General features: G+C 45.9%; 51 protein-coding genes and 2 pseudogenes (2 of these 53 only partly in view). 36 read left to right on the top strand and 17 right to left on the bottom strand.

Annotated elements, in window-relative coordinates:
- A protein-coding gene (locus tag ACINLD_RS06175) for a solute:sodium symporter family transporter (protein ID WP_026587423.1) crosses the window boundary here: on the top strand, positions 1–666 show its 3' portion. 924 nt of this gene lie to the left of the window's left edge; only the last 666 of its 1,590 coding nucleotides appear in the window; its start codon lies beyond the left edge, outside the window; it ends in the stop codon at positions 664–666.
- A gap of 31 nt (positions 667–697) precedes the next feature.
- Here the strand turns inward: ACINLD_RS06175 and ACINLD_RS06170 are convergent.
- Positions 698–1,661: pseudogene (locus tag ACINLD_RS06170) on the bottom strand (S66 peptidase family protein).
- A 53-nt stretch (positions 1,662–1,714) separates the two neighbouring features.
- Positions 1,715–2,218, bottom strand: coding sequence for a GNAT family N-acetyltransferase (locus ACINLD_RS06165; protein ID WP_077736648.1), 504 nt, complete (start codon positions 2,216–2,218; stop codon positions 1,715–1,717).
- A 231-nt stretch (positions 2,219–2,449) separates the two neighbouring features.
- On the opposite strand from ACINLD_RS06165, the gene ACINLD_RS06160 reads away from it, so the two are divergent.
- The 6 genes from ACINLD_RS06160 to ACINLD_RS06135 all read left to right on the top strand — a co-directional run bounded on the left by ACINLD_RS06160 (position 2,450) and on the right by ACINLD_RS06135 (position 8,077).
- Positions 2,450–3,430 (top strand): hypothetical protein, encoded by a 981-nt coding sequence (locus tag ACINLD_RS06160; protein WP_026587420.1) that lies wholly within the window; start codon positions 2,450–2,452, stop codon positions 3,428–3,430.
- A 152-nt stretch (positions 3,431–3,582) separates the two neighbouring features.
- A complete protein-coding gene (locus ACINLD_RS06155) occupies positions 3,583–4,116 on the top strand; it encodes a DUF420 domain-containing protein (RefSeq protein WP_026587419.1) in 534 nt (177 codons plus the stop codon).
- Positions 4,117–4,476: 360 nt separating this feature from the next.
- Complete coding sequence (locus ACINLD_RS06150; protein WP_026587418.1) at positions 4,477–5,682, top strand: glycosyltransferase family 4 protein; 1,206 nt, start codon at positions 4,477–4,479, stop codon at positions 5,680–5,682.
- A gap of 13 nt (positions 5,683–5,695) precedes the next feature.
- Positions 5,696–6,199, top strand: a complete 504-nt coding sequence (locus tag ACINLD_RS06145) for a hypothetical protein (RefSeq protein WP_026587417.1) — start codon at positions 5,696–5,698, stop codon at positions 6,197–6,199.
- Positions 6,200–6,412: 213 nt separating this feature from the next.
- Positions 6,413–7,051 (top strand): DUF1796 family putative cysteine peptidase, encoded by a 639-nt coding sequence (locus ACINLD_RS06140; RefSeq protein ID WP_026587416.1) that lies wholly within the window; start codon positions 6,413–6,415, stop codon positions 7,049–7,051.
- Positions 7,052–7,090: 39 nt separating this feature from the next.
- Positions 7,091–8,077, top strand: coding sequence for a polysaccharide biosynthesis protein (locus ACINLD_RS06135; protein WP_026587415.1), 987 nt, complete (start codon positions 7,091–7,093; stop codon positions 8,075–8,077).
- Positions 8,078–8,194: 117 nt separating this feature from the next.
- Here ACINLD_RS06135 and ACINLD_RS06130 read toward each other — a convergent pair whose 3' ends face one another.
- Positions 8,195–8,851 (bottom strand): lysozyme family protein, encoded by a 657-nt coding sequence (locus tag ACINLD_RS06130; protein ID WP_035428123.1) that lies wholly within the window; start codon positions 8,849–8,851, stop codon positions 8,195–8,197.
- An 85-nt stretch (positions 8,852–8,936) separates the two neighbouring features.
- Positions 8,937–10,271 (bottom strand): APC family permease, encoded by a 1,335-nt coding sequence (locus ACINLD_RS06125; protein ID WP_026587413.1) that lies wholly within the window; start codon positions 10,269–10,271, stop codon positions 8,937–8,939.
- A gap of 154 nt (positions 10,272–10,425) precedes the next feature.
- Here ACINLD_RS06125 and ACINLD_RS06120 point away from each other — a divergent pair, with 154 nt between their 5' ends.
- From ACINLD_RS06120 to czrA, 3 genes are all read left to right on the top strand, one after another.
- Positions 10,426–10,677, top strand: coding sequence for a YnfE family protein (locus ACINLD_RS06120; RefSeq protein ID WP_026587412.1), 252 nt, complete (start codon positions 10,426–10,428; stop codon positions 10,675–10,677).
- 247 nt (positions 10,678–10,924) lie between these two features.
- The gene (locus tag ACINLD_RS06115) at positions 10,925–11,749 is read left to right on the top strand and encodes an MBL fold metallo-hydrolase (RefSeq protein ID WP_026587411.1); all 825 of its coding nucleotides are present in this window, start codon (positions 10,925–10,927) and stop codon (positions 11,747–11,749) included.
- Positions 11,750–11,827: 78 nt separating this feature from the next.
- Complete coding sequence (gene czrA, locus ACINLD_RS06110; RefSeq protein WP_077736649.1) at positions 11,828–12,154, top strand: Zn(II)-responsive metalloregulatory transcriptional repressor CzrA; 327 nt, start codon at positions 11,828–11,830, stop codon at positions 12,152–12,154.
- A gap of 38 nt (positions 12,155–12,192) precedes the next feature.
- Here the strand turns inward: czrA and ACINLD_RS06105 are convergent, their stop codons facing one another.
- Positions 12,193–12,744 (bottom strand): sporulation protein, encoded by a 552-nt coding sequence (locus ACINLD_RS06105; RefSeq protein ID WP_236251132.1) that lies wholly within the window; start codon positions 12,742–12,744, stop codon positions 12,193–12,195.
- Between the two features lie 97 nt (positions 12,745–12,841).
- Here ACINLD_RS06105 and ACINLD_RS06100 point away from each other — a divergent pair, with 97 nt between their 5' ends.
- The 8 genes from ACINLD_RS06100 to ACINLD_RS06065 all read left to right on the top strand — a co-directional run bounded on the left by ACINLD_RS06100 (position 12,842) and on the right by ACINLD_RS06065 (position 19,849).
- Positions 12,842–13,777, top strand: a complete 936-nt coding sequence (locus ACINLD_RS06100) for a helix-turn-helix transcriptional regulator (protein WP_077736650.1) — start codon at positions 12,842–12,844, stop codon at positions 13,775–13,777.
- A gap of 53 nt (positions 13,778–13,830) precedes the next feature.
- Positions 13,831–14,571: a zinc ribbon domain-containing protein gene (locus ACINLD_RS06095; protein WP_026587407.1), complete on the top strand. Its 741-nt coding sequence runs from the start codon at positions 13,831–13,833 to the stop codon at positions 14,569–14,571.
- Between the two features lie 81 nt (positions 14,572–14,652).
- On the top strand, positions 14,653–15,372 hold the full coding sequence (locus ACINLD_RS06090; protein ID WP_026587406.1) for an MBL fold metallo-hydrolase: 720 nt from the start codon (positions 14,653–14,655) through the stop codon (positions 15,370–15,372).
- A 2-nt stretch (positions 15,373–15,374) separates the two neighbouring features.
- A complete protein-coding gene (locus ACINLD_RS06085) occupies positions 15,375–15,944 on the top strand; it encodes a TetR/AcrR family transcriptional regulator (RefSeq protein ID WP_077736651.1) in 570 nt (189 codons plus the stop codon).
- 231 nt (positions 15,945–16,175) lie between these two features.
- The gene (locus ACINLD_RS06080; RefSeq protein WP_026587404.1) at positions 16,176–17,093 is read left to right on the top strand and encodes a DoxX-like family protein; all 918 of its coding nucleotides are present in this window, start codon (positions 16,176–16,178) and stop codon (positions 17,091–17,093) included.
- Positions 17,077–17,694: a DUF4166 domain-containing protein gene (locus ACINLD_RS06075; protein WP_026587403.1), complete on the top strand. Its 618-nt coding sequence runs from the start codon at positions 17,077–17,079 to the stop codon at positions 17,692–17,694. The genes ACINLD_RS06080 and ACINLD_RS06075 overlap by 17 nt, the downstream gene beginning before the upstream one ends.
- Positions 17,691–19,319, top strand: a complete 1,629-nt coding sequence (locus ACINLD_RS06070) for a YndJ family protein (RefSeq protein WP_077736652.1) — start codon at positions 17,691–17,693, stop codon at positions 19,317–19,319. The genes ACINLD_RS06075 and ACINLD_RS06070 overlap by 4 nt, the downstream gene beginning before the upstream one ends.
- Before the next feature lie 44 nt (positions 19,320–19,363).
- The gene (locus tag ACINLD_RS06065) at positions 19,364–19,849 is read left to right on the top strand and encodes a DinB family protein (protein WP_026587401.1); all 486 of its coding nucleotides are present in this window, start codon (positions 19,364–19,366) and stop codon (positions 19,847–19,849) included.
- A gap of 32 nt (positions 19,850–19,881) precedes the next feature.
- Here ACINLD_RS06065 and yqeK read toward each other — a convergent pair whose 3' ends face one another.
- Positions 19,882–20,529, bottom strand: coding sequence for a bis(5'-nucleosyl)-tetraphosphatase (symmetrical) YqeK (gene yqeK / locus ACINLD_RS06060; RefSeq protein ID WP_051290383.1), 648 nt, complete (start codon positions 20,527–20,529; stop codon positions 19,882–19,884).
- Between the two features lie 139 nt (positions 20,530–20,668).
- On the opposite strand from yqeK, the gene ACINLD_RS06055 reads away from it, so the two are divergent.
- From ACINLD_RS06055 to ACINLD_RS06045, 3 genes are all read left to right on the top strand, one after another.
- Positions 20,669–21,154, top strand: a complete 486-nt coding sequence (locus ACINLD_RS06055; RefSeq protein WP_026587400.1) for a MarR family transcriptional regulator — start codon at positions 20,669–20,671, stop codon at positions 21,152–21,154.
- 152 nt (positions 21,155–21,306) lie between these two features.
- The gene (locus ACINLD_RS06050; RefSeq protein WP_026587399.1) at positions 21,307–21,900 is read left to right on the top strand and encodes a TetR/AcrR family transcriptional regulator; all 594 of its coding nucleotides are present in this window, start codon (positions 21,307–21,309) and stop codon (positions 21,898–21,900) included.
- Positions 21,901–21,913: 13 nt separating this feature from the next.
- Positions 21,914–22,339 (top strand): DUF5367 family protein, encoded by a 426-nt coding sequence (locus ACINLD_RS06045; RefSeq protein ID WP_026587398.1) that lies wholly within the window; start codon positions 21,914–21,916, stop codon positions 22,337–22,339.
- A 59-nt stretch (positions 22,340–22,398) separates the two neighbouring features.
- Here the strand turns inward: ACINLD_RS06045 and ACINLD_RS06040 are convergent, their stop codons facing one another.
- Positions 22,399–23,727 carry a S8 family peptidase gene (locus ACINLD_RS06040; protein WP_077736654.1) on the bottom strand — a complete coding sequence of 443 codons (1,329 nt, stop codon included), beginning with the start codon at positions 23,725–23,727 and terminating at the stop codon, positions 22,399–22,401.
- Positions 23,728–24,204: 477 nt separating this feature from the next.
- Here ACINLD_RS06040 and ACINLD_RS06035 point away from each other — a divergent pair, with 477 nt between their 5' ends.
- Together ACINLD_RS06035 and csaA are read left to right on the top strand one after the other, a co-directional pair.
- A complete protein-coding gene (locus tag ACINLD_RS06035) occupies positions 24,205–24,756 on the top strand; it encodes a GNAT family N-acetyltransferase (RefSeq protein ID WP_077736655.1) in 552 nt (183 codons plus the stop codon).
- A gap of 307 nt (positions 24,757–25,063) precedes the next feature.
- Positions 25,064–25,396, top strand: coding sequence for a chaperone CsaA (gene csaA / locus ACINLD_RS06030; RefSeq protein WP_026587395.1), 333 nt, complete (start codon positions 25,064–25,066; stop codon positions 25,394–25,396).
- Between the two features lie 38 nt (positions 25,397–25,434).
- Here the strand turns inward: csaA and ACINLD_RS06025 are convergent, their stop codons facing one another.
- Positions 25,435–27,420 carry a methyl-accepting chemotaxis protein gene (locus tag ACINLD_RS06025; RefSeq protein WP_026587394.1) on the bottom strand — a complete coding sequence of 662 codons (1,986 nt, stop codon included), beginning with the start codon at positions 27,418–27,420 and terminating at the stop codon, positions 25,435–25,437.
- A gap of 466 nt (positions 27,421–27,886) precedes the next feature.
- Positions 27,887–28,987 carry a GerAB/ArcD/ProY family transporter gene (locus tag ACINLD_RS06020; protein ID WP_026587393.1) on the bottom strand — a complete coding sequence of 367 codons (1,101 nt, stop codon included), beginning with the start codon at positions 28,985–28,987 and terminating at the stop codon, positions 27,887–27,889.
- A 160-nt stretch (positions 28,988–29,147) separates the two neighbouring features.
- On the opposite strand from ACINLD_RS06020, the gene ACINLD_RS06015 reads away from it, so the two are divergent.
- From ACINLD_RS06015 to ACINLD_RS05975, 9 genes and pseudogenes are all read left to right on the top strand, one after another.
- Positions 29,148–30,719: a spore germination protein gene (locus tag ACINLD_RS06015; RefSeq protein WP_077737220.1), complete on the top strand. Its 1,572-nt coding sequence runs from the start codon at positions 29,148–29,150 to the stop codon at positions 30,717–30,719.
- A gap of 42 nt (positions 30,720–30,761) precedes the next feature.
- A complete protein-coding gene (locus ACINLD_RS06010) occupies positions 30,762–30,995 on the top strand; it encodes a hypothetical protein (RefSeq protein ID WP_026587391.1) in 234 nt (77 codons plus the stop codon).
- 34 nt (positions 30,996–31,029) lie between these two features.
- Positions 31,030–32,229 carry a Ger(x)C family spore germination protein gene (locus ACINLD_RS06005; RefSeq protein ID WP_026587390.1) on the top strand — a complete coding sequence of 400 codons (1,200 nt, stop codon included), beginning with the start codon at positions 31,030–31,032 and terminating at the stop codon, positions 32,227–32,229.
- A gap of 323 nt (positions 32,230–32,552) precedes the next feature.
- Complete coding sequence (gene abc-f / locus ACINLD_RS06000; RefSeq protein ID WP_026587389.1) at positions 32,553–34,286, top strand: ribosomal protection-like ABC-F family protein; 1,734 nt, start codon at positions 32,553–32,555, stop codon at positions 34,284–34,286.
- A gap of 257 nt (positions 34,287–34,543) precedes the next feature.
- Positions 34,544–36,115: a spore germination protein gene (locus ACINLD_RS05995; protein ID WP_410206946.1), complete on the top strand. Its 1,572-nt coding sequence runs from the start codon at positions 34,544–34,546 to the stop codon at positions 36,113–36,115.
- A gap of 25 nt (positions 36,116–36,140) precedes the next feature.
- The gene (locus ACINLD_RS05990) at positions 36,141–37,238 is read left to right on the top strand and encodes a spore germination protein (protein WP_026587387.1); all 1,098 of its coding nucleotides are present in this window, start codon (positions 36,141–36,143) and stop codon (positions 37,236–37,238) included.
- Positions 37,239–37,264: 26 nt separating this feature from the next.
- The gene (locus tag ACINLD_RS05985) at positions 37,265–38,365 is read left to right on the top strand and encodes a spore germination protein (RefSeq protein ID WP_026587386.1); all 1,101 of its coding nucleotides are present in this window, start codon (positions 37,265–37,267) and stop codon (positions 38,363–38,365) included.
- Positions 38,349–39,548: a Ger(x)C family spore germination protein gene (locus ACINLD_RS05980; RefSeq protein ID WP_077736657.1), complete on the top strand. Its 1,200-nt coding sequence runs from the start codon at positions 38,349–38,351 to the stop codon at positions 39,546–39,548. Before ACINLD_RS05985 ends, ACINLD_RS05980 begins: the two co-directional genes overlap by 17 nt.
- Positions 39,549–39,581: 33 nt before the next feature.
- Positions 39,582–40,691: pseudogene (locus ACINLD_RS05975) on the top strand (spore germination protein).
- Positions 40,692–40,698: 7 nt separating this feature from the next.
- On the opposite strand, the gene ACINLD_RS05970 reads toward ACINLD_RS05975, so the two are convergent.
- Entirely contained in the window at positions 40,699–42,237 is a 1,539-nt protein-coding gene (locus ACINLD_RS05970) for an MDR family MFS transporter (RefSeq protein WP_051290382.1), read from the bottom strand.
- A gap of 89 nt (positions 42,238–42,326) precedes the next feature.
- On the opposite strand from ACINLD_RS05970, the gene ACINLD_RS05965 reads away from it, so the two are divergent.
- Complete coding sequence (locus tag ACINLD_RS05965; protein WP_077736658.1) at positions 42,327–42,806, top strand: MarR family winged helix-turn-helix transcriptional regulator; 480 nt, start codon at positions 42,327–42,329, stop codon at positions 42,804–42,806.
- Between the two features lie 68 nt (positions 42,807–42,874).
- Here the strand turns inward: ACINLD_RS05965 and ACINLD_RS05960 are convergent, their stop codons facing one another.
- The gene (locus ACINLD_RS05960; protein WP_077736659.1) at positions 42,875–44,914 is read right to left on the bottom strand and encodes a molybdopterin-dependent oxidoreductase; all 2,040 of its coding nucleotides are present in this window, start codon (positions 44,912–44,914) and stop codon (positions 42,875–42,877) included.
- Between the two features lie 148 nt (positions 44,915–45,062).
- Complete coding sequence (locus ACINLD_RS05955) at positions 45,063–46,499, bottom strand: MDR family MFS transporter (RefSeq protein WP_026587380.1); 1,437 nt, start codon at positions 46,497–46,499, stop codon at positions 45,063–45,065.
- A 312-nt stretch (positions 46,500–46,811) separates the two neighbouring features.
- Between ACINLD_RS05955 and ACINLD_RS05950 the strand changes: the two genes are divergently transcribed.
- Complete coding sequence (locus ACINLD_RS05950; RefSeq protein WP_026587379.1) at positions 46,812–47,528, top strand: 3-ketoacyl-ACP reductase; 717 nt, start codon at positions 46,812–46,814, stop codon at positions 47,526–47,528.
- 45 nt (positions 47,529–47,573) lie between these two features.
- Here the strand turns inward: ACINLD_RS05950 and ACINLD_RS05945 are convergent, their stop codons facing one another.
- Complete coding sequence (locus ACINLD_RS05945; RefSeq protein WP_051290414.1) at positions 47,574–48,728, bottom strand: cytochrome P450; 1,155 nt, start codon at positions 48,726–48,728, stop codon at positions 47,574–47,576.
- Positions 48,729–49,125: 397 nt separating this feature from the next.
- Between ACINLD_RS05945 and ACINLD_RS05940 the strand changes: the two genes are divergently transcribed.
- Positions 49,126–50,691: an alkaline phosphatase D family protein gene (locus tag ACINLD_RS05940; RefSeq protein WP_026587377.1), complete on the top strand. Its 1,566-nt coding sequence runs from the start codon at positions 49,126–49,128 to the stop codon at positions 50,689–50,691.
- Between the two features lie 57 nt (positions 50,692–50,748).
- Here the strand turns inward: ACINLD_RS05940 and ACINLD_RS05935 are convergent, their stop codons facing one another.
- The 4 genes from ACINLD_RS05935 to ACINLD_RS05920 all read right to left on the bottom strand — a co-directional run bounded on the left by ACINLD_RS05935 (position 50,749) and on the right by ACINLD_RS05920 (position 56,483).
- Positions 50,749–52,575, bottom strand: a complete 1,827-nt coding sequence (locus ACINLD_RS05935; RefSeq protein ID WP_026587376.1) for an ABC transporter ATP-binding protein — start codon at positions 52,573–52,575, stop codon at positions 50,749–50,751.
- Complete coding sequence (locus ACINLD_RS05930) at positions 52,572–54,299, bottom strand: ABC transporter ATP-binding protein (RefSeq protein WP_026587375.1); 1,728 nt, start codon at positions 54,297–54,299, stop codon at positions 52,572–52,574. The genes ACINLD_RS05935 and ACINLD_RS05930 overlap by 4 nt, the downstream gene beginning before the upstream one ends.
- The gene (locus ACINLD_RS05925) at positions 54,296–54,772 is read right to left on the bottom strand and encodes a MarR family winged helix-turn-helix transcriptional regulator (RefSeq protein ID WP_026587374.1); all 477 of its coding nucleotides are present in this window, start codon (positions 54,770–54,772) and stop codon (positions 54,296–54,298) included. The genes ACINLD_RS05930 and ACINLD_RS05925 overlap by 4 nt, the downstream gene beginning before the upstream one ends.
- A 139-nt stretch (positions 54,773–54,911) precedes the next feature.
- Positions 54,912–56,483, bottom strand: coding sequence for an alkaline phosphatase family protein (locus ACINLD_RS05920; protein ID WP_026587373.1), 1,572 nt, complete (start codon positions 56,481–56,483; stop codon positions 54,912–54,914).
- A gap of 206 nt (positions 56,484–56,689) precedes the next feature.
- On the opposite strand from ACINLD_RS05920, the gene ACINLD_RS05915 reads away from it, so the two are divergent.
- Positions 56,690–57,671: the 5' portion of a hypothetical protein gene (locus tag ACINLD_RS05915; RefSeq protein WP_051290413.1), read on the top strand. The gene runs 893 nt beyond the window's last position; the window shows 982 of its 1,875 coding nt (coding positions 1–982); the start codon lies at positions 56,690–56,692; its stop codon lies beyond the right edge, outside the window.

The raw sequence follows: 57,671 nt of genomic DNA, 5'->3' as shown, positions 1-57,671 counted from the left end.
GGAAACATCATGAATCCAGATACCGTTTATCCGAAGCTGATTGTTGATTTGCTTCCGGGGGCTTTTGTCGGCGTCTTTGCCGCGATTTTATTCGGCGCGATTCTCAGTTCGTTCAACGGAGCGCTTAACAGTACAATCACATTGTTCACATTGGATTTGTACAAGCCGATGTGCAAGCCTGATGCGACAGAAAAAGAGCTTGTCAAAACAGGCAGGCGATTCGTTTTGGCACTCGGGGCCTTATCGGTTGTCATCGCGCCATTTATCCTGTTTGCGCCGTCAGGGCTTTACAATTACCTGCAAGAGATGTTTGGGTTTTTTAATGTGCCTGTTTTAGCGGCCGTGGTTGTCGGATTTTTTTCGAAGAAGGTGCCGGCATTGGCTGTGAAAGCCGCGATTCCCGCACATATCCTGCTGTATGCGATCTCCAAAATATACTTTGGACACATCCATTTTTTATATATTTTAGCCGTTTTATTTCCGTTTTCCGTTTTACTGATGCTTTTCATCGGAAAAATGCGCCCGCGGAAGCGCGAATTTGAATTTAAGAAAAACACCCGGGTTGACTTGCGGCCGTGGAAGCATGCCAAGCTGGCCTCCGCTCTGGTGATCTGCCTGATGGTTGGCATTTATCTTTTGTTTTCACCGTGGGGGCTTGCAAAATAAAAAAAGCGGGGGATCCCTGAATCCTCCGCTTTTAATGTTCGGTGATGCGAAGATGCACCTTGCCTTGATGAGCTTCGAGACGGCATCGTCCTCCGATTGGAAAAGTAAAAAAGGGGATGGTATGGCCAAAGTCCATATTGGCGATAACCGGTATGGAAGAAAGCTCTTTTTTTGTTCGAATGATCTGTTTGAGCCGTTCGATCGGCACGCCGGATGCCCGCTGAAATCGGCCGATGACGACCGCTTTGACAGAGGAAAAGCAGGGAGGTGGAGCAATGACTGCAAATCCCGGTCGAAAAAGGCTGCCGAGGATTCCCAGTCATCCTCTATAAACAATACAGCGCCTTTTAGATCCGGGAAGTATTCCGTTCCTTGAAGGAGGCCCAGTGTACTCAAATTTCCGCCGATGATCGTCCCTTCTGCCTTGCCTTCGTTCAGCACGAAAGGCCCGGATTGGGCTGAGGCTGTGCTTCTTTGCCGATTGCGTCCCACCACAATAAAGAAGCCTCAATGTCGAACGGATCATGATCGCGGCAGCATTTCAAAAAATAATCCTTCGTATAGTCGAGGCCCTGTTGCATTGAAAAGCTGGAAAAGTGCGGCCCTGAATAGGTGACAAGACCTGTCTTTTGATAGACGCTCAAAGCGAGGGCTGTAATATCCGAAAACCCGCAAAAGACCTTGGGGTTGGCCTTGATCAAACCGTAATCCAAATGGGAAAGAAGCTGGTTGCTGTTATAGCCGCCAAGCACCGTCAAAATTCCTTTCACATCAGGATCGGAAAACGCTTCATGAAGATCGTCGACTCTGGAGGCAATGCTTGCAGAAGAAAACTCATCGATTTCTTCTGCATGGGCGGAAATCGAGATATGGAACCCGAGATGTTCCAGAACCCTTTTGGCTCGTTCGATTTGTTCCGTCTTTAAAAGGGCCATGCTTCGTGACGGGGCGATCACCCTGATGTGATCGCCTTCTTTTAATTTGGCTGGATACATGTCTTCACCTGCTTGCGTTGTTTCCTTTTATTTCATCATATATGACGAATGATTTAAACATCCACCCACTGAATTTCACCTGATTTTGAATCAGGGTCGATCGTGACTTCAAAATGATGCTTTTCATAAAAGTGGATTAAACGGTCGACATGATCCCAATCCCTTTCGGCGATGTCTCCGGTAATGACGGGAATGTTGTGCTCCCGCGCCCGCGCTTTTAAATAGTTCATGCAGATCGAGCCATATCCATAGCCTGACGGTCCTTTAATATCGCCGATATGAATCGCCCGCTTTTCCTCACTGTAGGAAGCCACGAGCGAAAAGTCGCATCTTCCGCGGTAAGGAGACTGGCAGTCGTTAAGCATGATCTTGCATGTCCGGCCATCATCAATCGAATGGACGATCATCCATTCGTCATCTTTCGATTGATCAATGCCGAGCACCCGTGAATCTTTTGATATATCCTTCATATTCTCACGCATCCGAAACAGCTGAAATTGCAGATCATCCAATTCCTTTTGCGATTCGGAGCTGTTTTTTTCCTGTACTTTTTCCATCTAAACATGCTCCTTTCTATTGAAACATACAGTTTTCGATTATATTAAAAAGACTATGATTTTGCAAATCTAGCCCTAAAAATAAATTTTAATGTAATTTTAAGCAAAAATTTCACATTCTACGAATTTTTTTATGGTAGAATGCATATGACTTCTGGTTCAAATGACTAGGATACATACAATATATCCTCTTAAACCCAGAAAAAATCATGACAAAAGGAGCGTGCCACTTTGAGGAAAAGAAGTTGGGGTCTATTTTTACTGCTGACCGTTTTTGTTCTTGCATTAGGTGCATGTCAGCAGGCTGATCCAAAAGGATCATATGCAGCGGCCTACAAAAAATTGCTTGCTGCCAAATCTTATGAATTTTCAAGTGATATCGGCTTGAATGTAGATGCTTCAAACCTTGGAGCTGAAGATAAGCAAATTGTTGAGATGCTGAACAATGCGAAATTAACAATCAGCGGCAAGACGAATACGAAAACAAAAGAGACAGAAGCTGTGATTAAAGGCCAGCTTAAAGTGCAAAACATGTCAATGGATGTCAATGTCCCGATTTATATGGACGAAAAGAAACAAGTCGGATATATCAAAATCGACAGCGTGCTTGACAGCTTCGGCGTTTTCATGGGAACAGCCGGCATGCAGTTTGACAGCCTGAAAGGCAAATACCTGGAATTCCCGCTTGAAGATGATAAATCTTCAGCAAAAGAGACGGAAGAAATTCAAAAGCAAGTGATGGAATCCATCAAAAAAGCGGCGGACGATCTTCCTGCGGATAAGTTTGAAAAAGCGGATCTGACAGACAAAGAAAAAGATCAGGGTGCTGCACAAAAAATCAAGTTCAGCTTTACTGACAAAGAAATCAAATCATCTCTCATGAAGCTGATTGAAATCGTCGGAGATGCGTCAGGAGATACACTCTCGAAAGATGAGCTGAACGACGTCAAAGACGGCTTGAAAGATATCACATTCACAAAATTTAATGTGACAACAACACTCGATGACAAAGAAAATCTTCTGAGTGAAAAAGCGGATGTCCAAATGGATTTCGATATTGATGAATTCCCTAAATCTTTAGGCCTTACATTCTCAACGACATACAAAAACATTGACGGTGACGTGACATTCGATCACAAACCGGCAAAAGGTGATATTGTGACAGAAGATGAATTAGAAAACTTGATGGCACAAGACGCCATGAATTTCTAAGCGACAAAAAATCCCCTCACCGGACAAACCGGCAGAGGGGATTTTTGTCTATTTTATGTCCAAATTTGGGCGAACAGGCCGAAAACGTTGACATTCCCCCGGAATTTGCATACGATTTGGATAGCTTGCACAAATAGGAGAGATTATTCAAAATGAGCCTTACAGAAAAAAATAAAAGCTATACAGGCATTGTCGTCGCTTTGACTATCATCATCAACGGCGTCATTGCGCTATTGTTTCTGATGCCGAAAAGCGACAAGTTCGCCCATTTGGACTTGACTTTTTTGCCCTTGCTCAACGCGGTCTGCAATAGTTTTACATTCATTTTTTTAGTGGCTGCGCTTTTCATGATCAAGCAAAAAAACATCAAAGCGCACAAACGGTTTATTTTTGCCGCTTTTACTACAACGACCATCTTTCTAGTGTCATACCTGATTTATCATTCGCTGATGCCCGATACCCACTTTGGAGGGGAAGGGATCATCAGGCCGATTTACTTTTTTATTCTGATCACACACATTGTTTTATCGGCTGTGATCGTTCCGCTCGCATTATTCACCTTGTTCAGGGGGCTTAGCATGCAGGTGGAACGCCACCGCAAAATCGCCCGCTGGACGATGCCGCTTTGGCTGTATGTCAGTCTGACAGGTGTTCTCGTTTATATTCTGATTTCGCCATACTATTAAGCATCACCCCTAAAGGCAGGGACAGATGAAAATCTGTTTGCCTTTAGGGGTTTTTTATGTGGAAATATGGTTTGCGAACGGATCGCATTCCGGATCGGCGGTTTACAGCTGATGTGACAGAGTGAAACCGCTGCTCATCTCCATGATGTTTCAATACATATATTTTACAAGAAAAACTAGGCCTTGGGCCGTCTCGTGTGTTTGGGTGATTTCCCCTGTCTACTAAACATAGGCTGATGCAGCGGGCTTTCTTCCAAAAAAATATTACTCTTAAACATAGATAATCGTCTACACAAGATATAGAAATAGACAATATAAATAATTAGAGCATTTTATAGAAATAATAAAAGGGAGATGCATATGAAAATACTGCTTGCCACTTATTGGAATATACCCCATGTAGGTGGTGTATGGACTTATATGGAACAACTCAAAGAAAGACTTGAGTCTTTAGGACATGATGTTGATTTACTTGGATTTGGGAAAGACAACAGTATCGTTCATATTGTGAACGAAAATCGCAGCATAGAAAAAGGTCAGCTCCTTCCTTTGGTTGAGAAAATTATGAACAGCATTCCGGAAATTCAAGCAAATCAATTGGTCAATTATACTGAGATTCACCGTTCCGTATATGAACTGGGAGCTGCTTATTTAGGATTGGAAAAATACGATCTGATTCATGCGCAAGATATCATCGCTAGCGCGAGTCTCAAAAGAGTGCTGCCCCGAAATACGGCACTTGTCACGACACTTCACGGAAGTGTCACTTACGAAATCAGGGACCAGCTTAAAACGATCCACAGATCCTCCACATCCCATATGGCAAGAGCATATTTTGATCATCTTGAACAAAAGGGTGCCACATCACCAGATACGACGATCGTTGCCAACAATTGGCTAAAGAACATTTTAACGGGAGAATTTTCGGTTCCCGAGCGGCAAGTTCGCGTTATGCAATACGGATATGACATTGATGGTTTTTTAAACCGGATGAATTCAAAAACAGCTGATGTTCCACAAACAGACAAAAAAGTCATTTTATTTACCGGCAGGCTGATCGAAAACAAAGGTGTTCACCATTTACTATCAGCCCTTGGCCAACTGAAAAACACCCGGAATGATTGGGTTTGCTGGATTGTCGGGGAAGGGGAGAAGCTGGCAGGACTCAGAATTCAAAGCGAACAACTCGGTCTTTCAAACGATGTTGTCTTTCTGAAAAATCGTGATGATGTGCCTTATTTACTGTCCTTTGCCGATATGTATGTTCTCCCGAGTCTGTTGGATAATCAGCCTTTATCTCTAATTGAAGCACAAATTGCCGGGGTTCCCGCTGTTGTGAGTGATGCCGGAGGACTGCCGGAAATGGTCACTCATGAAGTGACTGGTCTTATTGCGCCAAAAGGGGATGCGAATGCTTTAGCAGGTTTGATGGGCCGCTTATTGGGAGACGATGGTTTCAGAACAACATTAGGCAAAAACGCCAAAGAGTTTGCGAAGAAACATTGGGATATGGATCAAGCCGTCAGAAAAGTTCTCGATGTTTATCAAAATACTGTGAAAAATTAAGGAGTGAGATCAAATGAACAAAAATCGAATTGTCAATCATTTGCTCGGGACGCTAAATCAAGAAATGGATGCCAAGTGGTGGACGAAATATTTGGAAATGCTGATGGAACTTGTTGAAGAACGGACGAAGCAACAGGAAGGTTCCCTAGATTCTGAGGATGAACTGAATTTAGATGATATCGACGACAGCATGAAGCCTTTATTGACAGATTTAACTTCCATTCTTGAAAATATGAATAATAGTATTTTGGAAAGTAACCATAAGGTTTTAAAGGATATTCAAAGGGCGGTGGCTTCAGGAAATATGGATCGCGAAGATTTAGAAGAAATTATAGCATCACTGCCTTCTGATACGACAGTATCGAATTCTGAATCAAAGGAAAACATGAAAGGCATGAGGGATGATGTGTTAAACAAACTGAAAGAATCATTGCCTGAAGAACATACACTCGCCAATACGGAGACTGTAAAGATTCTGCAAGCAGCACAGAGCAATGAAGAAAGCGAAAACAATTAATCAATGCGTTATGGTCAGCCTTCGGAAATCGAAGGCTTTTATTTTTTTATCCTATTATTTTCAGTTCCCTTTCAAATCATCAAGGAATAGGTGGTTGTCTTTTACCTTTGCCGCTTGTGCGGCATACAATACTAAAAAGCAGCGCTTTACTTTTACTTCACCTAGTATGAAATAAGCGGGTTTAATAGGAGGGATTCAAGGGGTGTTAGGAATATGAATTTAAAAGACATTAAAGGTCATTATGACGCCATTTTCAGCTTAGGACACCTTTGCTTGGCGGCAATACAGCTAAGAGATAATGATTTAAGACCGTTTGCAGGTCCTCTCGACTGGGTGACTACGAATTCCCTCACAGATCTCAACCAGCTTCTTCGAAATAAGTTCGCGGGATTTATGGATCCGAAAAACCTCAGAATCATCGGCTATAATACCGGCGAGAAAAAAGAGAATTCTACTATTTATGTAGTAGACGACCTCTATAACGTCGGATCTGTTCATGATTTTGACGCGAATAAAAATACACTTGACCATCTGGCAACTTATCCTGCCGTAATGGAGAAATTCAACAGAAGAATCAACCGTTTTTTGGAAAAGTTGTCTAGCAGTAACCGCATTCTGTTTGTCAGGACAGAAGGCAGTTTCGAAGAAGCGCAGGAGCTTGAACGCGTTTTATCTGGTTTGGTTCAGCATGACTTTCATGTCCTTCTGGTGCGGCATTCGAACGTCAAAACCATTATCGAAAAAAATTGGCCATTAGAGAAAATTTGCGCTGTTGAATTACCTGATCAAGAAATATGGAAGTCAAATAATGCTTTGTGGACTTCGTTGTTTGAAGGAGTCACCATCGGATAGCGATATTTCCATCTGAAGTTTACTGAAGGAGGAACAGGAATGTTTGAGAATAAAACGATCTTCATTACGGGGGGAACAGGTTCATGGGGGCATGAACTCATCCTTCAGCTGCTGGCCTTAAACCCTAAAAAAATAACTGTATTTTCCAGAAACGAAGAGAGACAGGTGCAGATGAGACGGCAGATAGAAGATCCGAGACTCGCGTTTTTCATCGGCGATATCCGCGATCGAAAAGCGCTTCATGCAGGACTTAAAGGAGTCGATTACGTCTTTCATTTAGCTGCGCTGAAGCATGTGCCGGTTTGTGAAGAACAGCCGCTTGAAGCATTGAAAACCAATGTGTCAGGAACAGAAAACGTCATTGAAGCAGCGATTGAAAACGGTGTAAAAAAAGTGATCAACGTATCGACCGACAAGGCGGCAGACCCTGTCAACTTTTATGGGATGACGAAAGCGATCGGCGAGAAGCTGATTGTTTATGCGAACCATCTATATGGAAAAACGGCCTTTATTTGTGTGAGGGGAGGAAATGTGCTCGGAAGCAGCGGAAGCGTTTTGCATCTATTTAAAGATCAAATCAGGCAAAAAAACCAGGTGTCCATCACGGATAAGAGAATGACACGTTTCTTTTTAACAAAGGAAAAAACGATTGAGCTCTTGTTAGAGGCAGCCGTCAAAGGACAAGGCGGGGAGATTTTCATTATGAACTCACCGGCTTTCAGGATCTTGGACATGGCGGAAATATTGATCGAAACATATGGAAATGACAAATCCTCCATCATAGAAAGCGGTGCTAGACCGGGGGAAAAAATTCATGAGCTTTTAATTTCAACACACGAACGCCAGCACGCCGTCTCTCTCTCGAAAGATCTGTCAGTTGTGCTGCCGTCGATCAATATTCCTGAATTACGGGCAAATTACACAAACTGCAATCCTTTGCAAACTGAAAAGTTAAGTTCAAAAGACCATTTGATTTCAAAAGATGAAGTGAGAGAGATGTTGAAAAAGGGCGGTTTTTTAGCTTAATGACAGGTCAGATTCTGTCCCGCGGACTTTAACAAGCATGGCATGCGATCAAGCAGGCGATGCTTATGTTCGCTGCAATGAAATAAGACGAGCCGGGCGAAAACCGCCCAGATCGTCTCACTCATCCTCCAAGGTCAACCCTTGAATGTGTTCTTCCACTTTTTTTGTTCGTTCCATTACCTTTTCGGTGTATGAGTAATCACCGTAGCAATATGGATAGCGGAAATTGTTCTTATCCCCGCCGCAATTGTATAGACCGGGATTCTTTTCGACTTGTTTTTCAGAAAATTCTTTCGCCAGCTTTTCCGTGTGTTTTTTGCCGTGTTCAGAGACGTAATCGATATAGCCGGCTCCCATGTTATAGCTTTGTACAATCGTGGCTAAATCGACGCCTTTTTTCTGACCTTTCTCATACATTTCTGCAAAATGGCGCACACCTTGTTTAATGCTGGCTTTCGGGTCATCAATTTCATTTCGTTTCATTCCGAGGGATTCTGACGACTGCATCGGATCATTGCCCCTGCCTTTTGACTCCTGATACATCATGCCGAGCAAAAGAGATGTGTATTGCGAAAGCCCCTTTTCTTCGAGCTCTTGTTCAACAAAAGGCTTGTAATCTGTCAATCTCCCGATGATATTCGTCTCAGTGTCGAGAGGAAGCCATTTCAACTGGTCCAGTCCGGAGAAGGCAAAAAACACGATCAAGGCAACAAACACAAAAAACGACGAGCAGCCAGCTCCGGCCAAACATCCTGATGATTTCTTTCTCTTCAATGGTTTCACCTCTGTAGCGCCCTAGTGCCATATTTATTATGACATAGATCAGACCTAAAGACCAAGCGATATATCAGCGTCTTTTTTAGGTCATTTCATCAAATCCTAAAGCTGTGTTTGGAAGTGAGCGAACCCGGAACCAAAAATACAAAAATCCGCCAATCAGCCAAATGATTCCGATGATGAACGCATTTTTACCGACGCTCAGTAACAGCCATCCGCAAAACGAGGCGCCTAAAAAAGGCAGAACGAGATAGCGGATGATCTTGAACAGTCCTTTTTCCCGCCGGCGAATGAAGTAGTGGCCGATGACAGAAAGATGAACAAAGATAAATCCGATCAATGCACCGAAGCTGATGAATGAGTAAATGACTTCAAGCTCTCCAATCATGGCCGTCAGTGAAATCAGACCGATGAAAAGGATATTAAAAACCGGTGTTCTCAGCCGTGGATGGACATAACCGAAAAAACGTTTCGGCAGTGAGTTGTCGCGCCCCATCGCATACAAAAGCCTGGATGCACTCGCATGCGAGGAAAGCGATGATGAAATGACCGCGACCATCGTTCCCGCTAAGAAGAAAGACCGCAAAAATGCGCCGCCCGTATAAAAGGCAATCTCCAAAGAAGCCGAGTCGGCATGGTGAAAGCTGTCAAAGGCTGGATATACCTGCTGCATCAAATAAGAAATCGCAGTGAACAGCGTTCCGCCGACGGCCACCGTTAAAAAGATCGCCAGAGGAATGTTTTTCTTCGGATCGATCGTTTCTTCCGACATTGTGGAAATGGCGTCAAAGCCCAAAAAAGAAAAACATAATATCGTCGCCCCCGAGACAATCAAAGATGGCTCCATATCAGGCCGATAAAACGGATCGGCTGAGATCAGCTCTCCGGTGCCAAGCCCGCGGGCCAGACCTGTGATCATCAATCCGGCAAACGTCAGCGCGACGATCACTTGAAAAGCGACGAACAGCGCCGTAATGTTTGCCGTTAATTTGATGCCTAACATATTGACGACCGTAATCGAAAGCGCGAGAAAAACGACCCAAAGGCCGTGGGGAATGTCCGGAAAAGCCGCTGACAGATAGGCGCTGCCGATCGCAAAATTCACCATCGGCAAAAATAAATAATCGAGCAGAATCGTCCAGCCGGCCACAAAACCGGCATGCGGATGGATGCTTTCATATGCATATGTATAAACCGATCCGGCTTTCGGATAGGCTTTGACCATGCTGCCGTAGCTTAAAGCCGTCAGCAGCAGGGCAGCGATCGTAAAAAGATAGGCAGCCGGAACGTGCCCTTTTGTCATCTGGGCAACCACTCCGTAGGAATCAAAGACAACGAGCGGGTCCATGTAGGCGAGCCCAATCACGACAAGGGGAGCAAGTGTAAGGCTTCGTTTAAGCGAAAGTTTTTTTTTCAATGACTTTTTAAACTCCTTATGAATCAGTTGATGAAATCAAGCATATTTTAAATGTTTTTTGAGGTGCTAGCAAGCATATCAAAACGGTTTTTAACAGTATAAAAACAACTGGTTTGGCAAATGCTTTTGAAAAAAAGCAAGGAGAATGTTGAAAATGGATGATCTTGAAGGTTATGTTGAAGCGGTAAAGCGAAATATGGAAACGATGAATGCTGCCGATTACGATGGAAAAGAAGAAGATTTAGCAAGGCAGCAGAAAGAGCTTGAGCGGTATGAAAGGCAAATCAAAGAGACGAGCACTTCAGCCGAAAGCTTTGACCAAATTGTCGACGCCGCTGTTGATTATGCGGCGGGAGACATTTCCCTATCTCAATTGGAGCAGATATATCAAAGAGCAAACCGTTAGCATCCGGATTTTCCGGGTGCTGCTTTGTTTATAAATGGGGACAGAGGAGATTTTAAGACTTATATCATGCTAGAATATGAATAAAATGAATAGGCTGGACGGAAGCTGAAGACGTTTCTATGCCGAATGGAAGTGCTCAGCCGCTACGACTTTTACAGCTGGCAGAAGTCAGATCTTAAGAAAAATAACCGAATAATCAAAAAATAATGAATAGATGGTAAAATGTAATAGAAAGGGGATGAATCGTTTGAAAAAATATATTTGTACAACCTGTGGCGTCCAATATGATCTAACATCTGAACCGCCGGCTGTATGCAACATCTGCGATGAAGAAAGGCAGTATGTCAATCCGGCGGGGCAAAAATGGACAACGCTTGAAGAGCTGAAGGGAAGCCGCAGATTCCAAAATGACATCTGTTTTGAAGAAGAAGGCCTGTACAGCCTGACGACAAAGCCGGGATTTGCAATCGGGCAGACAGCCTATTTGCTTCAGGAACCCGGCTTTCATTTGCTATGGGACTGTATTACATATTTAGATGAAAAAACGATAGAGGATATCAAGAAAATCGGGGGGATTCAAGCGATTGCCCTGTCACACCCGCATTATTATTCAGCCCAGACGGAATGGGCGGAAGCCTTTGATGCGCCGATCTATATCCATGAAGATGACAGGAAATGGGTGCAAAGGCCAAGTGAACGGATCGTGTTTTGGTCCGGGGAATCTCTAGAGCTCTCAGCGGGGATCACCTTACATCGGCTTGGGGGTCATTTTAAAGGTGGTGCCGTTTGCCACTGGAAAAACGGTGATGACGGGAAGGGTGTCCTCCTTACAGGAGATATCATCACAGTCGTGCAGGACCAGGAGTGGGTCAGCTTTATGTACAGCTACCCCAACCTGATTCCGCTTCCGGCCGGCAAGGTGAAAGAAATGGCCGATCAAGTAAAGAATATTCCGTACAACAGGCTGTACAATGCTTTTCACCGGATTGTGAAACAGAACGCCGGTGAGCGCGTTCAGAAGTCTGCCGAAAGATATATAAAAGCTCTTCAGGGGGCATTGTTTTCCACTTGACTTTGGCCGAAAACTTTTCAATCCCGCATGTTTTGGTATATGATATGGAGGTAAAAGTCGCGCGGAAAAGGTGAAATCATGAACGAACACAAACAAGACATCGAAAAAGGGCGGATTGAGCTGGATGAAGAGACGCTATTTCTTGTCTCACAGACGTTTAAAGCGCTCTCAGACCCTACGAGAATTAAAATCCTGCATTTGCTGTCACAAGGCGAGCATTCGGTCAATGAAATTGCGGAAAAGCTCAGCCTTCTGCAGTCAACCGTTTCTCATCAGCTGAGATTTTTGAAAAACCTGCGCCTGGTGAAATCAAGGAGAGCGGGGACGTCGATTTTTTATTCCCCCGAGGATCAGCATGTCCTGGATGTGCTAAAGCAAATGATCGATCACACACGGCATGACTGACCGTATAAAAGGCAAACTCGAGGCAATGAGTTTGCCTTTTATACTGAGCGGTTTTCTTCTAATTTTCCTTTTTTCAAAACAAAAAAAGAGAAGCCGACATAATAAACGGCCAGTACAAAAAGAGCGATCATTGTCGCCGGGTCCTGTGCAAATAGAGCACCGTATGCCGCTGATCCGCTTTTTAACGAAGCGTCTTCAACCGCATTGATTTCGATGATCCGAAAGAGAAACCGGTATAAAAACAAGCAAAGAACAAGCAGTTCGACCCATAGATGGGTGCGGAAATAAATTACACCGTCGCGGTTTTCGAGGGATACATGTTTGAGCGCATACGCTGTCAGCAAAAACCCGAATCCGATTCCGATCAGATCATAAAGATATGAGAGCGGATGAAGAGCGCTCATCGTCAGCAAGAATAAAAAAATAACCGAAAAGAGAACGATTCTGAACATCAAGCGCGCACGGTTCAAGGGCTGAAAACCGATGGATCGCTTGAATCTGATATAGATGATCAACACAATCGCGAACAATTGGACAACATAAAGTGTAATTTTTGAAAAACCTCCTTTTTTAATGAAGTATATGTCCAAACTGTTCAAATCGTAACCATAAAGTTAAGTTTTGAATGTTAATGGGACGAAGATCCCGGAAAAAAACAGAAGTACAGAGGAATGAGAGGAGAACATGATGAAAATTGACCGGCTTTTGGCAATCGTGATTTTATTGGTCAGAAAAAGGCGCGTACAGGCTAAAGAGCTTGCAGATCTATTCGAAGTTTCCGTCCGAACGATTTACAGGGATATTGAAGCGATCAATCAGGCCGGCATCCCGATTGTGACATCACAGGGAGCCGGAGGCGGGATCAGCCTCATGGAGCAGTTCCGCCTGGAAAATAAGCTTCTTTCGGCTGATGAGCTGGCGGCCATCACGACGGCGCTGGAAAGCGTCTCATCAACCTATGAAGCCTTTCAGAACGGAAACGCCCTGGAAAAGATCCGCCTTCTCGTCTCAGAAGAAGAAATGCCGCTGTACCGCGAAAAAACAAAAAGATGGTTTATCGATATTTCATCCTGGGGAGAAAGCGAAGGGATAAAGAAAAAGATCAAGATGTTAAATCAAGCGGCCGACAGCTTGAATACCGTATCTTTTACATATGTTAATCGTGACGGACAAACGGGCAGCCGGATCACCGAGCCGCACACCCTTGTTTTAAAGGCACGGCATTGGTATTTATATGCTTATTGTCTGAAAAGACAAGCGTTTCGCTTTTTTAAGCTCGTCCGGATGAAAGACATCCGCATATTATCCGAGCCGTTTCAGCGAAGGGAGGTCGATTTGGCCTCTCTTCCATGGGAGTCGTCATGGTATAAGCCGGAAAACATGACGGACATTACCCTGCGCATTCATCCGTCCGGAGAGCTGTTGGCGAGAGAATGGTTCGGCTTTGACGCTTTGACATATGAAAACGGCAGGTGCACCGCCATCATATCGTACCCTGAAGACCCTTGGCTCTACGGGTTTTTGCTGCAGTTCGGAACCCATATTGAAGTCCTTGATCCGCCTCATATTCGCCAAAACGTCAAAAGCTTGGCCAAACAAATTATTGATTTATATGAAACTTGACACAATGCTGTCAGGTTTCTTTTTGTATGCTGTTGAAAAAGGAGGAATGAAAAATGAAAACACTCATTTGCCAAAGCTGCGGAATGCCAATGGATCATGAAGAGCTCGGTACAGAAAAAGGCGGGGGCAAAAACCGCGATTACTGCAAGTACTGCTACGGGGAGGGACAGTTCAAACAGCCTGATGCCACCTTGCAGGATATGATCGAGATCTGTGTCCCTTATTTAAAGGAGGAGGGCAAAACAGAGGTGGAAGCGAGGAAGCTGCTTGAAAGCACACTGCCTCATTTAAAAAGATGGAGATCGGCCGCTAAAGAGACGGGTACGAGCTTCTCCCATTTCGAGAAATTGAATACAAAACAATTTACCGGTATATCGACCGTGACAAGCAATAAAGAGGAAGCTTCAGGAAAGGGCAAAATTTCTTCCATGTGGGAATGGTTCCACAAAAACAGCCCGCTTTCGTCACATCAAATCCCGCGCGATATCATCGCACTCTATTCCGATTATGAAACAGATGAGCATGGTTCATATACGTTTTCAATCGGAACTTTTGGCGAACCTGAAGACGATGATCGCAATGTCATCACACTTCCGGCTTCAGAGTATGCCGTTTTCATCTCGCGGCGGGGAAGACTTGAAGAAGTTGTGTTTGACACGTGGCGGGACATCTGGGGATGGGAGCAAAAACAGATTCGTACATATACAGGAGATTTTGAGGTGTATAACGAAAACGCAGCTGATCGCGAAAATGCCCAAGTCGCCATCTATGTAGCTGTACAGCGCGGGAAATAAATATCTTGAAAAACTAATACCATTAGTTTTATAATAAAAACTAATAGTGTTAGTTTTTTATTTATTGAGAGGTGAAAACAGTTGAGAATCACACAGTATCAATCGGTTTGCCAATTGACATTTTTTCCGCGCGTCTTTCCTGTAAACTGTTATCTCGTTCAAGAAGAAGACGGGTTGACATTAATCGATGCAGGGATTGCGCTCAGCAAAAGGGGTATTCTCGAAGCTGCAGCTAACTTCGGACAGCCGATTAAACGGATCGTGCTGACCCATGCCCACAGCGACCATGTCGGTTCACTTGATTCCTTAAAACAACACCTGCCAGATGCTCAGGTTTACATATCTGAACGGGATGCGCGTCTGTTAAAGGGGGATCGATCGCTGCTTGAGAAAGAGGCACAAACTCCCATTAAAGGCGGGGTTCCAAAACATATCAAGACAAATCCGGATGTGCTCTTAAAAGAAGGTGACCGCATCTGCTCTCTAACGGCGGTCGCATCTCCGGGACATACACCTGGAAGTGTTTCATTTTTGGATGAAAGGCATGGCATTTTGATTGCGGGCGACTCGTATCATACAAGAAGCGGCATTACGGTATCGGGGCATTTAAAGCTGACATTTCCGTTTCCCGCGTTGGCCACTTGGAATCAAGAAATCGCGCTTGAAAGCGCGGAAAAACTATTGGATTTGAAGCCGAAAGTGCTTGCCGCAGGTCACGGCAGCTTCGTCTATGATCCGGCAGCCGGCATGAGAAAAGCGATCACTGAAGCTTATACATCATTCAAGAGGAAGGGTGACTAAGGATGTCTCCGCGAATAGGGCTGAATAAAGAAATGATACTTGAAGCTGCTGCTGTGCTCGCTGATGAAGAGGGCATTCACAGCGTGACATTGGCTTCTCTTTCTAAAAAGCTGAATGTCCGCCCTCCGTCTTTGTACAATCATATAGAGGGCTTAAACGGAATTCGCAGGGAGCTCGCACTTTTCGGGCTGACAAGCCTTTATGAGGAAATGGCCGCAGCGATTCAAGGTGCCAAAAAAGAGGAAGCTGTCAGGAGGATGGCGAAAGCTTATATGAGATTCGCGAAAAATAGACCCGGCCTTTATGATGCGACTTTTGTTCCGGAAGATGGGGACAAACGGATTGAAGAAGCCGGCGGAAAAATTGTCCGTCTTGTGCTTTCGGTTTTCAAAGCGTACCATTTAGACGCGGATGCGGCCATTCATGCGGTCAGAGGCTTGAGAAGCATTCTGCATGGATTTGCCGGACTCAGGCAAAACAATGCTTTCGGCCTTCCTTACGATATAGAGGAGAGCCTTGATAGGACGATACGCGCTTATTTAATAGGGCTTGATATCTATCAGGACAAATAAATATTTCACAATTGTTTACATTTTTCTGAAATTTTAGTATCATAGGAATATGGCTCCAGCATCTTTTGAGTCATAGGTATTATAGGCTTAACCAGCCACTTCTTGCCTTGGCGCAGTCAGCCAAGGATTTTTTGTCTGTCGGAAAATAAGCTTTATGCCAATAAGTGGTTCACACGGAAAGAAATCCATGATAATCTATAAATGTGAATAAATTCACAAAGGACGGACGTTATGAAAAAAAATCCGATATATGTACAAATCTCAATCCAAACAGATATGGATCGGCTCTGGCGTTACACGCAAGACCCTGAGCTCCATCAACAATGGGATTTGCGTTTTACAGACATTACCTATTTAAAGCGAAGACCCGGTGAGCGGCAAAGGTTTTTATATGAAACGAGAATCGGCTTCGGTTTGAAGATTTCCGGTACGGGGGAGTCGACCGGAAGCATGTATAAAGAAACGGGTGACAGAGTCTCGTCACTCTCATTCGCGAGCAGCCATCCGCTTTCTCTCATCCGGGAAGGAAGGGGATATTGGAAATACAAACAGATTGAAAACGGGATCGCTTTTATGACGCAATACGATTATGAAACCAATTACGGCCGGCTTGGGCGCCTCGCTGATCTTGCATTCAGGCCGCTGATCGGCTGGGCGACCGCCTGGAGTTTTGACGCCCTGAAGATTTGGCTTGAAAAAGGGCTGCATCCAAAGCTGCTTATTCAGAAAACGGCGATCTACTGGTTCGTTTGTCTGCTTCTTTCTTTTATTTGGATATATCAGGGGCTCATTCCAAAGCTCATCATGCAGCACCCTGAGGAAATCAGCATGCTTTCCTCCCTTTCAGGCGGACGATTTCCTCCGGCGTCCCTATTGAAACTGATCGGATTGGCTGAGATGGCGCTCGGTATATTGTGGCTGTTTCCTGTTTGTAAAAGGAAATGGTTTCTGCCGCATATCGCCCTGCTTGTATTGCTTACAGCCTGTGCCGGAATGACGGATATCACATCCTTCGCACACCCTTTTAATCCCGTCGCGCTCAATACCGCACTGATCATTTTGTCCATTATCGGCTATGTGAGCGCAAAGGAGATTCCAAGTGCGCGAAATACGATCAGAAAGAGGCGTTCATTTGAATTCCATGTATGAACGAGTGATAAAAGACTTTCACCTTCTCCATCCAAAGCTCAAGGAGCGGTATCGTATCACTACGGAAAACGCATTTAGAGGAAAAGGGGTGATGACGGAGATATCGGGAGGCTCTTTTTGGATCAGGCAGTTGTTTAGAGCGGGGACGAAATTCCGCTGCTTTTTTCCCGAAAGAGGAAAGAACGTTCCATTTACGATTGAAAACAGCCTGCGGCTGACGAAAAACAATATGATGGAGGCTGAGTGGAGCAGAACGTTCTTTTTCCGTGATAAGCAAAGGCATTTTGATGCTGTCATGGTCTATGATGAAAGGCGCAGGGAAATCATCGATTTTTTCGGGCATCCCCCGATTTTAATTTCAAGTCTGCATTTTAAAGCGGAACCCGATGGATCATTATCGATTGTCTCTGTCAAACAATGGCTTCCTTTATTCGGAAAAAAGCTGCCGCTTCCAAAATGTTTATACGGCGCTTCTGTTGTGAATGAATCGTATGACGAGGACAAAGGCTGTTTTACGATTGATGTCCATGTGAAAAACCAAATAGCCGGAACACTGTTTTCATACAAAGGAACATTTCAGGAAGAGGGGGAGGCGAAATGATTGTTTGGCGTTTAGGTGTAAGCGCTCTTTGCTATGCGGCTTTTTTCCTCGCTAAAGCGCCGGATATTCCGCCGGCAGAGGCGCTTCTTTTATTATCAGCGTTGTTTTTTGTACCGGCTGCGCTCAGTCTCATTCAGCATGACAACGGGATGTATCAGCTGTTGATCCGCAGCTTTCCTTTTGCAGCTTGTTCCGCTGCATTATCCCTGCTGTTCCATTCGCCGCTTTTTTCATGGATCTGGCTATGCTATACAGGCATGATCGCTTTATACGGGGCCCTTCGCCTCTGGGAAAGGGGAGGAAAGGGCCTTGAAGAGGCGTCGATTGACAGCGGTCTGTTTTATCTTCCTTTCGGGGGGTTTTGGCTTTTGGCTTATACGCTAGACCTTGAAATCATGGACTTCAGCCCGCTGATTATCCTCTTAACAGCGGTGCATTTTCATTATTCGGCATTTCTCATCCCGATTTTCAATGGAATGCTCGGCAGAACACTGAAAAAGAAAACCCGCTTTTATGCGGCGGTTTCATGGGTGATCATGCTGTCCCCGCTGTTGATCGCAGTCGGCATATCGTTTTCGAAAACGATTGATGTCGCGGCTGTTGCGCTATATTTGGCTGCCCTATACAGCGGCGGTTTCCTCGTATGGAAGGCAGCCTTCAAAAACCGTGCAACGAGATCCTTGGTCATCTTTTCATCATTGCTCTTGATGTTCACAATCTCATGTTCGCTGATTTATTCATACGGCGGTTTTCGCGGCCGACCGCTGTTGACGATACAGGAGATGATTTGGGTTCACGGGCTTGTCAACGCTGTTTTCGTCATCATTCCGGGGCTGATCGGCTGGCGCCTTGAAGGCCCTGAATCGGTAAGCGAAAGGTCAACCGGCGAAAACATGAGCAGGATTTTGGGGACATGGAGAATCGGCGCCGATTTTTTACAGCGGCACCGTTTAAAAAACGATACATCTTACAAAGGACTTGCCGATGATATGAACCTATTCCGCAGCAGCGGCTTCCGGCCCGAATCGCTTTCTCCTCTCATTTTCGATTTCTATGAAAACACGGCGGGCTACGCTTTAAAAGCGGAGGTTGTCTGGCGGCCATGGTTTAAGCCGCTCGCTTACATCTACGAGCTCATCTCAAAACAGACAGGCCAAATTCATTTGGGCATCAAACAAGGCCGGCAAATAATGGACGGTGCGATTGTCGGTGTTGATTCAGCGAAAGACGGAAGGGAGAATGTACGCGCCTGGATCAGAACAAATGAAGAAGGGGACACCGTTTTTGTGGCGCTATATTCCGTTCATACCCGTGATGACGTGACATACATGAACATTGCCCTTCCATTGCCGTATTCCAATATGACGGGCATTTTAAAGCCGAAGGCAGAAGGGAGATCCCTGATCTTGACAAGCGAAAAACAGTCAGATCGAGGCGATGAAGGTATATTTCTTTCAACAAAAATCGGAACTTTTAAACTGCCCCTTGCCGAACGGTTCATCATCAAAGCAGAGGGGCAGGACAGGCTTTATGCGTTTCACCGCATGTGGCTGTTTGGCATACGGTTTCTCGATATTCAATATGATATTGAAAAAAAGGATTCCGCCGCATGGAAGGCGAAATAGCAAATGAAAGCCGGGCAAAGATCGAATTGAACTGGAGGGTGATTATGCTAAAAAACGTTTTGCTTGAACAGTTTAAAGCATGCTATAACGAAACGACTTGGTTTGTTTGTTTTCAAACGGCCGCCGCCGGTCTCACCGAAAGTGAGGCAAGGCAAAAAGGAGCAGGTTCGGAAAATTCGATTTTGGAAATTGCCAATCATTTAATTTTTTATAATGAGCGTTATTTAAAACGGTTTAAAGGCATTCCTGTTCCGGCTTTTGCCTATACAATCGATGATACGTTTGTGAATAAGAGCGGGCTTGGCTGGGAAGAAAGCCGAAAGGAGCTGGACGGCATCTATTCCGAATGGATCGATGCGGTCGCCTCCTGCGAAGAAGAGGTGCTGACTCAGCCGGCGGAGCATGACCCGCATTCCACCTGGGCGGACATTTTATCCTTGCTCATCCTTCATAATGCTTATCATCTGGGGCAAATCGTCCATATGAGAAAACAGCTGAAAAACTGGGATGCTTCAAAAGGCGTGAACTAGCGGCTTTGCCAGGCAAGATGGCGGTTAAGGGCTCACACGTCTGAAGGCCGGTCATTTTGCCTGGGTGAAGCCTCGATTTTTGCTTTCAGATTGTGATAGGCATCTTTTAGCCAAGGATGGACAACCTTCAGTTTATCTTTTTGCTTCCACAAGTACTGAATATAAATAAACGCTCCGTTCTCCAAGGAAACATCAAGCGCTTCATGAAGCTCCTTGATGTAAGGCGGCGTTCCCGTCTGATCCCATTCTATTTTATCCGCTGAAAATACGACGAGATCGAGCGGGGAGGGGTTTTTCCTGAGCGTTGTGTGGCATTCTATTGCATTCAAAATATCTTGATCCGCCACCTGAAACAGGTCCCGCGCCATCACTTTCGACAGTTTTTGATGGATGATCATCGGAAATACCCGTTCTTCGGGAAGAATGTCAATACCGAGCGCTTCCGCTGCCGCAAGCCTTTTTTCGTTAGGGATAACGCCGCTGATGTCATGCAAAACGCCGGCAATTTCAGCTTTTTGTACAGACACATGAAAACGTTTTGCCAATCCTTCCGCCGCTTTTTTCACCCTTATCGAATGCTCAGCCGTTTTTTCGTGGTTATGGCGTCTCAAAAAATCAATGGCATCTGAACATATATCGCCTCTGCGGCGAACTTCCATCTCTATTCCTTCAATATTCATCAACATCTCTCCTTTTTACGTTGTTTCATCATTAACAAAACAATCTGCTTTTACCTTATCATAGCATTGACAAATCTGGATACAGGCCGTTAAAATATTTTGTTAACTAGAAAATAAAAGAAGGGACTGTCCATTGTCTATGTCTGAACTGACAAAACAGCTGATCTATGATATGTATGTCAAACTGCTGCACCTTAACGAACAAAAAGCGGATACAGATCTCAAAGCATTTATGAAGCAGGCGGCAGAGTCCGATGTCAAACGGCTTCCCGGGAATATGACCACAATCCATGTCATCAGCTGTATTGGCCATGATGAACCGATCAATAACACCGGTATCGCCAAAAAAATGAACCTATCCAAGGCAAACATTACAAAAATCAGTTCAAAGCTTTTGAAAGAAGGCCTTATCAAACGGTTTCAATTGACGGACAACAAAAAAGAGGTCTACTTTCGGCTGACACCGAGCGGGAAACAAGTGTTTGAACTTCATGAAAAGCTTCATCAACAAAAAGCGGAACAATTTGATCAGTTTCTCGATTCATTTTCAGAGAAAGATCAAAGCGCCATTTTGAAATTTCTTCAAGGGATGACAATTATGGCAGAATCAAATAAAAATGAGTAGCTGACCTATGTTCTTTGAAATTAACCATAATCATATTATGTAAACAAATAATTTTTGTTGTTTGCTTGAAATTGGATTGACGATACACCTATTCCATATTATAGTTAAATCACATAAGTTAGTTATATGAATAACTAAGAGGGTGAGTGTAAATGGCAAGGCCGAATGTAACATCAAAAGAAACGTTGATTGAGGCGGCAAAGCGCCGTATTGCCGATTATGGTCTGGACAATCTGACGCTAAAGGCGGTGGCTGAAGAGGCAAAGGTGACACAGGGAACGGTTTATTATCACTTCCGGACAAAAGAGCAGCTTGTGTTTGAAGTGGTTCGTGATGTTTGCCGCACGTCATGGGATCATCTGACAGCAGATGAAAAGCCCGCGGCCGAAAAAATAAAGGAAGGACTGTTATCGGCAAAGTCAAGGACTGAGAAAGACGCCTACTATCATCAGCTTTTTTTGGAATTGGCCGTTTTTGGTTTTCGCAATAAAAGGATCAACGGGCAATTAGGCGAGCTTCTTGAAGAAGAAAATACACTGTTGGCGGAACAGCTCTCTTTGATGTGGAAGCGTTCTCCTGTCGAAGGGGTTTCGTTTCGCACCTGGGGGATTCTTTTAAATGCTTTAATTGACGGACTTGCTGTTCAGTCTCTCGTGTCACCGGAATTTTCATCAGAAGAAGTCTACCGGGAATTGGAGATGGTTCTGCAGATGTTGACGGAAACAGCTTCGCGTGAAAAAAAGTAAAAGGGGAATCGACATGTTTACAGAAAAACTAGGTTTGGCTCTTGTTTTCTCTTTTCTTGTCTGGCTTGGTGCAGCCGGGTTTTTTATGCTGTTTGGCGAGTCGGTACTTGCCGAACCAGGTGAAGATACCTTTTGGTCACGTTTTCTGCTTCTTGAAGCGGGAACCTTTGTCGTTCTATACGCCATATTGCGGTTTTATCAACGAATTGATCAGTCGCGGTTCGCGGCACTTAAGCTTGGAATTTGGGGCTCTTTAATCGGTTTGTTTCTCGATGCTTTTTCCTTATGGAACCATTCGCTGATTTTCCCGGCGCTCACTAAAGGAAAGGTGATTGGTTTTGCGATATGGATGGTCTTTGCATATGCCATGTATTTAACGATACCGCTGTTGATGGAAAAATGGGGAAGAGCAGGGGGAAGACGCTTAAAGCGGCATTGATATAATAGACGCCCGCTTTTTGCAAAACGGGCGAAACACATTTTTGGTTTAAGGGTGTATCAGTCTTGGGGAACCGAACGCTCTGCGTTGACATAGCCTGCACCATAAATGTTCGAGTCCCGGTCTGTCCATAAATCAGTGCCATCCTTTAAAAGCCTTTTGACTTCATCAGGCGCAGTTCCGGGAGCCTGCTGAAGAATAAGCGCGGCGATTCCTGCGCAAATCGGTGTAGCCATTGAGGTGCCGGACAATGTCATATAATTTGTGCCGACCCGGTTTGATTTTTGCAGTTTATCGAGAAAAGATCCCGGAGATCGCAGAGACGTAATATTGGTGCCAGGAACCAGCAAGTCTGGTTTGACTTGACCGTAAATGGTCGGTCCTCTGCTTGAATAGGATGCGACATCATCATCATCGCGGCTGACTGTATCCCGGTCATCCAAAGCTCCGACTGTAATAATCTTGCGGCTGACGCCCGGGCTGGCAATCGTTTGCGCATCAGGACCGGAATTTCCGGCAGCCACACAGACGACAATTCCCGCGTCCCAGGCTGCATTGACGGCTTTGACGACGGGATCTTCCTCTTCGCTTTCATAAGGGACGGCATCTGAACCAAGCGACATGGAGATAATATCGATCGGATCTTCCGGATGTTCCTCATTAAACTGAATGCACCAGTCTACTCCTTGAATCACAGTTTCCAGTGAGCCGGAGCCCATTTTATCCAACACTTTAACCCCGATCAGATCGGCTTCAGGGGCAGGTCCGCGGTATTGTCCCGAAGAAGCGGCTCCATTTCCGGCGGCATCACCTGCGCAATGGGTTCCGTGTCCATTGTCATCATACGGCTCAGCTCTTTGATTGACAAAGTCGGCAAACGCTCTGATCCTTCCTTCAAGGTCTTGATGGGGATAAATGCCTGTATCTACAACAGCCACGGTGACTCCTTTTCCTGTCAGTGTCATGTTGTTTCTGACGACTTCTTTGGCATTGCTTGCTTCGAGTGCGACATCAAGGAGGGCTTTGACTGGCCGATTTAAATAGATTTTTCGAATACCGCTCGACTGTGACAAGAGCGATTGCAGAACAGATGGTGTGACCTCCGCGCTGCAACAGTTGATTTTGGTGAAATGGTTTTTGACTTTGTTCCGCCTCCGATTGGCCACCATCTCGTTTACAAGCTGATAGCCCTTATGATGACTGTCTTTTTCAAATTCTATAATGACAGAAAGTTTTTTGTTTTTCATCAGCATTTTTTCAAAGAAACCGTGCAGAAAACAAGGTGTCCATTTGAAAGGTTTATAGAGTCTTAACACACTTTCTCTCAAGGGACGGTCTAATTTATGGGCATTGGCCCGGACCATTTGAACCATGTAGGAACCGAACATCGAGATCCACCTCTTTTAAGATATGTCTTGTAAGATAATCTATGAATGAATGGGAGATCCCGTAAAGTTGGCTGTCCTAAAACGGCGGATAAAAAGGCTGTTCACTAGCATTCCATTTTGTGAAATATTAAAATTCTAAATATTCATAAAAAACATCTTTAGCTCTTTCAGATCATATTTAAACAAAAGTTCAATCTTATTTCGATATTCTCATCTTTCTGATTGTACCAATATATGCATGGGTGTTTTGAGAGGAAGAGGGGAATCCAAGAATTTTTAGCTCTATGGCCGTTATTTTAAATTTTTGTTTCTCATCGAAAATTGAATACATTAGGCAACCGGATGTACCCTCTCGTTTTCGATTCTGTAGCAAGAGTTGTGCTCGAAAGGGCCATATGATGGGATAAAGTGATGAGGCGGAGTCTAATGAAAGAGAGTATATAAATATTCTAATGTTAATAGAGAGAAGGAAAATGAATGAAAAAAGAATTTCCGATAATTGAAACTGAAAGATTAATCTTAAGAGAAGTCACAACTGAGGATGCTAATGATATGTTTACTTATTTATCTGATGAAGATGTTGTAAAGCATACGGGTTTGGCACCTTTCCAAAAAGTTCAAGATGTTTGGGATGAAATTAATTGGTATAACTCTATGATCACAGAAGGCACTGGCATTAGATGGGGAGTGACATTAAAAGACTTTGGAAAGGTTATAGGAAGTTGCGGATTTCTTCATATGGTTACCAAACATTATCGAGCTGAAGTTGGATTTGAATTAAGCAAAGATTACTGGGGGAAAGGAATAGCTAGTGAAGCATTGGAAGCGGTTGTTAAATTCGGGTGCCATCACTATCATTTGGAAAGGATTGAAGCTCTAATAGAACCTGCAAATCTCCCTTCACAAAAATTAGTAGAAAAGCAAGGGTTTACAAGAGAGGGGTTGTTAAGACATTACGAATATACTTGTGGTAAATTTGATGATTTATATATGTACTCGATCTTAAAAGGAGACCTCAACCTTATTTAAGGACTTTCATACAACTCATACCGGTTATATCAGTTGTATGATTATTCCGGAAAAGGGCGCGAGAATTGAACGACGCGGACTGTTTAGCAATGGAAGAGCAGGATGATAAATCCTATACCTAGTGATAAAAAATGGAGGAGACGAGAAATTCGCAGCTTATTTTAATGACAATAACGAAGGTGATGAAACAGTTGGAAAGGATCGCTGTGAGGGCCGATAAGAACGCTTGTGTTGAATCGCAATGATTGATAATCTAAAATAGAATAACGATTTTAGGACTTGTCAGCAGAGGAGAAGGGGTGTCATCATGGCAACAATTGAAGATTTTTTAAAGCTGGACATACGGATCGGGACCGTTTTGAAAGCGGAAGTGTTTGCGGAAGCGAGGGTGCCGGCCATTAAGCTGGAGATCGATTTCGGAGAAGAGATCGGCGTCAAGCGCTCGAGCGCGCAAATCACAAAGCGCTACATACCTGAAAAGCTTGTGGGACGGCAGGTAACGGCTGTGGTTAATTTTCCTCCGCGGCGGATCGCCGGTTTTAAATCTGAGGTCCTCGTTCTTGGCGGTGTTCCGGAACAAGGTGATGTGATTTTGCTGGCGCCTGATGAGGAAGCACCAAACGGCACAAAGATCGGTTAAAACAAAAAGAGGGGCTCCTGTTGGGAGCCTCTCCTTTTTTAATTGACTTTGAATTTTTTTGTTAACTCGCGAAGTTCTTCAGCCATTTGTTCGAGTGTGGCAGAAGAGGAGCTGATTTCTTCCATGGAAGCCATCTGTTCTTCCGCTGATGCGGCAATATCCTGAATGCCCGCAGTGCTTTCACGTGACACTTCCGCAATTTCTTCAACGGCTCCGGAGACTTCCCGTGACCCTGATGACAGCTGTTCGACCGCTGCGTTCAGCGTTTGCAGTTTGCCGGCAATTTCATTTGTCATATCACTGATTTGACTGAAGCTCGTTTCTGTTTTTTCAGTAATTTTCAGACCGGACTGAACTTCATGATTGACCGATTGAAACATGTTGAGAGAGTGTTCGATTTCTTTGACGATTTCCTGAATCAATGTTTCGATTTCTTTTGCTGAGTCCGCCGATTGAGCGGCCAGCTTGCGAACCTCTTCGGCGACGACGGAGAAACCTCTGCCTGATTCGCCGGCACGCGCCGCTTCGATGGCGGCATTCAGCGCAAGCAGATTGGTTTGATCGGCAATTCCGTTGATGACGCGGAGGATCGATGTAATGTCTTTCGATTTGGATTCCAGTCCTTTGACGACGCCTTCCGCTTGTTTGACAGATTGTTCAATCGAATTCATTTGCCCGACGGTTTGCTGGACGAGTTCACCGCCTGTTTCCGCGATTTCCGTCGATTTGACCGACGATTCTGTGATCGATTCAGAGACCTCAGTCATTTCGTTCAGTTTCTGATTCATCCGGCTGAGCTGGTGTGAGCTTGCTTCCACTTTCTCATTCTGGCTTTCGGCACCGTTTGAAAACTGTTCGATCGCCGAAGTGATGTGTTCTGTCGCTTTGCTCGTCTGGTCTGCGCTTGCTGTCAGCTGTTCGGAGGAGGAAGCGACATTTTCAACCGATTCCTGAATCGTGCCGATCAGGGTGCGAAGCGAGTCGGCCATGTCATTGAAGCTATTGCCGAGCTGTCCGATTTCATCATTGGAATGCACTTCGATTTGCTGTGTCAGGTCGCCGTTGCTGATATTTTTCGCAGATGAAACAAGCTGATTCAGCGGTTTGCTGATCGCCCGAATAATAAAGAAGATGAGAATTCCTCCAAGTATCACGGCTCCCGCAAATACGATGAGCGCCATGTGAAGAACCGGTTTTGCCGCGTTTGTAATTTCATCGGAAAACATCGTTCCGGCGATTTTCCAGCCGGTCAGTTTGTTTGTCGCAAAAGCCATCTGCTTGTCTTTTCCTTGAAACGTATACTTGAATTCGCCTTTTTCTTTGCCGTAGACTTGGTTGACCCAGTCGCCTTCACCTTCAGTTCCCGCTTTAATCGTCGGGTGGGCGATATATTTTTTTGAGGCGCTTGTAATAAAAGCAAATCCTTCTTTTCCGATTTTGACATCGTTCGTTGCTTTAATCAGCTCGTCGATGTTCAAGCTGAGCGCAGCCACTCCTGATCCGTCTTGAGTTTGTTTGGCGATCGTAATGACCGTGTTGCCGGTAGCGGCGGATGTGTAAGGATCGGTGACGATGATTTCGCCTTTTTTCTCAACCGCTTCTTTATACCATGGCCTTTCCGTCGGATCATAGCCGTCAGGCATTTTCGTATATGGATGCTGGACATATACGCTGTCTTTTGAGCCGGTGAAGATCGCTTCAACGTCTTGATTCTGTTTGGCGTATTGTTCAAACTTTTCTCTTAGAGAAGTCTGTCCTTTTTCCTTGAATGTTTGTTCTTGGATGACTTCACTAAAATATGTAATGGCATCCGCCTTTTTTTCAAGGTTTTGATCAATCATTTCATTCAGTTGATCAACACTGTTTTTTGCGCTTCGCATGATTTCATCTTCGATCGAACTGCCTGCCGTCATATAGGAGGCACTTGAGAAGATTAATATTGGCAGCGTTAAAATCAATAAAAATGAGATCGTTAGTCTTTTTGAAAGAGAAGGACGCTTGATCCAGTCCAATATTTTTTTCATCGCTAAAACTCCTTTGTCTAGTTTACGAAATTAATATCGGACAATTTTCACATTTTTATATCAAATTTTAAAATTTAGGATTCGAAACAAAAAACAGTTTCATTTAGACGATAAAGGTGATGGCCGTCAGTGCGGCCGAGAGCATACGTAAAGGTCAGAGTCAGAGAACGGAATTCACGCCAGTCCTAAAGCTGAAGTTTGCCGCCATAGTATAGATACATGGGCAGAATCTGGGCAGGTCATGATTCTCGTCAAAAGAACGCCTTTTAGAAATAAATCGGAGATACCAGTCTGGCTGTCGCATCTGAAAGGGGTGACCGCACCGCCAATCATACACTCGAGCATGACATCTTCTCATTGATTTCGATAAAGGTCAGCACTTACTGCAATCCCCAGTATGTCCATCATTATGGCGACACCAGTGACTAATCCAGATCATCGAATGGCTCCTTCAGCCGGGAAAATACTAATCCTGCTTGCCGGCAGCAAGACGCTTCCGAACAAAAGAGGCGATAACCAACAGCAATGGGATCATAAATGCAAACAGGGGAAAGATCGAATGAAGGGCAGCCTTTCCCTGTTCAATATGCTCGGCATAACTGCCAGCTATGACTATGGAGAGCGCCAGGGTCACCAGTCCGATTGGCAGGATGAAGCGGCTGGCTTTTTTTACATGAAATATGTCTGCCGAACAAACTACCGCTGCATATGAGAAGATGGTCACCTTCACAAAATCTCCCACCACGAGTGCGATCATCGCAACGCCTTGCAACCCTTGGATAAATCCGCCGAAATTGATCTTTTCAACAAATTTCAAAAATGGGAATGTTGACGATCCCCATCCATGTACACCTAATACTGCGATTTCCAGAATGATTGTCGCCGTTAAAACCAAACCGCTGAAAATGATGGCAGCCAGCCCAAATGCCATCCCAATTTTCTGTTGATTTAAATAAGGAAATATTGTGGTAAAACATATTAATTCACCATAAGGGAAAAAAACACGTTCGGGAAAAGCGGTGGTTACCACAGGCATCCAGCCATTTTCTAAGACCGGGAGCAAATGTTCAAGACGGATAACATTTGAACCGATGATGGAGAAAAAAGTCACGATGGTCATCACAAATATCAGCGCAAACATGATTTCACTCGCTCTTGCCAACGTCTCGATTCCTTGATAAAGGGCATAGCAAACAATAACCATCATGATCACGCTCAGGGTGAACATCGGGGTTTCGCCATATTGAAGTAGTAAAAGCTCGCTGGCGTCACGAAGATCTCTAGAGGCTCCATAAATGAAAAATACAATATATAAAAGACCGATTATAAAGCCAATGGGTTTTCCTAAAATATTTTGTATATAACGAGTCAGCAGCATATTCGGGAATTGTCTATATAAATAGTAGTAGAGGAACAATATCACGATCCCCCCTGCTAAACCAAGCAATTCCGCCAGCCATGCATCCTGTTTCGCTTCGACTCCCAATGGAACAATCAGCGCAGTTCCAAACACGAATAATACGATCAACGAAAATAGCTGGTGAGGGCTGATTTTGGCATTCTCCATTTTTCACGCCTCCGAAAACCAACATTTGTTAAATTATCATTAGTCATTAACAAAATAGGTAGATGATAAACTCCATCCTTCTTTCAGGTATAAAAAAATGGAATCAAGACAAATTAAAACCAAATACAGGAAACCAAAAAGGAAATATCAGGGAGAAGTTATGAGATTCTTTAAAAAACGCTACGAACAAGCATCGAAAGAGTATGTCGAAGATCACGTTTCCGATCAGAGGGACGGACTGCATCTCAATCTTAAAGAGAATATCCAACACGTAAAAGAAGCGCTCGGGGATAGCGACGATATTATCGTTCGGGAGTTTCGAATCGGAAAAGACGGGGATATGCGGGCAGCGATTATTTATACGGACGGCTTAATCGACGAGGCATCTGTGCAAAATTTCATACTTGAATCATTAATGTTTCATTTTCAAAAAGTCGATGTTTCTGCTGGAGAAAGCCCGTTCATCAAGTTAAAAGACTCTGTTTTGACCGTTGGTGATTTGAAAGAATTAACCGATTTCGGCGCACTTTTCAGCTCACTCTTAAGCGGGGATGTCATTTTTTTGCTGGACGGCTATTCTCAAGGGTTAACGCTTGGTATGAAAGGAGGCAAAGATCGCGGCGTAACCGAAGCGACAGTTGAAAACACTGTGCGCGGCCCAAAAGAGGCTTATTCGGAAAGTCTGCGGACCAACACAGCGCTATTGCGGCGGATTATCAATGACCACAATCTCTGGTTTGAAACAAAGAAGCTCGGCAATGTGACGAAAACGAATGTATCGATTGCCTATATTAAAGGAATGGCCAATGAAAAAGTGATCGAGGAAGTCCGGCGGCGGCTTGATCGAATTGACATTGACAGCATCCTGGAAACCGGCTATGTTGAAGAGCTGATACAGGATGAGACCTACACGCCATTTCCTACCATTTTCCATACAGAACGCCCTGATGTCACAGCGGGTAATCTGCTGGAGGGGCGAGTCGCCATTTTTGTTGACGGCAGTCCGAATGCCTTAGTGGTTCCATCCCTGTTTGTCCAATTTTTCCAGACAGCGGATGACTATTATCAGCGCGCCGATATCACCTCACTGTTGCGTTTTCTTCGTTTTATCGGTTTTTTTATCGCGCTGCTCGGACCATCACTGTACATCGCCATCACGACGTTTCATCAAGAAATGCTGCCAACGCCGCTGCTCATCAATCTGGCAGCACAGCGCGAAGGCGTGCCTTTTCCCGCTTTTGTTGAAGCGCTGTTGATGGAGGTCACCTTTGAAATCCTCCGCGAAGCCGGTGTCCGAATGCCGAAAACGATCGGACAGGCGGTTTCGATCGTGGGGACGCTTGTTATTGGAACGGCGGCTGTCGATGCCGGAATCGTCTCCGCGGCCATGGTCATCGTCGTCGCGATAACAGCGATTTCAAGCTTTATCGTCAGCTCATTTAATCTTTCGATATCCGTCAGAATGCTGCGGTTTGTTTTTATGGGGCTGGCAGCTTCCTTCGGATTGTTTGGCATCATTGTCGGCTTGATCGCCCTCGCTCTTCATTTATGCAGTTTGCGATCGTTTGGCGTACCGTATATGTCTCCGCTCGCCCCGTTTATAGCCGCTGATCAAAAGGATGCGCTTTTTCGGCTGCCGCGCTGGGGATTATTTTCACGTCCGCGTCTGATCAGCCAAAAAAACGTCAGGCGCGAAGACACCGTTCCGCCGAAGCCAAGAAAACAAAAATAATGTCGGCTTTAAGGGAAGCCGGAAAGCAAGGAGTGGTTCAGTATGCTGGTTGTTCTGGGAATTCCTCTTATAGCGGGTTTAATCATCCTTTTGGAGCTGCCGACGCTATGGAAGAAAAAACAGAAAAAAGAGATATGGGTCTTTTCTCTGCTGCTCGCTCTTGCTGTTGCGCTATGCATCACAGAGGGGCTTGGTGTTGAGCTTCCAAACCCTCTCGATTGGCTCGCTGTCATTTATAAACCGCTCGGTGATGCCATCATGACTTTATTGCAGTGAGCAGGAAGAGAAAACGGAGAAAGGTGGTTAAGGCTTGCGGAAACATATCGGTTTAGTTGCCGTTCTCATCCTTTCCGTTATTGTATTATCAGGGTGCTGGAATCGGCGGGAATTAAATCAACTGGCCATTGTCGGCGCCATGGCGATCGACAAGGCGGATGGCAAACATGTTGTAACGACTCAGGTCATCGACCCCAGTCAGATTGCAGCCAAGCAGGGAAAAGGCCAGGAAGCGCCGGTCATTACGTATAAGGAAAAGGGAGACACGATCTTTGAAGCGATCAGAAGAATGACAACCGTAACACCTAGAAAACTTTATTTTTCCCATTTGCGTGTTCTCGTCATAGGCGAGGAAATCGCTAAAGAAGGAATCGACGACACGCTTGATTTTTTATCAAGGGATCACGAGGTGCGGCCCGATTTTTTTATCATTGTCGCCAAAGATGCCAGAGCGGAAAACGTGCTGAAAGTCATGACCGGGATAGAAGACATTCCTGCAAACAAACTGTATACGTCGCTTGAAACATCGGAGAAGTCGTGGGCTCCTTCGATGACCATCACCTTGGACAAACTGATCTCTGATATCACCAGCGAGGGGATACAGCCCCATTTGACAGGACTCAAGCTGTTGGGGGATGTTAAAAAGGGGCAAGACAATGAAAATGTTCAACAAATTGACCCGGATGTCAAATTAAAATACGGCGGATTGGCGGTTTTTAAAAGTGATAGACTCATCGGCTGGCTGAATGAAAGAGACAGTAAAGCGGTGAACTATGCGTTAGGAAATGTCAAAAGCACGATCGGTGAGCAGCCTTGTCCAAACGGCAAAGGAAAAGTGGCGGTGGAGGTTGTTCGCGCGAAATCGGAACTCGCGGTCGACGTCAAAAACGGTTCGCCGAAGGGAAGCGTTCAGATCAATGTGGAAGGCAACATTGGAGAAATACAGTGCAAACTTGATTTGATGAAATCCAAAACGATCACCGAGCTGGAAAACAATGCAAATAAACGGGTTAAAATGATCATAGAAAATGCAATTAAAACAGCTCAGAAAGAGTACAAAGTCGACTTTTTCGGTTTTGGCGAAGCACTTCACCGATCAAACCCCGACTATTGGAAAAAAGTCAAGAAAAACTGGGACGAAACATTCTCGGAGATGCCGATCGATGTGAAAACAGACGTACAGATTCGACGCGTCGGGACAATCGGAAAGTCACCGCTTGAAAAAATGGAGTAATCGCTTACACGTTGACAAAGCACCTCTCTGTCTCATATACTTTATGGTAAATACAGTGAAAGGAACAGGTATAGGGGACATGAAGCAGTAATCTTATTTTCCATCGTTTTTTGAATACGAAAAAACGGAAACTTGGAGAATAGGATTAGTCTGCCCTTTTATACCTTGCATCATCTTCTTTTTCGCTGCATGTGTGTTTGCCGTGCTCGAAAAGAGGCCGGTTCATACTGCGCTTTCTCGATGCATTGATTTGGCATTTTATCCTCTCCGGGTTTCCGTGAGAGGTTTTTTGTTGTCAGCCAAAACAAACAGAGGTGAGCAGTATGACGATTTTAATGAAAATAAGAGGGTTGCAAAAAAGCTTTGGAGAGCAAACCATTTTAAAAAACATCGATTTTGAGATTTCACATCAAGAGCGGATCGGTTTGGTCGGCTGCAACGGAGCGGGAAAAACAACGCTTGCCAATATTTTGAGCGGTCATATGGAAGCTGACAAAGGGACTGTTCAAATGGACCGGACGCTTAAAATCGGCTATTTGCAGCAGTCGATTGAGTATTCGGTCAATGATTTCAAAACCATATTAACAGGGGCTGAAAGCGGGACATTATATCAACTGACAAGCCGCCTCGGCTTATCAAAGGTTCAAAGCTGGAGTTCCGAACGGCTTGGCCATATGAGCGGCGGAGAAAAGCTGAAGCTCGCGCTGGCGCACGTCTGGAAGACGAACCCTGATGTCCTGATTCTCGATGAGCCGACCAATCACTTGGATTTAAAAGGAATCAACTGGCTGCTTGATGAGCTTGAACAATATCAAGGTGCGGTATTGATTATTTCCCACGACCGCTACTTTTTGGATCAATCCGTCTCGAAAATATTTGAGCTTGAAGATGGAAAATTGCACTCTTATCAAGGAAACTATAGCGCATACCGGCGGGAGAAAGAGCGGTTGTATGAAGAACGCCTGCATCAATACGAGGTCCAGCAGAAGCATAAAAACAGGATCGAGTCACAGATTTCCACTCTGCAAAATTGGTCGCAGAAAGCTCACCGCGACTCGACAAAACAAGGGACCCAGTCAGAACGGAGGCAGGCGGGATTTAAAGAATACCATCGGGTCAAAGCTAAAAAGCTCGATAATCAAGTCAAATCAAAACTCAAGCGTCTTGAACAAGAACTTGAAAAAAACAGAGCGGAAAAGCCAAAGGATGAAGCGGCAGTCAAGTTTCAATTTTCATCTGGAGTAAAAAGAGGCAAACGGATTTTCGAAGCGAAAGGATTGACAAAAACGTTTGATGGAAGAACCTTATTCAGAGACAGCCATTTTTACATCAAGCACGGAGAGAGATTTGCTCTTATCGGAGACAATGGCTGCGGCAAAACAACGCTGGTGAAGATGCTTTTGGAGGAGGAGCCGGCCACAGAAGGAGTGTTATGGAAAAGTCAGTCTGTCAAGGCCGCTTATTTGAGCCAGGATGTCAGCAATTTAAAACCCGAGCAGACAGTGGCCGAAGCGCTGAAGCTGTCTGACAGAGACAAAATCGCAAGGGCGCGGACAATGATGGCCAATATGGGGATCAAAGAAGACCGGTTTGATCACACGATTGGAACGTTCAGCCTCGGGGAGCGGACACGGATCAAACTGGCTGGCATGGTGCTGGACGATTACGATCTATTGATTTTGGATGAACCGACCAACCACCTGGATTTGCCAAGCAGAGAACAGCTGGAAGAGACATTGCTGGAATTTCAGGGAACGATCATCATCGTTTCGCATGATCGGTACTTTACTGAAAAATTGTGCAGCAAACTGCTCGTATTTGAAAACGGCCGCGTGACCAGAGTGGAAACCGGTCTGGAAGACTACCTGCGGCGCAAGACAAAATCTCTGAGCAAAAAAAGCGGGGAAGAAGATGAAATGTTACGGATTGAAAACCGAATGACCGCAGTGCTTGGCGAGCTGGCCGGACTTTCACCTGATGAAGTGAGATACCGCGAGCTGGATCAGGAATTTTCTGAGCTTGTGAAGCGTAAACAAGCGCTTTCAAAAAAAGACTAATCAAAAGCCATTTGTCTCGTTTTTTGGGACAGATGGCTTTTTTGCGTGGGTGAAATTACCACAATTATAGAAGTCATCCAAGGGAATAATAGGATAAAAAAGATGGACTTAGCAAAGGGTGATCAACATGTGGCAAACGATTGTTACCTATTTTCCAGATTGGCCGACATTGATGCAGGCTTTTATTGTATTTTTCATTCCATTTGCCATATCAAGATTTTTTCTTTGGATTCGTATAAAAGAGGATGAGTGAAGAGATGAGATGGTGGAAATCGAAAACACGAAGAATCATGCAACAGACCAATAAACAAAAATCCGCAAAGATCGAAGCGCCGTCTTTGGAATCAACAGGCTATTTTACCGGTGATTTCGACCATGATCTGGAAATGGCCAAAACAGCGATGGAACATAATTCGGATGTTCATTTCCGCGAGTTTGACATCGGACGCACCGGCACGCGGGCGGCTATCGCCTTTGTCGAAGCAATTTCAGATAAAGACATGATCGACAAACACATCATGAAATCCCTGATGGCCGATTTCTCTAAAGAATATCAAATGGAGCTTTCGTCATTAAACAACAGCAGTCTGCCCGTGGTGATCAAACAGCAAATTTTATCAATCAGTGAGATCACCGAGGCCAACCATGTAAGCCAGGTGGTGCCGGAGGTTCTCATGGGAACGACACTGCTTTTGATCGACGGATCAGCTGATGTTCTGATGCTCGGCACCGTCAAGAAAAATACAAGAAATATTGAAGAGCCGGTATCGGAAGCGCTGGTCAGAGGGGCGCGAGTCGGCTTTACGGAAACGATCGGGACAAACACCGCGCTTTTGCGGCAGCACGGAAAAAATCAAAGCTTGTCGATGACCCAATTTCAAGTGGGGAAAAGAGCCGTCAAAAAGCTTGTCGTCGCCTACATTAAAGATGTTGCCGATCCGGAGCTGGTGGAAGAAGTCAAAAAAAGAGTCCAATGTATTAATATCGATGATGTGCTTGAATCAGGCTTTGTCGAACAGCTGATTGAAGACAATTATCTCAGTCCGTTTCCGCAGGTGCAAAGCACGGAACGGCCCGACCGTGTGATGAGCGCTCTGATGGAAGGCAGGGTGGCGATTCTCTTGGATGGAACGCCTTTTGTGTTAATCGTGCCGGTGACCTTCAGCATGCTCCTTCAATCGCCTGAGGACTATTATGAACGCTGGCTTCCAAGTTCACTGATCCGCATTTTGCGGATCGGTGCGGCGATGATTTCATTACTGGGACCGGCTTTATATATATCCTTTATCTCGTTTCATCCCGGGCTGATCCCAAGCGAGCTGGCGATCTCGATCACAGGGACGAGGGTGGGGGTGCCTTTTCCGTCTCTGATTGAAGCGCTGATTATGGAAATCGCCATCGAGATTTTACGTGAGGCCGGACTGCGGCTCCCAAAACCGATCGGTCCGGCAATGGGAATCGTCGGCGGTATCATTATCGGCGAGGCGGCTGTTCAGGCAGGCATCGTCAGCCCGATCATGGTCATCGTCGTTGCGGTCACCGCAATTTCTTCATTTGCGATTCCGCAATACAGCGCCGGCATTTCCCTGCGTATGCTGAGGTTTGCGGCGATGTTTTGTGCGGCCACATTTGGTTTGTACGGCGTGATCATGTTTTTCCTGATGCTTTCCAGTCATGCGGTGAAGCTGAAAAGCTTTGGTGTTCCATATGCGAGCCCTGCTGTTCCATATCGTATAGGCGACTGGAAAGATTTTATTGTTCGTGCGCCGCTGTTGATGATGAGAAAAAGACCGAAGCTGACGAAAACAGACGATACAACACGCCAGTAGCAATATAGAAGGGAGGCAAACATTCATGATGATCAGGCCGAAAGAGCATATCACCACTGCACAAACGGCGGTCATCGTCATCAATTTCCTGCTTGGAACAGGCATCTTGACGCTGCCGCGAACATCTGTCGATGAAGTGAAGACTCCGGATGTCTGGATCACCCTCGTTTTAGGCGGAATGATCGCACTGACGGCCGCAATCATCATGGTGAAGCTAAATCAGCAGTATCCCAAGAAAACATTTTATGAATACAACCAGGAGATCGTCGGTAAATGGCTGGGCGGATTTGTCAGCCTCCTGTTCATTTTCTATATGCTGTCTCATTCCGGATTTCAGGTCCGCTCTATGCTTGAAATCACCCACTTTTTTCTGCTGGAAGGAACGCCGCGCTGGGCAACGGCGATGGTGTTTTTATGGGTGGGGCTCTATTCGATTGTCGGCGGTTTGAGTTCACTTGCCCGTTTGTTTGAAATCGTTTTTCCGATTACAGTCATCCTGTTTTTGCTGGTGGTGTTTATGAGTACTGGCATTTTTGAGCCGGACAATTTGCGACCTGTCATGGGGCAAGGCATCGGACCCGTCTTACAAGGAATAAAAGTAACGGCTCTGTCCTTTTCAGGCATCGAAATTATTTTGCTTCTGATGCCGTTTATGAATCAGCCGAACCACATCATAAAAACCGTTGTGATCGGAACAGCCATCCCCTTATTGTTCTACATGATCACCGTCGTCATGGTCATCGGCGCTTTGTCGGTTGATGGCGTCATCACAAGGACTTGGCCGACCATTGATTTAATGAGAAGTTTTGAAATTCCCGGGCTCATTTTTGAACGATTTGAATCGTTGCTGCTTGTCATCTGGATCATGCAGCTTTTCAATACGTTTGCCATTTCTTTTTACGCTGCGGCATTGGGGCTGTCCCAGCTCTTCAAAGTGAGGCTTCAGTCGGTCATGTTTGGCTTGCTTCCGCTGATTTATTTGATTGCCATGGCTCCGAACAACATCAACACAATGTTTGAATTTGGCGACTTCATCGGAAACAGCGGCGTGTATTTGGGCGGTCTTTTGCCCATTTTGCTCCTTGTGATTGCAAAGGTGAGAAAAAGAAAAAGCGGGAATTAGGCTTAATGAAAGGAGGCCCGGTCTTTATGGTCAGTTCGCAAGACAAAATCACCGTTTCGCAAACCGTCATTATCATCACTAATTTTCTATTGGGGACGGGCATTCTGACGCTGCCGCGAACTTCTGTTGATGCGGTCAAGACGCCGGATGTCTGGCTGTCCGTCATCTTAGGCGGACTGGTTGCCATGATGGCAGGATTCATTATAGTGAAGCTAAGCCTTATATATCCGGAAAAAACCTTTTATCAATACAGCAGGGATATTATCGGAAAATGGCTGGGAGGGGCGGTCGGCCTGCTGTTCGTTTGCTACTTCCTTACAACATCGGGCTTTCAAGTCCGATCTGTAACAGAAGTCATGCAGTTTTTTTTGCTTGAAGAAACCCCGCTTTGGGCAATGGCAATGATTTTTTTATGGTGCGGCATTTATCTGATCATCGGTGGCATCAATCCGATTGCCCGTCTTTATGAAATCATTTTTCCGATTACGGTGATGATTTTTCTAACCGTCGCTTTTATGAGCATCGGCCTATTTGACCCCGACAATCTGCGCCCTGTACTTGGGAAGGGAATCACGCCGGCGCTTCAGGGGGTTAAAACGACGTCTTTTGCTTATACCGGCATTGAGGTGATGCTGTTTGTCATTCCTTTTATGAGACAGCCGGACAAAGCGTACAAAGCTCTTTTGGTCGGTATTTCTTTTCCGGTTATCTTTTACGTGATCACCGTTATTATGGTGATCGGGGCGCTCTCCATTGACGGAGTGGTCACAAGAACGTGGCCGACGATCGATTTGATGCGGAGCTTTGAGATCACCGGGTTCGTACTCGAACGGTTTGAATCGTTTCTGCTTGTCATCTGGATCATGCAGATCTTCTCCAATTTCACCATCAGCTATTATATTGCCGCATTAGGGCTGTCCCAGCTTTTTAACAAAAACATGAAACCGATCTTATTCGGCCTGCTCCCGCTGATCTATATGATTGCCATGACGCCGAAAAGCATCAATCAGCTATTTTCCATCGGAGATATGATCGGAAACACCGCTTTGTATTTAGTCGGCCTCATCCCGCTGCTGCTGCTTGTGATCACAAAAATAAGGAGGGGGAATCATGAAAAAAATAACTGACATGCTTCGCTGCCTTTCCGTTTTTTCTCTTTTGGTTTTAACAGGGTGCTGGAGCAGCCATGAAATAGAAGAGCTCGGCTTAACATTTGCCATGGGGATCGATAAAGGCAGTGAAACAGCTCTTGAAAAAAAGTTTGACAAAATGGGGGGAGACTACCCGAAAAAAGACCGGATCACCATGATCTATCAATATGTCAACGAACAGGCTGCCGGCTCAAAGGCGAGCGGAGGAGGGGGGTCACCACAAAAATCTTATTTCAATATTTATGAAACTGGTGATTCGCTACAACAAATCAGCGCTGAAGTGGCTTTAAGGCAGGACAGGCCGATCTTCAGCCCCCATTTAAAGGTGATCGTCGTCGCCGGCGAGCTGCTCCGTACCTATTCGTTGGAAGAACTGCTCGATCAGCCCCTCCGCGACAACGAAATCAGGCCGAGCAGCCTCGTTCTCGTGACAAGAGGAAAAGCAAAAGACACGCTTAACCTGAAGGAAACTGGTGAAATGCCGGCGTTTCGCCTGCGCAAAATCGTTGAAAACGAGTACAAAACAAAAAAAGTGCTCCCTCCTGTGACACTGGCCAAACTGACAGGCAAAATGAGATCAGGCTCGAGCTTCCTGATACAAAATGTGGTCGGCGCCGACGGGGAAGTCAAATACGCGGGGGCCGCCGCCATCAACGGAAAAAACAACAAGCTGATCGGCTATTTGGATGAAGAGGATTTAGAAGGTGTGATGTGGATCACTGGACAGGGGAAGGGCGGGGCGGTCAAAAGCTATGATACCAAAGCCAAAAAACTGAACGCTTTTGCAGTGGAAACCATTAACAGCAACATCAAGCCCGTTGTCAAAGGCGGCCGCCTCTCTTTTCAAGTCAATGTTGAGTCAGAGGGACACCTCGCCGAAAACTGGAACACCGCTGAAAAAGCGTTCGACAACAAGTTTTTGGAAAGAGTTGAAAAAAACACAGCGCAAACGGTGAAGAAACAAATGGAGCAAATTACTAAAAAAATGCAGCGCCAATACAAAGCGGATCTCGCCGGATTCGGAAACCAGCTCAGAATCAAACATCCCCGACTTTGGAAAAAGCTGAAGAAAAACTGGGATCAAACCTTTACCGACATTCCGATTAAATATCATGTGCAGATCACGATTAAAGATTACGGAACAGTAGGGGATCAGTAAACAACAGAAATGCGAAAGGCGGAGATTGCAAAAATGATCCGTTCCGAAGATAACATCACAACAACTCAGGCGATTGTTGTCTTTGTCAGCTATATTATGGCTGCGGGAATCCTCAGTTTACCGAGAACGTCCGTAGATGAGGCGGGTACACCGGACGTGTGGTTATCCGTCATTCTAGGCGGACTGATCACATTTGCGGCCGGAGTGATCGTGACAAAATTAAGTCAGGATTATCCCGGGCAAACGTTTTTTCAATACGGCGGGAAGGTTGTCGGCAAATGGCTGGCGGCTGTCATCAGTCTGTTTTTTATCGAGCACTTTGTCTCGATTGCGGCATTTGAAGCAAGAATCATGGCGGAAGTTATCAACTTTTATCTGCTCGAAGGAACACCGCTTTGGGCGATTGTCATGACGATGATGTGGGTCGGGCTTTAATCGATCAAAGACGGGATGGGCGCGATCGCCCGTTTGCTTGAAATCATCTTTCCGATTACAGTCATCATCTTCATGATTGTTGTGTTCATGAGCTTTGGCATATTTGAACTGGACAATTTGCGTCCTGTCCTCGGAGACGGCTTCATGCCGGTCCTCAAAGGGGTGAAGGCAACGACCCTTTCCTTTATCAGCGCGGAAGTCATGGTCTTTCTTTTGGCGTTTACGAAAAAGCCGGAAAAGGGCATCAAAGTGCTTGTCGCCGGACTGAGCATTTCCATGCTTTTTTATTTCACGACCGTTGTCTTTGTCATCGGGGCGCTGTCCGTTGACGGAGTAACTTCAATGACATGGCCGACGCTTGAACTGATACGCAGCTTTGAAATCCCGGGGTTGATATTTGAACGGTTTGAGTCCATGCTGCTTGTCATCTGGATCATGCAACTGTTCGCCACCTTCATCATTTCGTTTTACGCCGCATCGCTGGGCTTGTCTCAAGTCTTTAAAAAAAAGAGCAGACCGATCATGTATGGTCTGCTTCCGGTGATGTATTTGATTGCAATGATACCCAAAAATGTCGATGATGTTTTTTCGCTCGGCGATATGATCGGCTACATTGCGGCTGTTTTATTCTGTATTGTGCCGATTCCGCTTTTGATCATCTCAAAAATGAAAAAGACAAGGAAGAAGCGGACTGGCCATACAAGCTGAGCCATCATCACTTGCCTTTGGCGCTTACGTTTACCCGGTCATTCGGCATGTAGAATACCAACAATAAGGCGGCCGCTGCAGGCAGAACCGCCCATGCAAACGTGTGGACGATCGAGTTTGACAACGCTTCAGTGATCCGATTTAGAATGTCCGGCGGAATCGATGATCTCGAGCTTGATAAAATTTGGTTCGCGTCATCGGCAGAAGCGATCGCCGCTGCATCAGCACTTTTAAAAAACGTCTGCATCTGCTCTGAAAAATGGGTTTTCTGAATCATCCCGAATATACTGGCGCCGATTGTCATGCCGAGCGAGCGGACAAAATTGCTTGTTGAGGTCGCAGAACCTCGCTGCTCTGGACCGAAATGATGAATGGCCGCCATGCTCAAAACAGAGAAGGAAAAGCCGACCCCCAGACCGACGACGATCATATAGACGGTTAATAAAAGACGGGGGGTATCGATGTTGAGCGTGCTTAACAAAGAAAAACCCGCAACCAATATGAATCCTGAGATCACCATAATTTTCCGGTAGCTCATTTTTGTCGTTAAGAAACCGCCGAGCTGTGCGGATATAACGGAGCCGAGCATCATCGGCAGAAGAACAAGCCCTGAATTCGTCGCCGAATCCCCATATACACCTTGGACAAAGATCGGAATCTGGATCGTCGCCGAAATAAATGTCCCTCCGTAAAATAAAGCGACAAGCGTGCTTCCGGCAAACAGGCGGTTTTTAAACATATCAAACGAAATAATCGGCTCTTTCACTTTACGTTCAATCAAAAAGAAGCAAATGAATAATACCGCTGCACTGCAAAAGAGCAGAAGGATCTCGCTTGAATCCCAGGCATATGTCCCGCCGCCAAGCTCAAGCGCAAACATGAGGCAGACGACAGCCCCCACAAGCGTAACGGCGCCAAACCAATCAATATGATGTTTTTCATGCTGTTTCGTTTCTTGATAAAACATCGCGATCAAAATGAAAGAAAGCAAACCGAGCGGCAGATTGATGTAAAATACCCAATGCCAGCTGATGAAATCTGTGATATAAGCGCCGATCAAAGGTCCAAAAATGCTGGACAAGCCAAAAACGGCCCCGAACAGACCCGAGATTTTTCCGCGTTTTTCAAGCGGGAAGATATCAAAAATAATCGTAAAGGCAATCGGAATCAACGCTCCTCCGCCAATCCCCTGAATGGCGCGGTAAATGCTGAGCTGTTCAATGCTCGAAGCTGTTCCGCACAATGCAGAACCGGCCATAAAAACAAAGCTTCCAAACAGAAAAAATCGTTTTCGGCCGTACATGTCCGATAATTTTCCGAAAATCGGCATTCCCGCCATTTCAGCAACCATAAACGCGGATACGACCCAGACAAAGCTGTCGAGCCCGCCGAGATCACCGACAATCGTGCCCATTGCCGTGACGACGATCGTATTGTCCATAGAGGCCATCAAAATGGCGAGCAGCAATCCTGCTACAATAAATCCTAATCTTTTGTTTTGAGTATTTGACAAATGATTCGATTCTCCTTTTATTAGATTTGGCATTCGCGTGGGATCCTGCTATCATTATTTTATATCAGGAAATAAATATCTTAGTTTCTAAGACATTATGATTTTATAGAAGGGTGTTGCCGATGTCAAGGACAAATCAAAAAGGAAGAGAAACGCTCATCGAGGAACTGATTCAGCAGTTAAGATTTCACAGCACCGCCACCGTTTTTATGCACCAGGCGATCAGTGAAAAAATCGGATTGAATGCAACAGACCATAAATGCCTTGAGATTCTTGCGCGTAAAGGGAGCATGACAGCCGGGGAATTGGCGGAAAAGAGCTCCCTGACAACCGGGGCCATCACCGGTGTGATCGACCGGCTCGAAAACGCGGGATATGCCAGGCGCACTAGAGATGCCTCAGACAGAAGACGGCTCTTGATTGAATTGGTGCCGGAAAACATGGAGAATATTTATTCACTGTTTGAAGAGCTTGCCCAACAATCTGCGGTGCTTTTCAGTCGATATACCGATCAGGAGCTGCAGGTTATCACAAGATTCATCAAACATAGTACGGAATTTGCCGCAAACTATGTAGAAAAAATAAGGGGAGCACAGAAGTAGATAGGGGCCTTTAAAACAAGTCTGATCATTCAAAAAACCGGTGAATCAACACCGGTCTTTTTTTATGGCTATGCTTTTTCAATTTGAACTTTTCCCGAAAAGAAGGTGGCACCGCCGCCCATATCGGCCAAACGATCGGGTGTCAGCGCATTCACCAAATAATTTTCGCCTTTCGTATCGGCCCACAGTCCCTGGCTGACGGCCACACCCGGGAGGACGTTTTCACCGACGGCCGCCGGGAGCACGCATTCGCCGCGGTCATTCCAAACCCTTACCATATCTCCGTTTTCAATCCCTTTTTCTTCTGCATCTTGTCTGTTCAAATGGAGCTTAGGTTCCTTTTCTAATTTGATATGTTTCTCATTATTTGAAAAGGTCGAGTTTAAAAAATTGTGATTCGGCCCGGGTACGAATAAAAATGGATAATTGCTCGTCTCTGCAAGCGGTGTATAGGTCGGCAGGGCGGGATAGCCGTCTTGTTCCATCGTTTTTGAATACAATTCGATTTTTCCGCTCGGCGTCGGGAGCCTGTCGGGAAAAATCGCTTCTCTTTTCGCTTTTACAAAGTGCTTTTCAGATAAGCTCTCATAATTTATTCCTTCAAGCCACGGATTGTCCGGATAATGAAGAGCCTGTCTGATCATTTCCTCATCCGAGTCCTTGAGCGGTTCATCATCAAAGCCCATCGCTTCAGCCAGAAGGCGGAACACTTCCGTATTCGATTTGCTCTCACCATATTTCTCAATCACAGGTCTTTGCACTTGTGTATAATGGTGCCAATATGATGTATAGAAATCGGTATTTTCAAAAGCGGAAGAAGCGGGCAGCACGATATCTGCGTACCGCGCGGTTTCCGTCAGGAATAAATCATGGACGACGGTAAACAAATCTTCGCGCTCTAGTCCTTGTCTGACCTTGTTTGCTTCAGGCGCGACGACGGCCGGATTGCTGCTGTACACAAACAAAGAACGGATCGGCGGATCGGCTTCCAAAAGGGCTTTTCCAAGCTGATTCATGTTGATCACCCGCGGGGTTCTGCCATGTAACAAATCCGGGCGCTGCAAGGCCGTTGTATTATAGGCTAAAAATGCAGTATTGCCTTTAATCGCGCCTCCGCCTTTTACCGTCCATTGCCCAGTAATCGCGGGCAGACAGGCAATCGTTCTGACGATCATACCGCCGTTGTCGTGATGCTGGAGACCGTTTCCGATGCGAATCAAAGAAGGGGAGGTCTCGCCGTACAGACGGGCAAGCCTTTCGATATCGTCACGCGGAACCCCGGTGATTTCTGCCACCGTGTCAGGATCATATTGAACGACATGGCGGCGCAGTTCTTCATATCCGACTGTGTATGTTTTGAGAAAGGCCTCGTCAGCCATTTTTTCCTTGAATAACACGTGCATAATGCCGAGAGCAAGGGCGCTGTCGGTTCCCGGACGGATCGGGATGAACCAGTCCGCCATTCTGCCTGTCTGATTTTTGTGAACATCGATCACAACAATTTTGGCCCCGTTTTTCCGCGCTTTTTGGGCGATTGTGATCTGATGCATGTTTGTTGAGACGGCATTGATTCCCCAAAATACGAACAGTTTTGTCTCTGTTGTATGTTCCGGATCTGTGCCGATGCTTCCACCCATCGTGTATTTGTAGCCCGTTGAGCCCGCAGGGGTGCAAATCGCGCGGTCAAGCTGGCTTGAGCCGAGACGGTGGAAGAAACGCCTGTCCATTCCTTCAGCAGTCAAATTTCCCATATTGCCGTAAAAGCTGTAAGGCAGTATGCTTTCAGCGCCTTCTTTTTCAATGAGTTCCTGCCAGCGTGTGCGGATCGTTTCAATGGCTTCATCCCAGCTGATCGGCTCAAATTTCCCTTCGCCTTTGGCGCCCGTCCGTTTCAGCGGGGTTTTCAGCCGTTGTGGATCATAAATGCGCTCTGTCATATTGCGAACTTTATTGCAGATGTTGCCACGCGTGACCGGGTGATCCGGATCACCTTGTATTTTTACGATTTTACCGTCTTTTTTATGAACAAGCAGCCCGCACTGGTCAGGACAGTCAAGCGAACATACGGATTTAAAAATGCCGTCTTTTTGATCAACATAAGACTCCATAGGATACGTTCCTTTCCGGTAAAAATAGTATGATTCTAGCATTATATCATGTCACAACATCCCGTCAATTCTGAAAATTATTCTTTGTGAAGAACATGATCAAAGCCCCCGAGCTTCTTTCAGCGAAACGCGGGGGCTTAAAAAGACTTTATTCTTTATCAAAATCAGGCGAAACCGCCTTTTTGATAAATATCGCGGTAAAGAAAGCCGCAACGCTTAAAGCGAGCGCGAACCAATAGGCATGATGTACACCGTGTGTCATCGCTTCATTCAGCAATCCTTTGCTGACGGCAGCTCCTTTGTGCTGATCGAGAAAACTTTGCTGGCCTTGGGTCATAATGCTGACAAAGACCGAAACGCCCAGTGCTCCGGCAACAGGCTGCAATGTATTGGAGATCGCCGTTCCGTGCGGGTACAAATGCTTCGGCAGTTCGTTCAAAGCATTTGTTTGCGATGGCATCATGATCGCAGAGATTGACAGCATCAGGATGATGTAAACAATAATGAACGCCCATATCGGCACAGACGGATTAATTCTGCTAAAGAAAATCATCACACCGATCAAGACGATTGTGCCCGGGATAATGAGCTTTCTCGGCCCGAATTTATCGAATAAAGCGCCCATCGCCGGCGACATCAGGCCGTTTAACAAAGCACCCGGCAAAAGCAGCAAACCGGCCGTTTTCGCAGAAAAACCAAGCGGTCCCTGCAAATACATCGGCATTACTATTTCTGAGGCAAACATCGCCATGATGACAATCACGAAAATGCAGACTCCGCGTGTATAATTTTTATAGGCAAACACACGGACATCGAGCAATGGCTCATCAAGCTTCAATTGACGAAGCACAAAGAAAACGAGGCTGATCAGACCGATGACAATCACAGCAATGATCTTGACAGAAGCAAACCCTTCGGGATCTTCTCCAGCACTGCTGAATCCATATACGATTCCGCCGATCCCGATCGTGGAGAGGATGATCGAGAGAAAATCCGCACGCGGTCGCGTCACTTCACCGACATTCTGCAAATATTTCATTGCAAACAAAATGGAAAATAACGCAAAAGGAATCACGATAAAAAACAGCCAGCGCCAGCCGAGGACATCGACAATGACACCTGACAACGTAGGGCCGATGGCAGGGGCGAACATGATCACCAGTCCAAACGTCCCCATGATTTTGCCGCGGACTTCAGGCCGGTAGAGTAAAAGCAATGCATTCATGATAATGGGAATTAACAATCCCGTACCAACAGCCTGAATCATGCGTCCGGTCAAAAGCATCGGAAAATTGACCGCACAGCCGGCGATCACGGTTCCTGTCAAAAACACCGTCATGACGCCGATAAACATTTGCCTTGTCGTAAACCATTGAATGAGTAACGCGGAAACAGGCATTAAAACGCCCATGACAAGCATAAATCCGGTCGCCATCCATTGAACGGTCGGAGCGTCAACATGAAAAACGGTCATCAGCTCCGTCAGCGCAATGTTCAGCAAGGTTTCATTTAATATGGCAAAGAACGCGCCAATCATGAAGGTGATAAGTATAGCTTTAGAATTAAAGGTTTGGGTCTTTTCCATACCATTCCTCCTGTTATTTCGTCTTTCTAATGTAGATATTGCACAAGATGAGAGGCGAAGAAAAAGACGATTCTATCATGTATATCCGCATCTCTCACGAGTTTCGCTATCCGCTTCAAAGGTTAGGTTTTTACCGCGACTATATGAGTATACTTGGTCTTTTACAGATTTACAATAATGTTGTTTGGTTTCTAAATTATTGCAGTACGTCCTGATGATGGGGCAGGTGATCCAAACCTTTTTATTTGCCTATTCTTGCAAGGTTTCATTATAATTTTCCTTGTGACTTACATAGAGAAAGGGAGTTTCGTCATGCAATCTTTACAAAACAAAACAGCTCTTATTACAGGCGGGGCCAGAGGAATCGGCCGTGCGGCTGCGATCGCACTGGCAAAAGAAGGCGTCCATATCGGCCTGATCGGCCGCACGACAGCCAATCTGGAAAAAGCGGCTGAAGAATTGAAGCCTTTCGGTGTAAAAGTGTCTGTCAGCACAGCTGATGTGAAAGATTTAAAAGCGGTGGAAAGCGCAGTCCAATCCATTAAAGGGGAACTCGGCCAGATTGATATCCTCATTAATAATGCCGGTATCGGAGGATTTGCAGGGTTTCTTGAACAAACGCCGGAAGAGTGGGAATCAATCATCCAGGTCAACCTGATGGGCGTATACAATGTAACGCGCGCCGTTTTACCTGAAATGGTGGAAAGAAAAGCGGGGGACATCATTAATATTTCTTCAACAGCGGGTCAAAGGGGAGCAGCGGGAACGAGCGCATACAGCGCATCTAAATTTGCCGTGCTCGGGCTGACCGAATCGTTAATGCAAGAGGTCAGAAAGCACAACATCAGAGTGAGCGCCCTTACGCCGAGCACGGTTGCAACAGATTTAGCCATCGATTCAAAATTAACCGACGGTAACCCTGAACGCGTCATGCAGCCGGAGGATCTCGCTGAATTTATGGTAGCCCAGCTTAAACTGCATCCGCGCATTTTTATTAAATCTGCGGGCATGTGGTCTACAAATCCATAAGTCAAACGATAAGGACGGGTTTTTAAACCCGTCCTGTTTTCATTTTTATGAAAGCCGTATGGGAAGATGGCGAACCCCGAATACAAATGGACTCTGAATCGCTTCAAGCACTTCTGTCCGTTCCCTTTCCATCCGGAAGTTTTGCAGCAGGTGAGAGAGCGCGATTTTCGCTTCCAGACGGGCGAGGGGAGCGCCAAGACAAAAATGAATGCCAAAGCCGAAGCTCATGTGAGGATTTGTCTTGCGGTCAAGCTTAAAGATTTCAGGGTCATTAAACTTTGTTTCATCCCTGTTAGCTGAAGCGACCCAGCTGATGACGGATTCTCCTTTTTGAATCGGGACGCCTTTGATCTCTACGTCTTCAGCCGCCACGCGGCCAATCGCCTGTACGGGCGGATAATAGCGCAGCGTTTCCTCGACAAGCTGGACAACGAGGGATGGGTCGTTCTGAACCGTTTCCTGTACCTTGACATCCTCCGTTAAGTAGCGGACGGCATTGGCAATCAAATTCGTTGTCGTTTCATTTCCCGCGACTAAAAGGAGTATACAAAAGCTGAGCAATTCTTCTTCAGACAAGGATTCGCCCTCGACATCCGCCTGAATCAAAAGCGATATTAAATCTTCTTTCGGCTCTTTCCGGCGCAGCTTGATAATGTCTCTGAAGTATTCCTTTAAAAATCGGTTGCCTTCGTCCCGCTCTTTGTTCATCTGTTCGACCGCTTCATCAGAGCTGTCTTTCGCACCGGAAACAAGGATGTCTGAATAATGTTTAAACATAAGCCGGTCTTCTGCCGGTACGCCCAGCAGTTCAGCAATGATAATAACCGGAAGCGGTCCGGCCAAATCATCCACCACATCAAACGATTCTTTGTTTTCGGCTTGATTGATCAAAAAAGCCGTGACTTCTTCAATATGCGCTTCAAGCTGTTTCACGGCTTTCGGTGTGAAAGCCTTGTTGACGATCGCCCGCATTTTTGTATGTCTTGGGGGATCCATTGTTAATATGCTTTTTCCCTCCATATCACCGCCGCGTTTTGAAGAAAAAAGCTTAGGGTTTTTCAGCACATATTGAACATCTTCATACGAAAATATGTCCCAGCACTGGCGATCATGATCATAACGCACCGGCTCTGTTTGCCGAAGTCTGTTATAAACCGGAAACGGGAACAGCCGGTCTTCATTTGCACGGATTTCTTTCATTGGAATCCAGTTGGCATATCGGTTGGTTTGTATGGATTTTGCCACGGTCAACTCTCCTTTATAAGCTCGTTATTTACATGCCTGAACCGGTTCATATGTTTACGTTATCACTATTTTTATACCCTTTTCAACGGACATACTATGAAGAAATTGTCAATTAGACAAAAGTAACGCTTTTAATAAAGAGAAAAAGAGTAGGGCTGATCACTTCTCATCTTTAAGCGGGAAGGACATGGAATCTATTTACATTCAAGGCGATGTCTGCTAGATTTAAAATAGCATCACATTTTAAAAGATGAAAGGATTGATAGCGCTTACAAAAGAGAATGAGAAGTGAAAAGCCGGTTATAAAGCCTCTGGACTGTTTTTCATTATGAATCGTAAAGGGGACTGTGTAATGAAAACAAATATTTCAAAGAGGTATCTGGAAGCATTTCATGAAAGAATGTCAGGCGGTGCACCGACAGCAAAAGAACCGGGGGGCAGAGCAGCTGCGGAGAAAGTTCCGAAGTTTACCGCTTATCCGTTTACTTTGGGCGTTTCTTCAGGCGAGCCTCTCTCCGACGGCGTCGTGCTGTGGACACGCCTTGCCCCTGAGCCGCTGAACGGCGGAGGGATGCCCCCGGAAGATGTGACGGTCAAATGGGAAGTTGCCACAGATATCGACTTCCGGAATATCGTCAGACAGGGGGAGTCGGCCGCCAAGCGCGAGTATGCCCATTCTGTCCATGTCGAAGTAGACGGGCTGGATCCTGACAGCATTTATTATTATCGTTTTCATGCCGGCTATGAAACCAGCCAAATCGGCCGCACAAAAACACTTCCTCTCCAAACGGCAAAAGTGGATCACCTCGCATTTGCGTTTGTCTCTTGCCAGCATTTCGAAGAGGGGTTCTATACGGCGTACCGCCGACTGGCGGAAGAAAGCCTTGACTTCGTTTTGCATTTAGGTGACGCGATTTATGAATACGGCCAAGGGACAGCAGCCAAGAATGTCCGGCTCCATAAAGGCGCGGAGACCTTAACGCTTGAAGACTATAGAACGCGCCACGCCCAGTACTTATTTGACGCCGACTATCAGCGGGCCCGCTCACTGTTTCCATGGATCGTCACATGGGACGACCATGATGTGGAAAACAATTACGCCGGACTCATTCCTGAAAAAAATCAATCTCCTGATCGTTTTATTCTGAGACGGGCAAGTGCATATCAGGCCTACTATGAGCATATGCCGCTCAGGACTTCGTCGCTTCCGAAGGGAGCGGATATGCAAATGTACAGGAGAGTCACATACGGCGATTTAGCCGAGTTTAACATCCTTGACACACGCCAATACCGCGACGACCAGGCCAATAATGACGGCAATAAGCCGCCCAGTTTTGATTCAACCGATCCTTCAAGAAGCATCTTAGGCCAGGAGCAGAAAAGGTGGCTATATGAGGGACTCCGCAGTTCTCAGGCGATTTGGAATGTACTCGCCCAGCAGGTCTTTTTTTCACAGGTCGACCACCAGGCCGGTGATGTGAAAATTTTACCAATGGATGGATGGGACGGATATTCAGCAGAACGAAACGAGGTCGTCGAGTTTTTACAAAAACAGCATATTTCCAATCCGATTGTCCTGACAGGTGACGTGCATACCAACTGGGTATTTGACATTAAAAGCGATTTTGACAACCCCAATTCCACAACAGTGGGCGCTGAATTTGCCGGAACTTCCGTGAGCTCGGGAGGAGACCGGGCAAGTTCGCTGGACCCCAAAACCCTTTTTATGGAAAATCCTCATTTGAAATTTTTTAGCGATCAGCGCGGCTATGTCCGCTGTACAGTTACGCCGCAATCTTGGCGGGCCGATTATCGAATGCTTGATTATGTCTCAAGGCCGGGCGCACCAATTACTACCGCCGCCTCATTTATTTGCGAAAATGGACGGCCGGGCGTCCGCCGGGCATCCGACATGTAAAGAAAAGGCTGTGCCAGAAAAGCGTTTCACTCACGCTTTCAGGCACAGCCTAAAATCTTATCCGACGGCTTCTTCCCGGGAAAACTGGCTGTTATACAAATCAGCATAAAAACCATCTTGCCGGAGCAGCTCTTCATGGGTTCCTTGTTCAATAATGTCTCCGTGATTCATGACAAGAATCAGATCCGCATCTTTAATGGTGGATAGGCGGTGGGCGATGACAAAGCTTGTGCGGTTATCCATCAGCCTGTTCATCGCTTTTTGGATATTCATTTCCGTACGGGTGTCAACACTGCTTGTCGCTTCATCCAAAATTAAAATCTTCGGATCGGCCAAAATGGCTCTCGCGATCGTCAAGAGCTGCCTTTGCCCCTGCGAAATATTTTGCGCATCCTCGCCAAGTACCGTGTCATAGCCGTCAGGCAGGGTGCGGATAAAGTCGTCGGCATATGCGCCTTTTGCCGCCTGGATGATGTCTTCGTCTGTCGCATTTTCACGCCCATACGCAATATTGTCGCGGATCGTGCCGTTAAAAAGCCAGGTGTCCTGAAGGACCATCGCAAACATGCTGCGCGCCTGCTCTCGCGAGAGCTCGGTAAGATCAATTCCGCCCACCTTGATCCGACCTTTGTTCAGTTCGTAAAAGCGCATCAATAGATTGATAATCGTCGTTTTTCCCGCACCGGTCGGTCCGACGATCGCAATTGTCCGGCCCTCTTCGACATCGAGGTGAAGATCGCGGATCACCGGTACATCTTTGTCATAGCCGAACGCGACGTGTTCAAACGACACATCGCCGGTTAATATCTCAGTGTCGATGTCTGCAGGTGTTTCCTGTTTTTCCTCTTCTTCGTCCAACAGGCTGAAGACCCTTTCCGCCGAAGCGATCGCAGACTGAATCGTGTTGGCGATTCCGGCGGCCTGGACAAGCGGCTGGGAAAACTGCTGGGTGTATTGAATAAAAGCCTGCACGCCCCCGACCAGCATGGCGCCGTTTAAGACGAAAATACCGCCTGTAATGCTGACAAAAACATAGCCGAGGTTGCCGATAAAGGTCATCATCGGCATCATCAGTCCGGATATAAATTGCGCTTTCCAGCCGGATTGGTACAGCCGTTCATTGACTTCATCAAACTGCTGAATCGCTTTTTCCTCATGTCCGAACGCCTTTACTTCCTGGTGTCCTGTAAACATTTCCTCAACATGGCCGTTGATTGCGCCGAGCTCATGCTGCTGACTGCTGAAATGCTTCTGTGAGAAGGAAGCGATCAGCCTCACCGCAATCATGCTCAGCGGAATGGTGATACATACGACAAGGGTCAGCCAAGGGCTGATCAAGAGCATCATGATGATGATCCCGACAATGGTGATGACCGAGGTGATCATCTGTGTCAGCGCCTGCTGCAGCGAATTATTAATATTGTCGATATCATTGACTGCACGGCTGAGTGTGTCGCCGTGCGAATGACCGTCAAAGTATTTTAAAGGAAGGCGAGTCAGCTTCTCATTAACTTCCTGACGCATTTCAAATATCGTTTTTTGCGCCACTCCGGCCATCATGTACTGCTGCAAAAATGTAAATAAAGCCGAGAGCAAGTAAAGACCGGCCAAAGTCAGCGTAATCCGGCCAAGGAAATCAAACTGAACACCGGTTCCCTTCGTAAAGCTCGCAAAAAGGGAGGAGGTGGCATCACCGAGAAGCTTTGGGCTGATGACATTAAACAAGGTGCCTAAAATTGCCGCGATGAAGACCAGCACAAGCTGAAAAGTCCGCGGTTTTAAATAGCCGGCCAGCCTCAAGAGTGTTTTCTTAAACTCCTTTGGTTTTTCAGGCTTCATACCTGCTGGGGATGAGCCGGGGTGCCGATTTTCTTTTTTGCTCATGCGCTCTCCTCCTCAGCTTGCTGGGATGCGACGATTTCCTGATAAATCTTGTTTTCCGCAAGCAATTGTTGATGTGTGCCGATCCCGGCGATTTTCCCTTCATTTAAGACGATGATTTGATCCGCTTCCGTGATCGTGCTGACCCTTTGTGCGACAATGATCACGGCGGCGTCGGCGGTTCTTTTCTCCAGCGCGTCTCTTAGCTTTTTGTCCGTCTTGTAATCAAGCGCTGAAAAGCTGTCGTCAAACAGATAGATCTCCGGTTTTCTGACCAATGCCCTGGCGATGGAAAGCCGCTGTTTTTGGCCTCCTGAAAGATTGGCGCCGGCCTGCTCGATATAAGCGTCGATTCCGTTTTCCTTGCCTTCGATAAACTCTGAGGCCTGGGCGGCTTCAAGCGCCTCAAGAATTTCCTCTTCAGTCGCATCTTCTTTGCCAAAGCGGATATTATCGCGAATCGTCCCGCTGAATAATGAAGCTTTTTGCGGCACGTAGCCGATTTTCTTGCGCAGCTCTTTTTGCGGGATCTTCCGCACATCGATTCCGTCTACAAGCACAGCCCCTTCTTCGATGTCAAAGAACCTCGGAATCAATTGCAGGATGGTCGTTTTTCCCGCACCCGTACTGCCGATGATCGCGGTGGTTTCGCCCGGCTTTGCCTTGAATGAAATCTGTTCAAGGACAGGCTTTTCCGCGCCGGTATAGCGGAATGTGACATCCTTGAATTCAACATGGCCATAGAGCCCGCTATCTTCAGTCGGCTGCTTTGGATCGGAGATTTTAGGAGCGATCATCAATAGTTCATTGATGCGGTCCGCCGATGCTTGCGCTCGCGGAATCATGACGAATGTCATGGAAAGCATGATCAAAGCGAACAAGATCATGGACGCATATTGCAGGAATGCCATTAAGTTACCGACCTGCATGGTGCCTTCATCAACCCGAATTCCTCCGAACCAGATGATGGCGATGTTCGTGAAATTCATCATGATCATCATCACCGGAAATAGGAAGGCCATGATTCTGTTAACAGCGATTCCCGTATCCCGAAATTCTTTGTTTGCCTGTTCAAACCGCTTTTTTTCTTCATCTACACGATTAAATGCGCGAATGACACGGACACCCGTCAATCCTTCCCGAAGGATGAGGTTGAGACGGTCCGTCTTTTTTTGCAGGACGCCAAACAGAGGGACGGCCTTTCTAGTAATCAGAAAAATTAAGCCAGCCAGTATCGGAAGAGACGCCAGGAAAATGATCGACAGCTTTGCATCCCTTGATACGGCCAGCACAATCCCGCCGATTAACATCAACGGGGCTCTTGTCATCATGTTGAGCATCATATTGAGCACATCTTGAACTTGTTTGACATCATTTGTCGTCCGCGTGATGAGGGAGGCGGACCCGACCTTCCCGAACTCCTCCAGCGAAAAATGTTCGACTTTCACAAACAGCTTGCGCCGAATGTCCCTGCCGAAGCCTAGGGCCGTTTTGGATGAGAAAAAAGCTTTGCCGACCGTCATGATGATCGCCAGGAGAGAACAAAGAATCATCCATACACCGTTTTTGAGGATGTATCCCATGTCTGAGTTGACGATCCCGACATCAACGACATCGGCCATTAATGTAGGCAAATATAGTTCAAGCAAACTGCCGAACAGTGTAAAAGCTGCAACGAGAATCACCTGCAGCTTATAAGGCTTCAAAAATTTTAAGAGAGATATCATCTTTCAACCTTCTTTTCGTCTTTTTTTAGGCCGAGCTCCAAAAAGTCGGACATTTTATGGACTAGCTCGGCAAACTGTTTGCTTTCCGCTTCGCCAATATAAGCGGCCAGCTGGATGAACCATTGATTGAGTTCTTTTTTCACTTCCTTTGCCGCTTTTTTACCTTTATCGGTTAAAAAAATCCGGACGATCCTTCGATCACCTTGATCCATGCGCCGGTCAATCAGTCCTTTTTCATTCAGCCGGTTTAAAAGCTGTGTGGCAAAAGGGGAGGTAACGTGCAGCGCCTGGCTGATTTCCGATACCATTTTCCCTTCTTTTCCGGCATTTTCATTTAGAAACATTAATGCTTTCCCTTCATTATTTTTCCAGTCTTGAGAGGGAATCGTGTGTTTCATTTCCAAGTAACGCACCCGGCTAAACGCCTGAATTAATTGTTCAACCGTTTCCCGGCTGATGTCATCCTGTTTCATCGCTTGCACCTGCTCTTTTAAATTTAATTAAGTAAGTAAACTAAATAGCTATCAATATATTACAAAGAACAACAAAAAAATGTCAACGAAGAACCCCTGGACAAAAGAAAAAACCTGATCGCTTCAGGAACGAATCAGGCTATTCGGTCAATCGGATAAAAAACTCTTTTAAATCAACGTGACGAAGATGTTTCGGAGCTTCATCCGATCCGACAATGATCATCGGTGCCAGACTATCCATTTTATAGAGGGAGCCGTGTCCGCCTCCGCCGAGATGAAGAGGGGATTTTTCTGCGGCAAATTGATAACCCGGTTTCGCGTCGGCGACGACGTATCGGCCGCTGTGGGAGTGGAGGGCGCTGTAAAGACGGGCGAGGGCATCGGGGTAATCCCCGTAGCGGAGCATTCTCCCGTTCACTGAAAGATTTAATACAGAGAAGTCCCCGCCGATAGACCACGATTGTCCGTAAGAATCCGTATAGCGTCCACCCGGTCGGAAACGAAGCGGCTCTTTCGCCTGCTTTGAATCGGCATAGATCCAGCCGTTTTCTTTCCAAGCGGCAAAACCGATTCTTCCGTCTTTCTTCAATGTATTTACCGCTCCTTTAACCGGCATGCTTTGCTCGATACAATAAATAAATGCCATTCTGTCGTTGACGGCAAACATAAGCTGGTCTTGATTCCGCGGACCCTTTATATCGGCCGTCCTGTCATCAGCAAATACGGAATGGAGCCTGATGACGGCTTTATCTCTGTCTTTTCCGATCACCGTCTGGCCGCTGTCTCCCATGATCACCCACACCGCCTGCTGACAAGCTTCACTCCATGAATTATAAGTGCTTAACATCCGCTGAAGCTCTTCATCGATTTTTTCAAGGCCATTCATGTTGTTCGGGCCTTTTTGATGGGCAACACGGTCAAAATCGGGCAAATAAGCTACTGTCAACGCCGGAAGCTTGTGCTTTTTGATTAAATAAGAGACTTCCTGCGCCGTAAATTTGTCATTCACACCATACCTTTGCCAAATATGATGGTCGCGGTTCTCCGGATTCAGCTGGGCAAACCGGCCGAGCGAAAAGAGCGCCGGACCATTGATGCTCATCTTCTCCGGCATCAGCTTCAGCCGTTTAAGCGGCGGCGGAATGTTTAACTCGTGCCGGTGATTCCCGCGATAGATCAGCCCGTTTACAGAGGCCGACTGTTTTCCCTGTTTTTCTAAATCTTCATGGATCGTTGTCGTCTTCGTGCTTAAATGACGATGATTTAACGAATACATTCCGTCCTTGATCGTTTGCTTGAGACCGAGTGAGACCATCTCTTTTTTGTCGCTGCCGTAATTGACGAGACGCTTTTCCTTCTCGTTATACCAGACAAGCCCGGGCACATGGTGGATATGGGGATAGGTTCCTGTCAGTAAAGTGCTGTCAATCGACACAGACATCGTCGGATAGGCGCTCACGACTTCAGGCTCATAGCGGCCGTTTTCAAGAAAAAATTTCAGCGCTGGAGCGCGCCCTTCTTTGACCGCTTTTTTTAAAGGAACATCCATTAACGAATCGATGATCAGTACAATGACAGGCTTTTCGGCAGTTTTGACAACCGCTGTTTTTTCATTGGTCCGTCCCTGTTTTTCATCTCCGGTGTTAAGCCATATCATAAATATAATCAGTGCGCATAAGAAAACGGCAAACATCATGATGAACTTTTTCAAAACGGCTTCACTCCTTTCCCCTAAAGCGTTACTGAACACATATTTTCCCAGGTGGACGCCCCTTTTATAACTGGAAATAGGTTCTACATTATTTCCGGCCTTTTTAACGATCATTTTTTTAAATGGGGGAAATCTAATCATTTAAAAGGAGGATAAAAGTGAAAAAACGAAAATGGCTGACCGCTTTAGCTATCATAGCGGTTTTTATGGTGAGTGCTTTTATCGCCATGCGATATTTTGAACCTGAATATGCTTACACGCCGCCGAAAGAAAAAGTCGTCGCAAAAGAAAGCCGGATGAACGGATACGATATTTGGGGGACGTTCGTTTCAAATGAAGAGGCGGACAACATCCGATCTCGTGATGGGGCGGTGAAGGTCGATGATCAGCTGCTGGATTTGGGACGGAAAACATTTTATCAAGAAACGTTCGGTAATGAGGTTTTTTTGACGGACATCCTCGGGCTCCTTGACGGACCGATCACAGTTGCGAATATGACAAAAGCTATCGCGGCGTTAAAAGGGAAAGGGACGACCAACTTGCGGGTCGAGCTGGCCAAAACGGTGAAAATCGGGGATGAAACGTTTAAAAAAGGGGAGAAGATCGACACCGGAATCGATGTGGCAAAAGGAGCCTATGCACCCCTCGGCATGCCTGTCAAATATGCCGGAGGAAAAGCAAAAGTCGGCATCAGCTGTGCCGCCTGCCACGCCACGACAGACCCGAAAACGAAGAAGGTGATGGAAGGGGTGACGAATCCCGATTTAAACACCGGACTGATGCTCGCGCTGGCGACGAATTCAGCAGCTTATTTCACACATGCTGAAGTCAAAAGCATTCAGCAATACATTCATCATGATAGCCCTGTGATGACCCATGCAAACGGAAAAAAAGAGCGCCTTCCCGATCCCGATCAGCTTGAAGCGGCAGTTGATCAAGTATTTCTGAAATGGCCGAAAGGCTACTTCGATTCAACAATCGATATGAAAAGCAATCCGACCCAAATACCGGACGCTTTTACACTTGGGGATCATCCTTACAGCTGGAGCGGGGCCGCCATGGTCGGTCCGTTCAAAGGCTTAAGCGCGTTCAGCAATAATGTGCATGCGCAAAATTCGGACAGCCTTTCACAGTCTCCGGGAAGCCGGGCTCTGTTTGGTATGAGTGAAGACGTTTATCTCGGAACCA

Source organism: Bacillus sp. z60-11, from assembly GCF_046464135.1.
Taxonomy (GTDB): Bacteria; Bacillota; Bacilli; order Bacillales; family Bacillaceae; genus Bacillus; species Bacillus sonorensis_A.
Note: the sequence above shows the minus strand (reverse complement) of the source record. Positions and strands in the feature narration are given on the sequence as shown.

Bases quoted from the DNA above. Each gene is read 5' to 3' on its own strand.
- ACINLD_RS06165 (WP_077736648.1), bottom strand. From the start codon at position 2,218: ATGGAAAAAGTACAGGAAAAAAACAGCTCCGAATCGCAAAAGGAATTG.
- ACINLD_RS06155 (WP_026587419.1), top strand. From the start codon at position 3,583: ATGAGCCTTACAGAAAAAAATAAAAGCTATACAGGCATTGTCGTCGCT.
- ACINLD_RS06150 (WP_026587418.1), top strand. From the start codon at position 4,477: ATGAAAATACTGCTTGCCACTTATTGGAATATACCCCATGTAGGTGGT.
- ACINLD_RS06145 (WP_026587417.1), top strand. From the start codon at position 5,696: ATGAACAAAAATCGAATTGTCAATCATTTGCTCGGGACGCTAAATCAA.
- ACINLD_RS06140 (WP_026587416.1), top strand. From the start codon at position 6,413: ATGAATTTAAAAGACATTAAAGGTCATTATGACGCCATTTTCAGCTTA.
- ACINLD_RS06135 (WP_026587415.1), top strand. From the start codon at position 7,091: ATGTTTGAGAATAAAACGATCTTCATTACGGGGGGAACAGGTTCATGG.
- ACINLD_RS06120 (WP_026587412.1), top strand. From the start codon at position 10,426: ATGGATGATCTTGAAGGTTATGTTGAAGCGGTAAAGCGAAATATGGAA.
- czrA (WP_077736649.1), top strand. From the start codon at position 11,828: ATGAACGAACACAAACAAGACATCGAAAAAGGGCGGATTGAGCTGGAT.
- ACINLD_RS06100 (WP_077736650.1), top strand. From the start codon at position 12,842: ATGAAAATTGACCGGCTTTTGGCAATCGTGATTTTATTGGTCAGAAAA.
- ACINLD_RS06095 (WP_026587407.1), top strand. From the start codon at position 13,831: ATGAAAACACTCATTTGCCAAAGCTGCGGAATGCCAATGGATCATGAA.
- ACINLD_RS06085 (WP_077736651.1), top strand. From the start codon at position 15,375: ATGTCTCCGCGAATAGGGCTGAATAAAGAAATGATACTTGAAGCTGCT.
- ACINLD_RS06080 (WP_026587404.1), top strand. From the start codon at position 16,176: ATGAAAAAAAATCCGATATATGTACAAATCTCAATCCAAACAGATATG.
- ACINLD_RS06070 (WP_077736652.1), top strand. From the start codon at position 17,691: ATGATTGTTTGGCGTTTAGGTGTAAGCGCTCTTTGCTATGCGGCTTTT.
- ACINLD_RS06065 (WP_026587401.1), top strand. From the start codon at position 19,364: ATGCTAAAAAACGTTTTGCTTGAACAGTTTAAAGCATGCTATAACGAA.
- yqeK (WP_051290383.1), bottom strand. From the start codon at position 20,529: ATGAATATTGAAGGAATAGAGATGGAAGTTCGCCGCAGAGGCGATATA.
- ACINLD_RS06055 (WP_026587400.1), top strand. From the start codon at position 20,669: ATGTCTGAACTGACAAAACAGCTGATCTATGATATGTATGTCAAACTG.
- ACINLD_RS06050 (WP_026587399.1), top strand. From the start codon at position 21,307: ATGGCAAGGCCGAATGTAACATCAAAAGAAACGTTGATTGAGGCGGCA.
- ACINLD_RS06045 (WP_026587398.1), top strand. From the start codon at position 21,914: ATGTTTACAGAAAAACTAGGTTTGGCTCTTGTTTTCTCTTTTCTTGTC.
- ACINLD_RS06040 (WP_077736654.1), bottom strand. From the start codon at position 23,727: ATGTTCGGTTCCTACATGGTTCAAATGGTCCGGGCCAATGCCCATAAA.
- ACINLD_RS06035 (WP_077736655.1), top strand. From the start codon at position 24,205: ATGAAAAAAGAATTTCCGATAATTGAAACTGAAAGATTAATCTTAAGA.
- csaA (WP_026587395.1), top strand. From the start codon at position 25,064: ATGGCAACAATTGAAGATTTTTTAAAGCTGGACATACGGATCGGGACC.
- ACINLD_RS06025 (WP_026587394.1), bottom strand. From the start codon at position 27,420: ATGAAAAAAATATTGGACTGGATCAAGCGTCCTTCTCTTTCAAAAAGA.
- ACINLD_RS06020 (WP_026587393.1), bottom strand. From the start codon at position 28,987: ATGGAGAATGCCAAAATCAGCCCTCACCAGCTATTTTCGTTGATCGTA.
- ACINLD_RS06015 (WP_077737220.1), top strand. From the start codon at position 29,148: ATGAGATTCTTTAAAAAACGCTACGAACAAGCATCGAAAGAGTATGTC.
- ACINLD_RS06010 (WP_026587391.1), top strand. From the start codon at position 30,762: ATGCTGGTTGTTCTGGGAATTCCTCTTATAGCGGGTTTAATCATCCTT.
- abc-f (WP_026587389.1), top strand. From the start codon at position 32,553: ATGACGATTTTAATGAAAATAAGAGGGTTGCAAAAAAGCTTTGGAGAG.
- ACINLD_RS05995 (WP_410206946.1), top strand. From the start codon at position 34,544: ATGAGATGGTGGAAATCGAAAACACGAAGAATCATGCAACAGACCAAT.
- ACINLD_RS05990 (WP_026587387.1), top strand. From the start codon at position 36,141: ATGATGATCAGGCCGAAAGAGCATATCACCACTGCACAAACGGCGGTC.
- ACINLD_RS05985 (WP_026587386.1), top strand. From the start codon at position 37,265: ATGGTCAGTTCGCAAGACAAAATCACCGTTTCGCAAACCGTCATTATC.
- ACINLD_RS05980 (WP_077736657.1), top strand. From the start codon at position 38,349: ATGAAAAAAATAACTGACATGCTTCGCTGCCTTTCCGTTTTTTCTCTT.
- ACINLD_RS05970 (WP_051290382.1), bottom strand. From the start codon at position 42,237: ATGCCAAATCTAATAAAAGGAGAATCGAATCATTTGTCAAATACTCAA.
- ACINLD_RS05965 (WP_077736658.1), top strand. From the start codon at position 42,327: ATGTCAAGGACAAATCAAAAAGGAAGAGAAACGCTCATCGAGGAACTG.
- ACINLD_RS05960 (WP_077736659.1), bottom strand. From the start codon at position 44,914: ATGGAGTCTTATGTTGATCAAAAAGACGGCATTTTTAAATCCGTATGT.
- ACINLD_RS05955 (WP_026587380.1), bottom strand. From the start codon at position 46,499: ATGGAAAAGACCCAAACCTTTAATTCTAAAGCTATACTTATCACCTTC.
- ACINLD_RS05950 (WP_026587379.1), top strand. From the start codon at position 46,812: ATGCAATCTTTACAAAACAAAACAGCTCTTATTACAGGCGGGGCCAGA.
- ACINLD_RS05945 (WP_051290414.1), bottom strand. From the start codon at position 48,728: ATGAAAGAAATCCGTGCAAATGAAGACCGGCTGTTCCCGTTTCCGGTT.
- ACINLD_RS05940 (WP_026587377.1), top strand. From the start codon at position 49,126: ATGAAAACAAATATTTCAAAGAGGTATCTGGAAGCATTTCATGAAAGA.
- ACINLD_RS05935 (WP_026587376.1), bottom strand. From the start codon at position 52,575: ATGAGCAAAAAAGAAAATCGGCACCCCGGCTCATCCCCAGCAGGTATG.
- ACINLD_RS05930 (WP_026587375.1), bottom strand. From the start codon at position 54,299: ATGATATCTCTCTTAAAATTTTTGAAGCCTTATAAGCTGCAGGTGATT.
- ACINLD_RS05925 (WP_026587374.1), bottom strand. From the start codon at position 54,772: ATGAAACAGGATGACATCAGCCGGGAAACGGTTGAACAATTAATTCAG.